Source organism: Acidimicrobiia bacterium, from assembly GCA_036271555.1.
Taxonomy (GTDB): Bacteria; Actinomycetota; Acidimicrobiia; order IMCC26256; family PALSA-610; genus DATBAK01.
Genome location: DATBAK010000075.1, coordinates 1 through 40411 on the forward strand (window position 1 = coordinate 1; position 40411 = coordinate 40411).

35 protein-coding genes and 2 tRNA genes are annotated in these 40411 nt (G+C 70.9%); 23 read left to right on the plus strand and 14 right to left on the minus strand.

Translation table 11 applies throughout. The features are described from left to right. The first annotated feature begins 117 nt into the window (after nucleotides 1-117). The 10 genes from VH914_16995 to VH914_17040 all read left to right on the plus strand — a co-directional run bounded on the left by VH914_16995 (nucleotide 118) and on the right by VH914_17040 (nucleotide 12455). A tRNA-Gln gene (locus VH914_16995) sits at nucleotides 118-188 on the plus strand. A gap of 48 nt (nucleotides 189-236) precedes the next feature. Further along, nucleotides 237-1652: a bifunctional UDP-N-acetylglucosamine diphosphorylase/glucosamine-1-phosphate N-acetyltransferase GlmU gene (gene glmU, locus VH914_17000; protein ID HEX4492906.1), complete on the plus strand. Its 1416-nt coding sequence runs from the start codon at nucleotides 237-239 to the stop codon at nucleotides 1650-1652. An 11-nt stretch (nucleotides 1653-1663) separates the two neighbouring features. Next, entirely contained in the window at nucleotides 1664-2653 is a 990-nt protein-coding gene (locus VH914_17005; GenBank protein HEX4492907.1) for a ribose-phosphate diphosphokinase, read from the plus strand. Between the two features lie 36 nt (nucleotides 2654-2689). After that, a complete protein-coding gene (locus VH914_17010; GenBank protein ID HEX4492908.1) occupies nucleotides 2690-3070 on the plus strand; it encodes a hypothetical protein in 381 nt (126 codons plus the stop codon). Between the two features lie 117 nt (nucleotides 3071-3187). Continuing rightward, nucleotides 3188-4975 (plus strand): hypothetical protein, encoded by a 1788-nt coding sequence (locus VH914_17015; protein HEX4492909.1) that lies wholly within the window; start codon nucleotides 3188-3190, stop codon nucleotides 4973-4975. A gap of 158 nt (nucleotides 4976-5133) precedes the next feature. Beyond that, nucleotides 5134-5790 carry a 50S ribosomal protein L25 gene (locus VH914_17020; protein HEX4492910.1) on the plus strand — a complete coding sequence of 219 codons (657 nt, stop codon included), beginning with the start codon at nucleotides 5134-5136 and terminating at the stop codon, nucleotides 5788-5790. Between the two features lie 21 nt (nucleotides 5791-5811). Then, the gene (gene pth, locus VH914_17025) at nucleotides 5812-6417 is read left to right on the plus strand and encodes an aminoacyl-tRNA hydrolase (protein ID HEX4492911.1); all 606 of its coding nucleotides are present in this window, start codon (nucleotides 5812-5814) and stop codon (nucleotides 6415-6417) included. A gap of 7 nt (nucleotides 6418-6424) precedes the next feature. After that, nucleotides 6425-9904: a transcription-repair coupling factor gene (mfd, locus tag VH914_17030; GenBank protein HEX4492912.1), complete on the plus strand. Its 3480-nt coding sequence runs from the start codon at nucleotides 6425-6427 to the stop codon at nucleotides 9902-9904. Next, nucleotides 9901-11004 carry a peptidylprolyl isomerase gene (locus tag VH914_17035; protein ID HEX4492913.1) on the plus strand — a complete coding sequence of 368 codons (1104 nt, stop codon included), beginning with the start codon at nucleotides 9901-9903 and terminating at the stop codon, nucleotides 11002-11004. Before mfd ends, VH914_17035 begins: the two co-directional genes overlap by 4 nt. Further along, nucleotides 11001-12455 carry a MazG family protein gene (locus tag VH914_17040; GenBank protein ID HEX4492914.1) on the plus strand — a complete coding sequence of 485 codons (1455 nt, stop codon included), beginning with the start codon at nucleotides 11001-11003 and terminating at the stop codon, nucleotides 12453-12455. Before VH914_17035 ends, VH914_17040 begins: the two co-directional genes overlap by 4 nt. A 37-nt stretch (nucleotides 12456-12492) precedes the next feature. Here VH914_17040 and VH914_17045 read toward each other — a convergent pair whose 3' ends face one another. Together VH914_17045 and VH914_17050 are read right to left on the minus strand one after the other, a co-directional pair. Beyond that, complete coding sequence (locus VH914_17045) at nucleotides 12493-12846, minus strand: nitroreductase family protein (GenBank protein ID HEX4492915.1); 354 nt, start codon at nucleotides 12844-12846, stop codon at nucleotides 12493-12495. A 159-nt stretch (nucleotides 12847-13005) separates the two neighbouring features. Beyond that, complete coding sequence (locus VH914_17050) at nucleotides 13006-13677, minus strand: dihydrofolate reductase family protein (GenBank protein HEX4492916.1); 672 nt, start codon at nucleotides 13675-13677, stop codon at nucleotides 13006-13008. A gap of 176 nt (nucleotides 13678-13853) precedes the next feature. On the opposite strand from VH914_17050, the gene VH914_17055 reads away from it, so the two are divergent. The 5 genes from VH914_17055 to VH914_17075 all read left to right on the plus strand — a co-directional run bounded on the left by VH914_17055 (nucleotide 13854) and on the right by VH914_17075 (nucleotide 18673). Further along, nucleotides 13854-15353: an amidohydrolase family protein gene (locus VH914_17055; protein HEX4492917.1), complete on the plus strand. Its 1500-nt coding sequence runs from the start codon at nucleotides 13854-13856 to the stop codon at nucleotides 15351-15353. A 203-nt stretch (nucleotides 15354-15556) separates the two neighbouring features. After that, nucleotides 15557-16840 (plus strand): phosphopyruvate hydratase, encoded by a 1284-nt coding sequence (gene eno, locus VH914_17060; protein ID HEX4492918.1) that lies wholly within the window; start codon nucleotides 15557-15559, stop codon nucleotides 16838-16840. After that, nucleotides 16837-17238: a septum formation initiator family protein gene (locus VH914_17065; GenBank protein HEX4492919.1), complete on the plus strand. Its 402-nt coding sequence runs from the start codon at nucleotides 16837-16839 to the stop codon at nucleotides 17236-17238. Before eno ends, VH914_17065 begins: the two co-directional genes overlap by 4 nt. Before the next feature lie 56 nt (nucleotides 17239-17294). Beyond that, nucleotides 17295-17750 carry a DUF501 domain-containing protein gene (locus VH914_17070; protein HEX4492920.1) on the plus strand — a complete coding sequence of 152 codons (456 nt, stop codon included), beginning with the start codon at nucleotides 17295-17297 and terminating at the stop codon, nucleotides 17748-17750. After that, on the plus strand, nucleotides 17747-18673 hold the full coding sequence (locus VH914_17075; GenBank protein ID HEX4492921.1) for a Ppx/GppA phosphatase family protein: 927 nt from the start codon (nucleotides 17747-17749) through the stop codon (nucleotides 18671-18673). The genes VH914_17070 and VH914_17075 overlap by 4 nt, the downstream gene beginning before the upstream one ends. On the opposite strand, the gene VH914_17080 is transcribed toward VH914_17075, so the two are convergent. Both VH914_17080 and VH914_17085 read right to left on the minus strand, forming a co-directional pair. Next, complete coding sequence (locus VH914_17080) at nucleotides 18674-19735, minus strand: hypothetical protein (GenBank protein HEX4492922.1); 1062 nt, start codon at nucleotides 19733-19735, stop codon at nucleotides 18674-18676. Further along, entirely contained in the window at nucleotides 19728-20240 is a 513-nt protein-coding gene (locus tag VH914_17085) for a sigma-70 family RNA polymerase sigma factor (protein ID HEX4492923.1), read from the minus strand. Before VH914_17085 ends, VH914_17080 begins: the two co-directional genes overlap by 8 nt. Before the next feature lie 116 nt (nucleotides 20241-20356). On the opposite strand from VH914_17085, the gene VH914_17090 reads away from it, so the two are divergent. The 3 genes from VH914_17090 to VH914_17100 are packed head-to-tail and all read left to right on the plus strand — an operon-like array spanning nucleotide 20357 to nucleotide 23071. Continuing rightward, entirely contained in the window at nucleotides 20357-21541 is a 1185-nt protein-coding gene (locus VH914_17090; protein ID HEX4492924.1) for a lipid-transfer protein, read from the plus strand. After that, nucleotides 21538-21963 (plus strand): Zn-ribbon domain-containing OB-fold protein, encoded by a 426-nt coding sequence (locus VH914_17095; protein ID HEX4492925.1) that lies wholly within the window; start codon nucleotides 21538-21540, stop codon nucleotides 21961-21963. The genes VH914_17090 and VH914_17095 overlap by 4 nt, the downstream gene beginning before the upstream one ends. Before the next feature lie 10 nt (nucleotides 21964-21973). Continuing rightward, entirely contained in the window at nucleotides 21974-23071 is a 1098-nt protein-coding gene (locus VH914_17100) for an alanine--glyoxylate aminotransferase family protein (protein ID HEX4492926.1), read from the plus strand. Here VH914_17100 and orn read toward each other — a convergent pair. Next, nucleotides 23031-23612, minus strand: a complete 582-nt coding sequence (gene orn / locus VH914_17105) for an oligoribonuclease (GenBank protein HEX4492927.1) — start codon at nucleotides 23610-23612, stop codon at nucleotides 23031-23033. The two genes, VH914_17100 and orn, sit on opposite strands and share 41 nt — an antisense overlap. Before the next feature lie 74 nt (nucleotides 23613-23686). Between orn and VH914_17110 the strand changes: the two genes are divergently transcribed. Next, nucleotides 23687-25624, plus strand: coding sequence for an AMP-binding protein (locus VH914_17110; protein ID HEX4492928.1), 1938 nt, complete (start codon nucleotides 23687-23689; stop codon nucleotides 25622-25624). After that, nucleotides 25602-26216: a GNAT family protein gene (locus VH914_17115; protein ID HEX4492929.1), complete on the plus strand. Its 615-nt coding sequence runs from the start codon at nucleotides 25602-25604 to the stop codon at nucleotides 26214-26216. Before VH914_17110 ends, VH914_17115 begins: the two co-directional genes overlap by 23 nt. 625 nt (nucleotides 26217-26841) lie before the next feature. On the opposite strand, the gene VH914_17120 is transcribed toward VH914_17115, so the two are convergent. The 4 genes from VH914_17120 to VH914_17135 form a co-directional block, all read right to left on the minus strand. Beyond that, nucleotides 26842-27591: an enoyl-CoA hydratase-related protein gene (locus tag VH914_17120; GenBank protein HEX4492930.1), complete on the minus strand. Its 750-nt coding sequence runs from the start codon at nucleotides 27589-27591 to the stop codon at nucleotides 26842-26844. 88 nt (nucleotides 27592-27679) lie between these two features. Continuing rightward, nucleotides 27680-28723 carry an NAD-dependent epimerase/dehydratase family protein gene (locus tag VH914_17125; GenBank protein HEX4492931.1) on the minus strand — a complete coding sequence of 348 codons (1044 nt, stop codon included), beginning with the start codon at nucleotides 28721-28723 and terminating at the stop codon, nucleotides 27680-27682. Further along, entirely contained in the window at nucleotides 28723-29643 is a 921-nt protein-coding gene (locus tag VH914_17130; GenBank protein ID HEX4492932.1) for a lysophospholipid acyltransferase family protein, read from the minus strand. The genes VH914_17125 and VH914_17130 overlap by 1 nt, the downstream gene beginning before the upstream one ends. A 115-nt stretch (nucleotides 29644-29758) precedes the next feature. Further along, nucleotides 29759-31081 (minus strand): MATE family efflux transporter, encoded by a 1323-nt coding sequence (locus VH914_17135; protein ID HEX4492933.1) that lies wholly within the window; start codon nucleotides 31079-31081, stop codon nucleotides 29759-29761. 180 nt (nucleotides 31082-31261) lie between these two features. On the opposite strand from VH914_17135, the gene VH914_17140 reads away from it, so the two are divergent. Beyond that, nucleotides 31262-31579, plus strand: coding sequence for a hypothetical protein (locus VH914_17140; GenBank protein HEX4492934.1), 318 nt, complete (start codon nucleotides 31262-31264; stop codon nucleotides 31577-31579). Between the two features lie 13 nt (nucleotides 31580-31592). Continuing rightward, a tRNA-Leu gene (locus VH914_17145) sits at nucleotides 31593-31678 on the plus strand. A gap of 76 nt (nucleotides 31679-31754) precedes the next feature. Here the strand turns inward: VH914_17145 and VH914_17150 are convergent. The 3 genes from VH914_17150 to VH914_17160 form a co-directional block, all read right to left on the minus strand. Beyond that, nucleotides 31755-34355, minus strand: a complete 2601-nt coding sequence (locus VH914_17150; GenBank protein ID HEX4492935.1) for a Calx-beta domain-containing protein — start codon at nucleotides 34353-34355, stop codon at nucleotides 31755-31757. Nucleotides 34356-34512: 157 nt separating this feature from the next. Next, nucleotides 34513-35619 carry a BTAD domain-containing putative transcriptional regulator gene (locus VH914_17155; protein HEX4492936.1) on the minus strand — a complete coding sequence of 369 codons (1107 nt, stop codon included), beginning with the start codon at nucleotides 35617-35619 and terminating at the stop codon, nucleotides 34513-34515. A gap of 24 nt (nucleotides 35620-35643) precedes the next feature. Then, nucleotides 35644-35958 carry a hypothetical protein gene (locus VH914_17160; protein HEX4492937.1) on the minus strand — a complete coding sequence of 105 codons (315 nt, stop codon included), beginning with the start codon at nucleotides 35956-35958 and terminating at the stop codon, nucleotides 35644-35646. A 153-nt stretch (nucleotides 35959-36111) separates the two neighbouring features. On the opposite strand from VH914_17160, the gene VH914_17165 reads away from it, so the two are divergent. Continuing rightward, on the plus strand, nucleotides 36112-39150 hold the full coding sequence (locus VH914_17165; GenBank protein HEX4492938.1) for a protein kinase: 3039 nt from the start codon (nucleotides 36112-36114) through the stop codon (nucleotides 39148-39150). Nucleotides 39151-39343: 193 nt separating this feature from the next. On the opposite strand, the gene VH914_17170 is transcribed toward VH914_17165, so the two are convergent. Next, nucleotides 39344-39772, minus strand: coding sequence for a hypothetical protein (locus VH914_17170; GenBank protein HEX4492939.1), 429 nt, complete (start codon nucleotides 39770-39772; stop codon nucleotides 39344-39346). A 31-nt stretch (nucleotides 39773-39803) separates the two neighbouring features. Beyond that, a partial coding sequence (locus VH914_17175; protein ID HEX4492940.1) for a hypothetical protein occupies nucleotides 39804-40411 on the minus strand: 608 nt, incomplete at its 5' end.

Consider the following 40411-nt stretch of genomic DNA (forward strand, 5'->3'; position numbering starts at 1 on the left):
GCGCTTGCGGCGCTTCTTGATCAGGGAGCCCATAGCAAGGGCTGACCGTACTCGGCGCCGGCGGACCCGGCCAAACCGCGCAGGATGGCCCGCGCGCGGCGGTAACGTCACCCGGGGTCGGGGGTGGTGTAACGGCAGCACAGAGTCCTTTGGAGTCTCGAGTCGAGGTTCGAACCCTCGCCCCCGAGCGAGACGCTCCCGACGACCGACCGGCGGCGGAAGGAACGGCACCTGCGATGAGCCCCTACCGACCGATCACCGCCGTCGTGCTCGCGGCCGGCGAGGGAACCCGGATGAAGTCCTCGACGCCGAAGGTGCTGCACCCGCTCTGCGGTCGGCCGATGCTGCTGCACGTCGTCGACGCGCTGTGTGCGCTGCCGCTCGAGCGCATCGTCGTCGTCGTCGGTCACGGTGCCGAGCGCGTCACCAAGACCCTGCAGGAGCAGCTCGCGACCGAGCTGCCGGTCGAGTTCGTCGAGCAACGTTCGCCGCGCGGCACGGGTGAAGCCGTGAACGTCGCGCTGAGCGCGAGCACGTTCGACGACCTCGACGCCGAGGACGACCTCATCGTGGTCCCCGGCGACACGCCGCTGCTCACCCCCGAGACCCTCGCCGCGCTCGCGACCGAGCACCGCGTCTCCGACGCCGCGGCCACCGTGCTCACCACTCGGCCGAGCGACCCGACCGGCTACGGCCGCGTGCTGCGCGACAAGAACGGCGGCGTCGATCGCATCGTCGAGCACAGCGACGCGACCGAGGAGGAGCGCGCGGTCGACGAGATCAACACGTCGATCTACTGCTTCCGCCGCAACCTGCTCGCGCCCGCACTGCGGCGCATCAGCCCCGAGAACGTGCAGGGCGAGTACTACCTCACCGACGCGATCGAGGTGCTGCGCCGCGCCGGCCATCACGTGCACGCCGTCGAGGCCGATCCCGCCGAGGTGGTCGGCGTCAACGACCGCGCGCAGCTCGCCGAGGCCGAGGCCGTGCTCCGAAGCCGCATCAACACGCGCTGGATGCGCGAGGGCGTCACGATGGTCGACCCCGACCGCACCTACGTCGACGCCACGGTCGAGCTCGAGCCCGACGTGCGCCTGCTCCCGGGCACGATCCTCGAGGGCCGTACCGTGATCGGCGGCGGGTCGGTGGTCGGACCCGACGCGCGCGTCGTCGACTCCGTCGTCGGTGCGAACAGCACGATCGCGAGCTCGGTCGTCGCCGAGTCCGAGATCGGCGATTCGTGCACGGTCGGCCCCTTCGCGAACGTCCGCGCGGGCACGCGCCTCGCGACCGGCGCGAAGGTCGGTGCCTTCGTCGAGACGAAGAACGCCGACATCGGTGAAGGCACGAAGCTCCCGCACCTCTCGTACGTCGGTGACGCCGACGTCGGCCCGCACGCCAACATCGGCTGCGGCACGATCACCGCCAACTACGACGGCGTGAACAAGCACCACACCACGATCGGCGCCGACGTGCACACGGGCTCGAACTCCGTGCTCGTCGCGCCGGTGACCGTCGGCGAGGGGGCGACGATCGCCGCGGGCGCGGTCGTCACGCACGACGTGCCGCCCGGCGCGCTCGCGAAGGGCGCGCCCGCGCGGTTCACCGACGGTCATCAGCGCCCCGGCGCCCGCAGCGACGAAGACTCCTAACATTGCCGTCGATGAAGCAGTTCACGCCGGAGAAGACCCTCGTCGTCGTCGCCGGGCGGGGGCATCACGAGCTGGCCGACCAAGTCGTCGAGCACCTGCACACGCCGCTCGGCGAGGTCGTGCTCTCGACGTTCGCGAACGGCGAGATCTACTGCCGGTACGGCGACAGCATCCGCGGCAGCGACGTCTTCGTGTTCCAGAGCCACTGCGATCCGATCAACGACCGGCTCATGGAGCAGCTGATCATGATCGACGCCGCGAAGCGCGCGTCGGCGAAGCGCATCACCGCGGTGTGTCCGTTCTACGGCTACGCGCGCCAGGACCGGAAGGCGGAAGGTCGCGAGCCGATCACCGCGCGTCTCGTCGCCGACATGCTGTCGGCCGCGGGCGCCGACCGCGTCGTGTCGGTCGACCTGCACACCGGGCAGATCCAGGGCTTCTTCGACTTCCCGGTCGACCACCTCACCGCGGTGCCGGTGATCGCGGAGTACCTCGCGTCGGCGCTCGACGGCGACGTCACGGTCGTCTCGCCCGACGCCGGCGGCGGCAAGCTCGCGCACCGGTACGCGACGCAACTCGAGGAACGCACCGGGCTCGACATCGAGCTCGCATTCATCGACAAGCGCCGGCCGAAGGGCGTGCACAACGTCGCCGTCGCGACCGAGGTCGTCGGCGAGATCGAAGGGCGCGTGTGCGTGCTCGTCGACGACATGATCGACACCGCAGGCACAGTCGTGAGCGCCGCGAACCTGCTCGTCGACCGGGGCGCGACCGACGTGCTCATCGCCGCGACGCACGGACTGCTGTCCGGGCCCGCGGTCGACCGCTTGAAGAACGGTCCGATCCGCGAGGTGATCCTGAGCAACACGCTCCCGATCTCCGACGAGAAGCAGTTCGACTCATTGCGCGTGATGTCGATCGCGCCGCTGCTCGCGGGCGCGATCGACGCGATCTTCTGCGACGGCTCGGTCTCCGGCCTCTTCGGCGGCGACAACCTGTAAGCATTTCCGGCGTCTCGTCGGACGGGGGGATTCGGCATGACTGTGAGGCGTGCGCTCGCCGCGGTCGCTTCGGCGGCAATCGTCCTGTCGGCGTTCGCGGCCACACCGGCGAACGCGGAGGGGCCGCCACCGACGGTCGCGCTCGCGCCCAGGTCGGGGCGGGCGGGCCGGCAGGTGACGATCACCGGGAGCGGATTCACGCCCGGCGACCTGCTGCGCGTCCGCTACGTGACCGGTCTCGCCTCACCCGAGCGGGTGACGCTCTGCAAGGTCCTGGCCGGTCCTGGCGGCACCCTCGCGTGCAAGCCGCGGATCCCGATCGACGACGCCGGGCCGATCGGTCGTCATCATGTGACCGTCGTCGACGTCACCCATCCGCTCGCCGCCCACGCCGTCGCGATCTTCCGCCTGCGCTAGCCGGCGCGAACGAGGCCGCTTGCCGAATGCGCCCCACGCCGCGAGGCTTCTCGCGGGTCGGGCGCGTGGCGCGTCGATTCGATCTCCGGAAGGTGGGGCGGCATGCGAGCAGTCCGAGTGGTTCTGGTCCTCCTCGTCGCGGCGATCGCGGGCGCGCCGGCGCTGACCGCGTCGGCCGCGACTGCGAGTCACAACGTGGCCGGCGACATCGGTGACTACGCGGGCAGCGGCGTCAGCGGCCCGACCGACATCGCCGCGGGACCCGACGGCGCGCTCTGGTTCACGAACGCGACGAACGCGTCGATCGGGCGCATCACGACGAGCGGGAAGATCACCCGCTTCCAGTCGAAGAAGATCGTCGATCCCGGCGGCATCACCGCGGGTCCCGACGGTGCGATGTGGTTCACGAACGGCGAGGGATCGATCGGACGCATCACGACCGCGGGCGCGGTCTCCGTGTTCAAGAACCAGCAGATCGCCTCGAACACCGACAGCATCACCGTCGGCAGCGACGGCGCGTTGTGGTTCGCGCCCGCGGGGAGCGGCGCCGGCCGGCTGACGACCGGCGGCCACTTCACGTTCTTCAGCGGGTTCTTCGCCGACCACCTCACCGCCGGACCCGACGGCTCGCTCTGGTACACGAACTCCGGCACCGACAAGATCGGCCGGGTCACGACGAAGGGCAAGGACAAGGAGTTCAACGGCGACGCGCTCCGCCCGCAGGGCATCACCGCCGGTCCCGACGGCGCGCTGTGGTACGTGGGCCAGAACTCGATCGGGCGCATCACGACCGACGGCCACGCGACGTCGGTCTCGGCGAAGAACGTGCATTTTGGTCGCGACATCGTCGCGGGCTCCGACGGCGCGCTCTGGTACACGAACACCAAGCCGAGCTCGATCGGGCGCATCACGACCGCCGGCCACGCGAAGGTGTTCCAGAACCCGTGCATCATCGGCCCGACCGCGATCGCGGCCGGCCCCGACGGCTCATTGTGGTTCGCGAACACGACCGCCGACTCGATCGGCCGCGTCACGACGGCCGGCACGGTGCGCTGCTTCAACCCGAGCGGGATCAGTAATCCCGAGGCGATCGTCTCCGGTCCCGATGGCGCCCTGTGGTTCACCAACTCGGGCGGGAACTCGATCGGGCGCATCACCACCGCCGGGAAGATCACGCATTACGCCGACCCGAGCATCGACGAGCCGATAGGAATCACCGTCGGTCCCGACGGCGCGCTGTGGTTCACGAACATCGGCAACGACTCGATCGGGCGCATCACGACGGCCGGCGCGGTGACGAACTTCTCCGACTCGACGATCGCGCGACCGTTCGACATCGTCACCGGCTCCGACGGCGCGCTGTGGTTCACGAACACCGCCAACAACTCGATCGGGCGCGTCACCACCGCGGGGGTGATCACGAACTTCTCGAACCGGCGGACGCGGGACCCGGAAGGCATCACCGCGGGACCGGACGGGAACCTCTGGATCGCGGACTTCCCGCGCAACACGATCACGCGCCTCACGACCGCGGGACGCGCGACGGCGTTCACCAAGAATGAGGAGATCGACGGGCCGAGCGACATTGCGGTAGGACCCGACGGCGCGCTCTGGTTCGCGGAGCTCGGCGATCAGGTCGGTCGCATCACCACCGACGGCGACGTCACGACGTTCCCGGTCCCCCTGTCGGATGTCCCGGCGCAGCTCGTCGCCGGCCCCGACGGCAACATCTGGTACACGGGCATCTTCGACGTGCTCGGCCGGCTCTCGACGAGTGGCCACCTCACGACCTTCACGGCACCGACCTTGCGCGGCACGAGGGGCATCGCCGTCGGCCCCGACGGCGCGATCTGGTTCACGAACCAGACCGGCGACTCGATCGGGCGCATGCCGATCCCCGAGTGAGTCCAGTGGTACTGCGTTCCCGGCGTATCGCCGAGGAACGCAGTACCACCGAACCACCGAGCCGGGTCGAGGGGCGCCAACGGGGACCGACCTGGCAGAATGGGAGGTTCCCGCGCCCTGACGTCCCGGGCCGCCGCTCTCGATCGAGGTAGCCAGCCATGCCCGATGCCACGCTGATCGCGCAGAAGCGCACCGAGACCGGATCGGCCGTCGCCCGCCGGCTGCGACGCGACGGCCGGGTTCCGGCGGTCGTCTACGGCCTCGGCGGCGACACCGCGTCGGTGACCGTGCCCGCGCACGAGCTCGACCTTCTCCTCCGCAGCGCGAGCGGCGGCAACACGCTGATCACGCTCAAGAGCGACGAGGGCGACCAGCTCGCACTCGCCCGTCAGATCCACCGCCACCCGGTTCGGGGCACCCTGATGCACGTCGACTTCATCCGGGTGCGCGCCGACCAGACGATCGAAGCCGAGGTTTCGATCCAGTTCGTCGGCGAGGCCGAAGGCGTCCGTGAGGGCGGCCTCCTGGAGCAGTCGCTCTTCTCGCTCACGGTCGAGGCGCTGCCCGGCGACATCCCGAACGCGATCGAGCACGACGTCACTGCGCTCGTCATCGGCGACTCGATCCACGTGAGCGACCTCTCGGTCCCGAGCGGCGTCACGGTCGTCACCGATCCCGAGACCACCGTCGGCCACATCTCCCAGCCGCGCGTCGCCGAGGAAGAGACGCCGACCGAGGGCGAGGCCGCCGAGGGCGAAGGCGCCGAGGGCGCGGCCGAGGGCGCGGCGCCCGCCGCCGAAGCGAGCTCGGAGTAACCGGGCGGGCGGCACGACGCGATGCTGCGGCGCGGCGAGCGAACCGGCACGCCGGCCGACCTGCTGGTCGTCGGCCTCGGAAATCCCGGCGCGGAGTTCGTCGGGACGCGTCACAACGTCGGTGCCGAGGTCGTCGAGCTGCTGGCGCGCCGGCACGGCGCGCGGCTCAAGAAGGGCAAGGAGCGCGCGCTCGTCGACGAGGTGCGCGTCGACGGCAAGCGCCTCGCGCTCGCAGTGCCGCTCACGTACATGAACGACTCCGGCCAGGCGGTCGCATTGCTCGCGCGCCGCTACGGCGTCGAGCCCGACCACCTCGTGATCGTGCACGACGAGCTCGACCTGCCGACCGCGGTGCTGAAGGTCAAGGTCGGCGGAGGGCTCGCGGGCCACAACGGGCTCCGCTCGATCAAGTCGCACCTGCACAGCGACGCATTCGTGCGCATCCGCATCGGTGTCGACAAGCCGCGCAGCAAGGAGTTCGGCGCCGACCACGTGCTCGACCGATTCTCCAAGCGCGACCGTTTGGAGATCGACGTCACGATCGAGGACGCGGCCGACGCGACCGAGTTGATCCTCAGCGACGGCGTCGACGCCGCGATGAATCGGTACAACACGCGCGCGGTATGACGCGCTCGTGAGTCCGTCGAACGCCGCGCCCGAACCGACCGCTCCGCTCGCGGGTGTCGCCGCGCTCCTCGCCGAGGAGCCCGCGGTCGTCGCGGCGAGCGGTGGTGGCGGGCAGTCGGTCGCGGTCGGCGACGCGGCGCGCCCGTTGTTCCTCGCCGCGCTCGCGCGCGCGACCGCGCGCACGCCGATCGTCGTCGCCGCGCCCACCGCGGCCGACGCCGAGCGCATCGCGCACGACCTGCGGCAGCTGCTCGGGCCCGACGCGGTCGAGCTGTTCCCCGCGTGGGAGACGCTGCCGTTCGAGCGCGTGTCGCCGAACCTCGAGACGATGGGTCGCCGCATGCGCGTGCTGTGGCGCCTGCGGACGCAGGGCGACGCGAGCGCGGGTCCGTGCGTCGTCGTCGCGCCCGTGCGCGCGCTCGTGCAGCGGCTCGGCCCGAACGTCGCCGAGGTCGAGCCGGTCACGGTCGCCCCCGGCGGGCGGCTCGACCGCGACGAGTTCGTCGCCCGCCTCGTCGAGCTCGGCTACCGGCGCGAGTACCAGGTCGAGGCGCGCGGCGAGGTTGCGGTGCGCGGCTCGATCGTCGACGTGTATCCGGTGACGGCCGATCACCCGGTCCGGATCGATCTCTGGGGCGACGAGGTCGACCGGCTCGGCGAGTTCTCGATCGCGGATCAGCGCACGACGCGCGAGCGCGACGCGGTGACGATCTTCCCCGCGCGCGAGCTGTTGCCGACCGACGACGTGCGCGCCCGTGCGGCCGCCCTCATCACCGAAGAGCCGTGGGGCGCCGCGCAGTGGGAGCGCATCGAGCAGGGCCAGACGTTCGACGGCATGGAGTCGTGGCTGCCGTGGCTCGCACCCGACGAGCGCCTGCTGCCCGACCTCCTCGGTCCGGGCGCGCTGGTCGTGCTCCTCGAGCCGCGCCGGCTGCGCGATCGCGCGCAGGACCTGCTCGACGAAGAGGCCGCGCTCGCCGACGCGCTCTCGACGACGTGGGGCGCGACCACCGGCGACGCGCTGCCGCGCCTGTCGCTGCCCTTCGACCGGCTGCTCGCGTCGACGCGCGCCGGTGTGGTGCCCGTGCTCAACACGCCCGAGGGCCCCGACACGCCGCACCTCGCGGCCGGCGCGTTCGATCCCGTCGTCGGCGACTCGGCCGCGCTGTCGAAGCGGCTGACCGCACTGCGCGCCGAGGGTTACCGCGTGTTGCTCGCGGCGGAGGGCAAGGGCTCCGCGGACCGGCTCGCGCAGGTGCTCGCCGACGAGGGTCTCATGGTCGACGTCGTGGCGTCGGTTCCGCTGCGCTCGCCGTTGTTGCAGCAACCGGGCGCGCACATCGTCATCGCGCCGCTCGATCGCGGCGCGGTCGTGCCCGGAGCGTTGGTCGCGCTCGTCGCGGAAGCCGACCTCACGGGCCGTCGCCGCGTGCATCGCACACCGCGCGGCGCGCGTCGTACGCAGGACTACTACGAAGGGCTCGCGCCGGGCGACTACGTCGTGCACCGCCAGCACGGCATCGGTCGGTTCGGCGGCATGGTGTCGCGCACGATGTTCGAGCTCGAGCGCGACTACCTGCTCGTCGAGTTCCGCGGCGACGAGAAGGTCTACGTCCCGACCGACCAGATCGACATCATCCGCAAGTACACCGGCGGTGACACACCGAAGCTGTCGAAGATGGGCGGCGCCGACTGGCAGAAGACGAAGTCGCGCGTGCGCGATGCCGTGCGCGACGTCGCGGGCGAGCTCGTCGTGCTCTACCGCCGGCGACTCGCGACGCCCGGCCATCAATTCGCGCCGGACACGCCGTGGCAGCACGAGGTCGAGGACGCGTTCCCGTACGAGGAGACACCGGACCAGCTCCAGGCGATCATCGACACCAAGTCCGACATGGAACGGGCCATCCCGATGGACCGGCTCGTGTGCGGCGACGTCGGCTACGGCAAGACCGAGGTCGCGATCCGCGCCGCGTTCAAGGCCGTGCAGGACGGCATGCAGGTCGCGCTGCTCGTGCCGACGACGTTGCTCGCGAGCCAGCACGGGCAGACGTTCCGCGAGCGCTTCGCGAACTATCCCGTGCGCGTCGAAGCGTTGTCGCGTTTCCTCAGCACGAAAGAGCAGAACGCGGTGCTGCGCGGGCTCACCGACGGCAGCGTCGACATCGTGATCGGCACGCACCGGCTGCTGTCGGACGACATCAAGTTCCACAACCTCGGGCTGCTGATCGTCGACGAAGAACAGCGCTTCGGCGTGATGCACAAGGAGAAGATCAAGCAGCTGCGCGCGGGCGTCGACGCGCTCGCGCTCTCGGCGACCCCGATCCCGCGCACGCTCGAGCTGTCGCTCACGGGCATCCGCGACCTATCGCTGGTGAACACGCCGCCCGAGGACCGGCAGCCGATCCTCACGTACGTCGGTCCGTACGACGAGCGCGCGGTCGCGGAGGCGATCCGCCGTGAGCTGCTGCGCGAGGGCCAGGTCCTCTACGTGCACAACCGCGTGCAGGACATCGAGCAGGTCGCGCACGACGTCCGTGAGCTCGTACCCGAAGCGCGCGTCGACGTCGCGCACGGGCAGATGGACGAAGGCCGGCTCGAGCGCGTCGTCACGTCGTTCTGGGAAGGCGAGTTCGACGTGATGGTGTGCACCACGATCGTCGAGAGCGGCCTCGACATGCCGACGGTGAACACGCTCGTCGTCGACCGCGCCGACCTCCTCGGGCTCGCGCAGCTCTACCAGCTACGCGGCCGCGTCGGCCGGCGGGGCCAGCGCGCATACGCGTACCTGTTGCACCCGCCGGACCGCGCGCTGTCGGAAGAGGCGTACGAACGGCTCAAGACGATCGGCGAGTACACCGACCTCGGATCGGGTTTCAAGATCGCGCTGCGCGACCTGGAGATCCGCGGCGCGGGCAACCTGCTCGGCGCGGAGCAGTCGGGTCAGATCGCGGCCGTCGGGTTCGACCTCTACATGGAGATGGTCACCGAGGCCGTCGGCGAGCTGACCGGCGAGACGACACCGGAACCGGCCGAGGTCGCGATCGACCTGCCCGTCGACGCGCACCTGCCGCGCGACTACATCGCCCGCGACGACGTGCGGCTCGAGGCCTACCGCCACCTCGCCGCGGTCACGACCGACGCCGACGTCGACGATGTCGCGAGCGAATGGGCCGACCGCTACGGCCCGCCGCCCGCGCCCGCCGCGGCGCTGCTCGACGTCGCGCGCCTGCGCGTCGCGTGCCTCGTACGCGGGATCCGCGAGGTGTCGCTCCAGCGCGGGCGGGCCCGCTTCACCGGGCTCGAGCTGAGGAAATCCCAAGAGGTTCGGCTGCGCCGGCTCGCGCCCGGCGCGGTTGCGGTCGACGGTGTCGTCACCATCCCGTTCGCCGGGCCCGGCAAGGCCGGATCGATCGCCGAGGCGCTGCGTGCCGTGCTGGCCGAGATCGCTCCCGCCGAAGCGGCGCCGGTAGCATCGACCCCGTCATGAGCCCCCTCTCCGTGCGCCCCGGGCGCGCCCGCGCCGGCGCCGGGGTGCTCGTCGCCGCGACGCTCGCCCTCCTGCTCTCCTCGTGTGGCAGCACGACGGTCGCGTCGGTCGTGCGCGTGAACGCGGTCACCGTCGACGGCACCGCCATCTCGCGCAAGAGCTTCGAGCACGACATCAGCGCGCTCGCGGCGAACACGAAGCTCAAGGCGCTCGACCAGTCGGTCGCATCGCAGGGTTCGAGCAGCACGCGCCTCTTCGACGAGACCGGTCACCCGACGCGCAACCTCACCACCAGCTGGCTCAACCGGCTCGTGAATCAAGTCGTCGTCGACCGCGAGTTCAAGTCGATGCACCTCAAGGTCACGGCGACCGACGTGACCGAGGGCAAGTCGCAGTTCGCGCAGCTGTTCGCGTCGCAGAGCGACGACGGCACCGCGCTCGTGAAGGCGTTCCCTCCGTGGTTCCAGAATCAGGAGGACGCGCGCGAAGCGCGCCTCGTCGCGGTGACGACCGTGCTCGACGCGAAGCACCCGATCACGCAGGCGCAGGAGCACGACTTCTACACCAAGAACGTCGGCAGTCTCTGCCCGTCGGGCTTCAGCGTCGCGCACATCCTCGTGAAGACACAGGCCGAGGCGCAGGCGATCGAGACGCAGCTCTCGCAGGGTGTCGCCTTCGGCACGCTGGCGAAGCAGAAGTCGACCGACACCGGATCCGCGAAGAACGGCGGAGCGCTCGGCTGCCTGTCCGCCAATGAGTTCGTCGCCGAGTTCCAGACCGCGGCCGAGGCCGCAACGGTGAACGTGCCGACGCAACCGGTGCAGAGCCAGTTCGGATGGCACGTCATCCTGAAGACGAAGTACGTGGCGCCGTCGTTCGCGTCGCTCGAGCCGCAGATCCGTCAGCAGATCCTGCAGCAGGAGAACCTCCTGCAGCAGTTCGTGTCGGCGGGGCTGAAGAAGGCGACCGTGCACGTCGATCCGGTCTACGGCACGTGGAACCCGAAGACGTTCCGCGTCGACGCGCCGAAGGTGCCGTCGGTGCGTGACTCGCGCAACGGGTCCAGCACCTCCACCAGTACGCCGACGCCCACGACGTGAGCGCGCGTGTCGTTGTCGTCGGGCTCGGACCCGCCGGCGCCGACCTCGTGCTCCCTGCCGCGCGCACTGCGCTCGAACGCGCCGGTCGCCGGTACGCGCGCACGCTGCGCCACCCCGCCGCGCAGGAGCTGATCGCGGCCGGGATCGCGATGACCGGCTTCGACTCGGAGTACGACGTGGGCCGCGATCTCGACGCGGTGTACGCCGCGATCGTCGACGCGTTGCTCACCGCGGCGCGCGACCACGGTGAGGTGGTCTACGCGGTGCCGGGCAGCGCGACGGTCGCCGAGCACACGGTGGTGCGACTGCACGAGCGTGCGCCGGCCGCAGGCGTCGACGTCGAGATCGTGCCCGGTCTGTCGTTCGCCGACCTCGCGTGGGCGCGGCTCGGCATCGACTCGTTGCGCGGCGGCCACGTCGTCGACGCGCATTCGTTTGCGACCTCGGCGGCCGGCCACTCCGGCCCGCTGGTGATCGCGCAGTGCGACAGCCGGCTCGTGCTGTCCGAGGTCAAGCTCGGGCTGCTCGAGGCGCTTCCGCCGGAGACGCCGGTGACCGTGCTCGCGCGGTTGGGTCTGCCCGACGAGTCGGTGCACACCGTCGCGCTCGAAGACCTCGACCGCGTCGTCGAGCCCGACCACCTCACGTCGGTCTTCGTCGACACCGGCGAGCTGGCGGTCGCCGGGGAGTTCGCCGCGCTCGTCGCCTTGACCGAGCGGTTGCGCGGCCCGGGCGGCTGTCCCTGGGACGCGGAGCAGACCCACCATTCGCTCGAGCGTCATCTCCTCGAAGAGGCCTACGAGGTCGCGGAGGCGATCGACGAGCTGCCGGTCGACGCGCCCGGCGGTGACGAGCCGATTGCCGCGGGTGCGTACGACAACCTCGAGGACGAGCTCGGCGACCTGCTCTTCCAGGTCGTGATCCACTCGGTGCTCGCGCGCGAGGCGGGCGCGTTCACGATCGCCGACGTCGCGCGCGGCATCCACACGAAGCTCGTGCGCCGGCATCCGCACGTGTTCGGTGAGGTCACGGTCGAGGGCAGCGGCGACGTCGTGCGGAACTGGGAGCAGATCAAGCGCGACGAGAAGGGGAGCGACTCGCTCGTCGCGGGCGTGACGATGAGCCTGCCGGCGCTGCTGCTCACACCGAAGCTGTTTCGCAAGGCCACGTCGATCGGACTCGATCCCGCGGCGGATGCCGCGGCGCGCGCGGCGAGCGCGCTGGCCTCGCTCGAGCGCGGCGCCGACGCGCTCGGCGAGCTGCTCGGCGCGGTCGTTGCGTTGGCCTGGGCGCGCGGACTCGACCCCGAGGCCGCGCTGCGCGCCTGGGCGCGCGAGTACCGCGACCGGTTCGCGGCGATGGAACGCCAGGCTGCGGCCGACGGCGTCGAGCTCGTCTCGGCTCCGGCCGACGTGGTCGCCGCCGCGTGGGACCGCGCCGCCGGCGCCTGAGGCGATTTGCGCGGTGGTGCTGGGTTCGCAGCCGCGCTCACGTGCGTCGACGGCGGCGATCGGTGAGCCGGGCCGCCCGGTCAGGACGAAGCTTCGTCACTCCACGGCGGGGTTCGTCCCAGCGGTTGAAGAAGGTCGTCTCGGCGGTCGGCTTGCGGGCGGTCGGTCCGAAGTTGCCCTCGGGGTAGCCGAGTGGGATGCAGAAGTGGAAGCGGGCGTCGCCGGGGATGTCGAACATCTCGCGGAAGCGATCCATGACCGACGGGTGCAGGGTCGTGGGTACCGAGCCGATCCCGATCGCGCGCGCCGCGAGCATCAGGTTCTGTACGGCCGGTATGACCGAGTCGGCCGGTCCGTCACGCAACGCCAACGCGAGCACGATGCAGGGCACGTCGCCCACCGTGTCGGCCAGCGCGGCCGCGGGATGGAAGCGCCTCGGGAGATCGTCGCACTGGTCGAAACCTTCGTCGTGGCGCGTCGCCCACCAGGCTGAGTCTTCCGCAATCCCCGGCCGTCGTCGGTTCCGATTCGAGCGGCGGTCCCGCCGGCGTCACCGCCGCCAGAAGAGCAGGTGCGTCACGCCGCTGGGGCTGGGCACGGACTCGAGGTGGAACCGGTCGAGCAGGTCCTCGTGGGAGGTCCAGAGTCGTTCCCCCCGGCCGATCTCGACCGGCGCGACGGCGACATGCAGGGTGTCGATGAGGTCCGCCTCGAGGAACTGGCGAACCGTCGCGACGCCACCGCCAATCCGGACGTCCTTGCCTTCGGCCGCGTCCTTGGCCTGCCGCGACGCCTCCGCGGGCGTCGCGTCGAGGAAGTGGAACGTGGTGTCGGCCAGCGTGAAGCTGGGTCGGTGATGGTGGGTCAGGACGAACACGGGCGTGTGGAACGGCGGAGCGTCTCCCCACCACCCCTCCCATTCGAGGTTCTCCCACGGGCCCCGCTGCGGCCCGAACTTGTTGCGGCCCATGATCTCGGCACCGATGTTCTCGGCGAAGTCGCGAGTGAAGTAGTCGTCGAGCCCACGGGATCCGCCGGGCTCCGTGCGGCCCGCCCAGCTCGCGGTGGCGGCCGCCCACGAGACCAGGTCGGCCGGGAGGTGGGCGGCGGCGCCACCTCGGCGTTCTGCATGTCCGAAGGGTGCCTCGAGGCTCTGGCCCTCGCCCGCGCCGAATCCGTCGATCGACACGAGGAAGTTCTGCACTCGCAGGAGCTGGGACATTCGTCGATCCTCCTCGGTGTGTGGATGTGGCGGCGAAGCCCGTGCAGGGGTGCGCACGAACGCCGGAGTATTGCTCCGGCCCGCGGCGCACAGATTGCTCGCGCTGCGGCTGCTCTGCACACTGGTTCGCACCGACCCGTTGTGAACGAATCGCGGCGGGAAGCCGTGGATCGGGTGTGAGCCTTCCGTTCGGCGTCGGGCCGGAGACGAATGGCGAGTTCGTGCCCGCGCCCGGGACGCACGCGGATCTCGACGTCGCCGCCGCGACGCTGGCCGAGATCGACGCGGCCGCGCGTCGTCACGCGATCGACCGGCGCGCGTTCCTCCGCGGTGCCGGCGGCGTGGCCGCGTCGTTGACGGTCTTCAACGCGTGCGCGAAGGCGTCGCACCGCGCCGCGTCGACGACGACCCGTCCAACCCACACGTCGCCGCCGACCTCCGCACCGGGCGGAACGTTCTCGGTTCCGAGCACGACCGACGTCGTCGCGTGCGAGCACGCGCTGAGCGGCGACGAGTTCGTCTTCGACGTGCACTCGCACCACCTCATGCCCGACGGTCCGTGGCGGCACACCGCGCCCGACACCGTGCAGCTCGTCGGCGGCATGCTGCCCGACTGCAACGCGGCCGATCCCTTCGACTGCGCCGACCGCGCCAACTACCTGCACGACATGTTCGTGCTGAGCGACACGACCGTCGCCATGCTCACCGACGTGCCGAACAGCGGTCCCGACGACGCGCCGCTCCCGTTCTCCGACGCGCTGGCCACGCAGACGTTCGCCGATCAGCTCACGCGCGACGGTGCGTCGCGCGTGCTCGTGCAGAACGTCATCGCGCCGAACTTCGGCGATCTCCACGCGCGCCTCGACGGCATGACCGCGACCGCGGCGACGCGCAAGGTCGCGGCGTTCAAGGTGTACACGGCGTGGGGACCCGACCGACACGGCTTCGCGCTCGACGATCCCGCGCTCGGCCTCCCCGTCGTGCAGCACGCGCACGATCTCGGCGTGCGCGTGTTCGTCGCGCACAAGGGACTGCCGCTGGTCGACTTCGACACGGCCCACAACGGTCCCGAAGACGTCGTCGCGGTGTCACGCCTCTTCCCCGACATGCAGTTCGTGATCTTCCACGCGAACTGGCAACCCGGTCATCACGAAGGCGTGTACAACCCCACGGATCCGGTCGGCGTCGACCGGCTCCTCGTCGCGCTCGACGCGCACCACGTGCAACCGAACTCGAACGTGTGGGTCGACCTCGCGTCGGTGTGGCGCAGCCTGCTGCGACATCCTGATCAAGCGGCGCACCTGCTCGGCAAGCTGCTCGGTCGTGTCGGGCTGCAGCGCGTGCTGTGGGGTACCGACTCGGTTTGGTACGGGCCGCCGCAGAGCCAGATCATGGCGTTCCGCGCGTTCGAGATCAGCGCGGAGCTGCAGGATCGGTACGACTATCCCGCGCTCACCGACGCGGTGAAGCGCGACGTGCTCGGGCTGAACGCGGCGCGTCTCTTCGACATCGATGCGGATGCGACCCGCTGCGCGCTCGCGGCCGATTCGCTCGCCGCCGCGCCCGCCGCGGCCGCCGCGGTGCAACCCACCCGCTGGAGCCCCCGTGGCCCGACGACCCGCCGGGACATGCTCGCCTGGCTCGCGACCCCCTCGACGCGCTGGACTCCGGGGTAGCACGACACCCGCCGGCCGAACACACGTTCTGCGCTCCTGGTCCCACGGCGCGTGGTGTGCAACCGTCTACATTGACCACACCAACAACACGAGCACCAAGGCGCGCGCCCACCCATGAGCATCATCAGCAAGGCGCCGGGCCGAGGCGGCCGGAGCCTCTCCCGCGGCCTGCGGGTCGTGGACGCGCCGAGGTACGGAGCCGCATGAGCATCATCGAAGACGTCGTCGGGAGGGAGATCCTCGACTCCCGGGGGAACCCGACGGTCGAGGTCGAGGTCGACCTCATCTCCGGCGCGCGGGGCCGCATGGCGGTGCCGAGCGGTGCGAGCACCGGTGCGCACGAGGCCGTCGAGCTGCGCGACGGCGGCGACCGCTACGGCGGCAAGGGCGTGCTGCGCGCGGTCGAGCACGTGAACGGCGAGATCCGCAACGCGCTGTGTGGGCTCGACGCGCTCGACCAGCGCGGTCTCGACGAGGCCCTGCTCGAGCTCGACGGCACTCCGGCGAAGTCGCGGCTCGGTGCCAACGCGGTGCTCGGCGCGTCGCTCGCGGCGGCGAAGGCCGCGGCCGACGAAGTCGACCTGCCGCTGTTCCGGTACCTCGGCGGTGTGAACGCGCACGTGCTGCCGGTACCGATGATGAACGTGTTGAACGGCGGAGCGCACGCCGACAGCAACGTCGACGTCCAGGAGTTCATGATCGTCCCCGTCGGCGCCGCGAGCTTCGCCGAGTGCCTGCGCTGGTGCGCCGAGACGTACCACACGCTCAAATCGATCCTGCACGACCGCGGGCTCGCGACCGCGCTCGGCGACGAAGGCGGCTTCGCGCCCGACCTTCCGAGCAACGAGGAAGCGCTGCGCCTGCTCGTCGAGGCGATCGAGCGCGCGGGCTACAAGCCGGCCGACGAGATCGCGATCGCACTCGACATCGCCGCAACCGAGCTCTTCCACGACGACGTGTACGACCTCGCGGGTGAAGGCAAGCAGTACCCGTCGGCCGATTTCGCCGCCTATCTCGACGGGTTCTGCGATCGCTACCCGATCGTCTCGATCGAGGACGGCATGGCCGAGGACGACTGGGACGGTTGGCAGGCATTGACGCAGCGACTCGGCGGGCGCATCCAGATCGTCGGTGACGACGTGTTCGTCACGAACTCCGAGCGCCTCGCCCACGGCATCGAGCTCGGCGTCGCCAACTCGATCCTCGTGAAGGTGAACCAGATCGGCAGCCTCACCGAGACGCTCGACACGATGGCGCTCGCGGCGCGGCACTCGTACACCGCGGTGATGTCGCACCGCAGCGGAGAGACCGAGGACGCGACGATCGCGGATCTTGCGGTCGCGACGAACTGCGGTCAGATCAAGACCGGCGCGCCGGCGCGCAGCGACCGCGTCGCGAAGTACAACCAGCTGCTGCGCATCGAGGAACAGCTCGGTGAGGCCGCGGCGTATCCGGGCATCGCCGCGTTCGCGGGACGCACGTCGTGAGCCGGCTCAAGAACATCAACGCGCCCTCGCGCATCGCGTTCCTCACCGTGTTCAGCGTTGCGTTCCTGTTCGTGTTCGTGTTCCCGACGCGGTCGTACCTCTCGCAGCGCACGCAGGTGAACCGCGCCCGTCACGACCTCACGATCCTGCGCTCGCAGAACAAGGCGCTCGCGAGCGAAGCCGCGAAGTTGCACACGAAGTCGGAGATCGAACGCATCGCGCGCGAGCGTTACAACATGGCGTCGCCGGGCGAGAAGCTGTTCACGGTCGTGCCCGTCGCACCGACGACGACCCTGCCGCCGACGACCACCACGACGACCACGATTCCCACGACCACCGCGGCGGCACCCACCACGACCGTCGCCGGGCCGACCGTCGCCGCGCAGCCCGGCCAGTAGTCGCTTTCTCGCAACCGGTTTGCCCGCACCGGGCGCTTACCGGTTGCATGGGGCCGATGCCGACGGCCGCTGAGATCGCCCGCCTCTCCGAGCTGCTCGGACGCGCGCCGCAGGCCGACTTCGAGATCGTCGCCACGACCGCCGACGGCGAGCCGGCGGTCATCCGCAACGCACCTCTGCTCGACGACGGCACTCCGATGCCGACCCGGTACTGGCTCGTCGACCGCGATCTCGTGCGCCGCGTGTCGCGCATCGAGGCCGACGGCGGGGTGCGCGCCGCGGAAGCCGAGATCCCGGCCGACGCGATCCGGCGCGCGCACGACGCGTACGCGGCCGAGCGCGACACCGCGCTGCCGGTCGAACACCGCGGGCCGCGTCCGCACGGTGGGGTCGGCGGGACGCGCGTCGGCGTGAAGTGTCTGCACGCGCACTACGCGCACCACCTCGCGGGCGGGGAGGATCCGGTCGGCAGATGGGTCGCGCGGCGGCTCGCATCGGAGGGCTCGTCATGACCCGCGTCGCCGCCGTCGACATCGGAACCAACTCGACGCGTCTGCTCGTCGCCGACGTCGACGGACGCGGCGCCGATGCGACGCTCGAACCGGTGCAGCGCGAGATGCGCATCACGCGACTCGGTCAGGGCGTCGACGCCGATCGCACCTTGCGACCCGACGCGATCGAGCGCACGGTCGCGGTGCTCCGCGAGTACGGCGAGATCATCGAGCGGCTCGGCGCCGAGCGGGTGCGCGCCACGGCCACCAGCGCGTCGCGCGACGCGCGCAACCGCGACGACTTCTTCGACCCCGCGACCGACGCGCTGCGCGGGACGCGTCCGGAGTTGCTGGCGGGTGAGGACGAGGCCGCGCTGTCGTTCCTCGGTGCGACCGCCGGGCTGCAGGAGCCCGCGCCGTTCCTCGTGATCGACGTCGGTGGCGGCTCGACCGAGTTCGTGCTCGGCACCGACAAGCCCGAGGGCCTCATCTCCATCGACATCGGTTGCGTCCGGCTGACCGAGCAGTACCTGCACGGTGATCCGCCGGAGCCGGAGGAGCTGAGCAACGCGGTGTCGGCGGTGCGCGACCACCTCTCCGACGTCGAGCGCGAGATCCCTTCGGTTGCGAGCGCGGCGACGGTCGTCGGCCTTGCGGGCACGGTCACGACGCTCGCCGCGATCGAGCTCGGCCTCACGACGTACGACCCGAAGTTCACGCATCATTTCCGTTTGACGCGCGCCGCGGCCGAGGACGTGTTCCGCACGCTCGCGACCGAGCCGATCGCGCGGCGCCGCCACAATCCCGGGCTCGATCCGGGACGCGTCGACGTCATCGTCGGCGGCGCGATCATCGTCGTGTCGATTCTCCGGCACTTCGAGTTCGCCGAGATGCTCGTGTCGGAGACCGACATCCTCGATGGCCTCGCGCGCAGCCTCGGCTGACTACTTCGCCGATCGAATCGAGCCGGCGATGCCCCGCGCGATCGCGGGGTCGAGCCCGAGGCCGATCCTCACGTCGACCACCTTGCTGCCGCGTGCGATGAGGTAGCTGACCGCCGGAACGAACGGACCCGTCACCGGCGCGCGTTCGAGCGTGAGCCCGTTGTGATGGAGCGCGCTCGCGGCGAGACGCCGGGTGACCTCGAGGTTCTGGTCGAACGTGGTCATCAACAACGATGCAACCGGCGGAGCCGTCGGCTTTCGAACCAGACATGCGCCTTCACCGATGCTGACGTCGGCTGTGCCCAGCGCGACCGTGTTCGGGAGCGGACCGCAGGCATCGGGTGTGACCGTCTTCCACGACTTCGGCACGCGCACCGAGATCCCGGCGTACGTGATCGTCCGCCACGATCGCGGCGCCGGGCCGAATGGCTGCTGCAGGACGCGCGCGTCGGTCGAGTACGTGAGCGTCTGCAGGATCGGCGGCGTGGCGACGTTGCCCAGATCGATGCGCACCTTCAACCTGGGCACGTCGACGATCGCGCCGCAATGCGCCTGCGGCGGGCAATTGGGCGACCACTCCGCGTACCGAATGCCGTTGACCGTCCCGTTGAGTTGCGCGTGCGCGTTGCTCGGCAACGGAAGGATGGTCACGCTCGGCCCGCGGGCACCGGCGCCGCAGCCGAGTCCGTTCGTCTCCGGGTCGATCATGACGAGGGTCTTGGCTTGCGGGCATCCCTCGGTGACGGACCAACTCGGTGGGATCGAGATGCGAGCGAGGCCGTAGTCGTAGGTCTGCCAGCCCGCGGGGATGTGTACGCCCGTCGTCGTGGTCGGCGACGACTGCGCGGGCGGCACCGACGAATCGTCGCCGCCGCGCACGAACGCGACCGCGCCGGCGACCAGCGCGACGACGACCGCGCCCGCGAGGAAGCCCTGCACCCGGTGACGGCGACGGTCGCGCTTCCGATACTCACGCGCGCGCCCCTCGATCTGCTCGACCGGCTCGCGCCGTCGCGCGCTCTCGTCGATCAGCGGACCGAAGAGCTCCTCGAGATCAGTCATGCGCGGCCTCCTCGCTGACGCCGAGCTTCTCTGCGAGCGCGTGCCGCGCCTTGGCGAGCGTCGACGCGGCAGTGCCGTCGGACGTGCCCATCGCCCGCGCGACCTCGTGCTGGCTGAACCCCAGCACGTACCGCAGCGCGACCGCCTCGCGCTGGCGCGGCGGCAGTGCGTCGACCGCGGCCCAGAGCTCGGGCTCGGACTCGTGGGGCGCCGGCGCGTCGACCTCGTGCGCGCTGAGCCGTCGCAATAAGCGACGTTCGGTGCCCGCGCGTCGGCCGCCCCGTCGCGCGACGTTCATCGCGACCGTGTACACCCACGCCTCCGGTCGTTCCATCACCGCGACCCGTTCCCACCGCGCGAACGCGCGCGTGAACGCTTCCGACACCGCGTCGCCCGCGAGCTGCGAATCGCGCGTCGCGACGCGCACCCCGGCGAGGATGCGACCGTGGCACGCCGCGTACCACGACGCGAAGTCCCTCGGGACGAGATCGCCGGGTTCTCCCACGTCACCAGTAAGTCACACCGCGGCCCGGTTGTTGCCCGTGGTACTGCGTTGCCGGCGTATGCCGCGATTTCGCAGTACCACGGAGCGGGGGGAAGCGCCGCTGTAGCGTCCGGCACATGGGGCGCGCGGCGGTCGCGGGGATCGGCCAGACCCGGTACGCGAAGGACATGGGCCGCAGCGAGCTCGACCTCGCGACCGAGGCGATCGCGAGCGCGTGCGCCGACGCGGGCCTGCCCACGAGCGCGATCGACGGCTTCGTGAGCTACCACGTCGAGCAGGTCGCCGAGGTCGATCTCGTCACGACGCTCGGGATCCCCGAGCTGCGGTTCATGGCCCGCACGCCGTCGGGTGGCGGCGGCGCGGCGTCGATCCTCGGACTCGCCGCGCTCGCGGTCGAGCACGGCACCGCCGAGTGCGTCGTCGTGTTCCGCGCCCGCAACCGCTCGAAGGCCGCGTCGTACGGCAGTGATCCGAACCAGGGCGGTCGACCGTGGGCGAAGGCCGGCACTCGCCTGCGCGACTTCCGCCAGTGGCAGCACCCGTTCGGTGTCGCCGCGCCGGCGCACGAGTTCGCGTTGATCGCGCAGCGGCACATGCACGTGTACGGCACACGTGCCGAGCACTTCGGCATGCAGGCGATCGCGCAGCGGTTCCACGCGAGCCGCAATCCCGACGCGATCATGCGCAAGGAAGTGACGCTCGACGACTGGGCCGCGTCGCGACCGATCGCCGAACCGATCCGGCTCTTCGACTGCTCGCTCGAGAACGACGGCGCGACCGCGGTGCTCGTGACGAAGCTCGACCACGCTCGCGATCTCCGACAAGCGCCGGTGCGGGTGCTCGCGCAGGTGCAGTACGGCGCGCCGATCCACACCGAGCTCGCCGACTTCTTCGCGACGACGGCCGCGTTCGGCGAACGCGATTCGGGCGCGGTCGCGGCGTCGAAGCGGCTGTTCGATCGGGCCGGGATCACGCCCGAAGACGTCGACGTCGCGATGATCGTCGAGCCGTTCACGCCCGCGGTGTTGCTCGCGCTCGAGCAGTACGGATTCTGCGCGCGTGGCGAGAGCGGTCCGTTCGTCGAGCGCGGCGCGACGCGCTGGCCCGGCGGCGCGCTGCCGGTGAACACGCACGGCGGCTCGAACGGCGAGGCGTTCATCCACGGCGTGAACCACCTGCCCGAAGCGGTGCGCCAGCTGCGCGGCACCGCGTGCAATCAGGTCGACGGCGCGGAGATCGCGTTCGTGTGCGGCGCGATCAGCGACCCGTCGGGCGCGGTGCTGCTCGGAGCCGATCGGTGAGCGATTCGGCGTCGGCGCCGCCGGCGTACCCGCGGCCCGACCCGCAGACCGAGCGCGACGCGGCGTTCTGGGAGGGCGTCGAACACGGCGAGCTCCGTATCCAGCGCTGCACCGCGTGCGGCACGTTCCGCCATCCGCCGCGTCCGGTGTGCGCGGCCTGCGGCTCGCGCGACGCGGAGCCGGCAAAGGTCGCGGGTACGGGCGAGGTGTGGTCGTTCACCGTCGTGCATCCGCCGACGCTGCCCGCGTTCGCGGAGCGCACGCCCTACGCGGCCGTCGTCGTGCGCCTCGACGAAGGCGCGTTCCTCGTGAGCAATCTCGTCGACTGCGCCAACGACGAGGTCGCGGTCGGGATGCGCGTCGAGCTCGCGATCACCGAGGTCGAGCCGGGCTTGAAGCTGCCGTTGTTCCGCCCCGCGTAGTCTCCGATCCATGGCGCACTCCGAACGGTTGCTGCTCGGCCCCGGCCCGTCGAACCCGTTTCCCGAGGTGATCGAGGCGCTCACCCGGCCCGTGCTCGGCCACCTCGATCCCGAGTTCCTCGCGCTGCTCGACGAGACGTGCCAACTCCTCCGCGACGCGTTCAAGACGACGAACGCGCTCACGCTCCCGATCAGCGGGACCGGATCCGCAGGCATGGAGGCGTGCTTCGTCAACCTCGTCGAGCCCGGCGACACCGTGATCATCGGCGTGAACGGTGTGTTCGGCGAGCGCATGTGCGAGGTCGCCCGCCGGGCCGGCGCCGACGTGATCCGCGTCGACGAGCCGTGGGGGCGCACGATCGATCCGCAACGCCTGCTCGACGCGCAGCGCGAGCACCCGCACGCGCGACTCGTCGCGGTCGTGCACGCGGAGACGTCGACCGGCGTGGTCAACGACGTCGAACCCCTGCGCGCGCTGCAGGACACCGACACGTTGTTGCTGCTCGACACGGTCACGTCGCTCGGCGGCATCCCGGTCGAGATCGACGCGTGGGGCGTCGACGCGGTCTACTCGGGCACGCAGAAGTGTCTCGGCGTACCGCCCGGGCTCGCGCCCCTGTCGTTCTCGACGCGCGCCGTGGAGCGCGTCCGCAATCGCAAGCAACCCGCGCAGTCGTGGTACCTCGATCTCGGCCTCATCGGCGAGTACGTCGGCAGCGAACGCCGCTATCACCACACCGCGCCGATCTCGATGATCTACGCGCTCCACGCGGGGCTGCGCGTGCTGTTCGACGAAGGGCTCGAAGCGTCGTGGGCGCGCCACGCTCGCGTCGGCGTGCAGTTGCAGGAGCGGCTGCCCGAGCTCGGGTTCCGTCTGTTCGCACCGGAAGGCCACCGCCTGCCCGAGCTCACGACCGCGTGGCTCCCCGACGGCGCCGACGACGGCAAGCTCCGCGCGCAACTGCGCGACGTCTACGACATCGAGGTCGGCGGCGGACTCGGCGAGCTCGCGGGGAAGGGCTGGCGCATCGGCCTCATGGGCCACAACGCACGCGACCGCAGTGTCGTCAGCCTGGTGGGGGCGTTGCGGGAGCTACTGCCGGCTTGAGCATCGTCTCGCGGTAGTACTGCAGCTCCGCGACCGACTCGCGAATGTCGTCGAGCGCGCGGTGTGACTCTTTCTTCGACGGTCGTCCGCGGTACACGTCGGGGTACCAGCGCCGGCACAGCTCCTTCAGCGACGACACGTCGATGCTGCGGTAGTGCAGGTACTGGTCGAGCTCGGGGAGCGCGCGGTCGAGGAAACGACGGTCGACGCCGATGCTGTTGCCGCAGAGCGGCGCGACGCCCGCCTTCGGTACGTGCGTCTTCACGTACTCGAGCACGCGCGCGCCCGCGGTCGCGAGGTCGACGGTCGACGCCTCGATCTCGGGCAGCAGGCCCGACTTCGTGTGCATGCGCCGGACGAAGTCGTCCATCGCCGCGAGCGCGGTCTCGTCCTGGTGCACGACGATGTCGATGCCGTCGTCGACGATCGCGAGCTGCGGATCGGTCACGAGGCACGCGATCTCGACGATGACGTGCCGCTCGGTGTCGAGACCGGTCATCTCGAGGTCGATCCAGACCAGGCGGTCGTCGGCGTTCGTCATCGGGCGCCACGCTATCGCCACACCGCTTCGGAGCCCCGGAAGCCGGCGGCCGCGGTGTCGCTAGATTGCCGGACGTGCCCGAGATCGTCTGGCGCCCGAGTGCCGCGCTCCTCGAGGAGAGCAACATCGCCCGCTTCGCCGCGGCCGAGGGCATCGCCGACGTCGCGACGCTGCGCGCCCGTTCCATCGAGGATCCCGAGTGGTTCTGGGACGCGGTCGTGCGCTTCCTCGGCCTGCGGTTCGATGTGCCCTACGAGCGCGTCCTCGACGGCTCCGACGGCGCGCCCTGGGCGCGCTGGTTCACCGGCGGCCGGCTGAACCTCGCGACCTCGTGCCTCGACCGCTGGGCCGACGATCCCGCGACCGCATCCGAGGTCGCGGTCGTGTGGGAAGGCGAGGAAGGCACGACGCGCACGCTGAGCTGGACCGAGCTGCGCGTCCTCACCGACGGCATCGCCTCCGGTCTCGCGGCGCGCGGCGTGGGTGAGGGTGACGCAGTCGGTCTCTTCCTGCCGATGCTGCCCGAGACGGTCGCCGCGTTGTTCGCCGTCGCGAAGCTCGGCGCGATTTTCCTGCCGATCTTCTCCGGCTACGCGGCCGACGCGGTCGCGATGCGACTCGCCGACGCGGAGGCGGTCGCGCTCGTCACCGCCGACGGTTTCACGCGGCGCGGCAAGGTCGTCGCGATGAAGGAGACGGCCGACGCCGCGGTCGAGTCGGTGCCTTCGATCCACACCGTCGTCGTCGTTCCGCGACTCGGTCGGGACGTACCGATGCGCGCGGGTCGCGATCTCACGGTCGACGAGCTCGCCGCTGCGGGCGACGGGCACTTCGACGCGCGCGCCGTCGACAGCGAGCAACCGCTGCTCGTCGCCTACACGAGCGGCACGACGGGCCGGCCGAAGGGATCCGTGCTCGTGCAGGCGGGTTTTCTCGTGAAAATTGCGGAGGAAGCCGCGTTCCAGACCGACATCCGGCGCGGCGAGCGGTTGTTCTGGCTCTCCGACATCGGCTGGATCATGGGTCCGTGGGAGATCGTCGGCACGCTCGCGAACGGCGGCACGATCGTGCTCTACGACGGCGCGCCCGACTTCCCGCAAGCCGATCGTCTCTGGGACCTCGTCGAACGTCATCGCATCGGAGTGCTCGGCGTGTCGCCGACGCTCATCCGCGCGCTCATGGCGCACGGCGACGCGCCCGTGCTCGCGCACGACCGCTCGTCGTTACGCGTGCTCGCGTCGACGGGCGAGCCGTGGAACGAGGCGCCGTGGCGCTGGTATTTCGACGTCGTCGGCGAGGGTCGCTGCCCGGTGATCAACATCTCGGGCGGCACCGAGGTCGCCGCCTGCTTCCTGTCGCCGACCGTCGCGGAGCCGCTGTCGCCGTGCTCGCTCGGCGGTCCGTCGCTCGGCATGGCCATCGACGTGTTCGACGACGCGGGGCGACCGGTGCGCGGCGAAGTCGGCGAGCTCGTGTGCACGAAGCCGTGGCCGAGCATGACCCGCGGCTTGTGGCGCGATCCCGAGCGCTATCTCGACACGTACTGGTCGCGCTATCCGGGCGTCTGGTGGCACGGCGACTTCGCGTCGATCGCGTCCGACGGCCAGTGGTTCCTGCACGGTCGCTCCGACGACACGATCAAGCTCGCGGGCAAGCGGCTCGGACCCGCCGAGGTCGAGACGGTCGTCGTCGGCCATCCCGCGGTCGTCGAAGCCGCCGCGGTCGGCGTGCCCGACGCCGTGAAGGGCGAGGCGCTCTGGGTCTTCGTCGTCCCCGCGGCCGGCGTCGACGCCGACGACGCGTTGCGCGCCGAGCTCACGGGCCTCGTGACCCAGCACCTCGGCCCGTCGTTCCGACCCTCGGCCGTGCGGTTCACGACCGCGCTGCCGAAGACGCGCAGCGCCAAGGTGCTCCGGCGCGCCATCCGCTCCGTTGTCACCGGGTCTGCACCCGGTGACCTGTCCGGTCTCGAAGACCCCGGAAGTCTCGATGCGGTCGCGCACGCCACCTGACCTCGAGCTCGTCGGCGGGCGCGTCCTCTTGCGACCGCTGCGCCCCGACGACTGGGAAGGCTGGCGCGACGTGCGCCGTCGCAGCCGCGACTGGCTCGAGGTGTGGGAGCCGCGGCCCGAGCCCGGCGCGAGCGACCCGGTGTCGGATCGCGAAGCCTTCCGCGCGCGCTGCGGCGCGTGGGACCGCCAGCGCCACTTCGACTCCGCGTACGGCTTCGGCCTGTTCCTGCGCGACGGCCGCTTCGCAGGCGAGGTGAGCCTCGGGAGCGTGGCACGCGGCCCGTTCCAGAGCGCGTACGTCGGCTACTGGATCGACGAGGAGCTCGCCGGGCACGGCTACGTGCCGGAGGGCGTCGTGCTGATCCTGCGGTACGCGTTCGACACGCTCCAACTCCACCGGCTCGAGGCCGCGATCGTGCCGCGCAACCACCCGAGCCGGCGCGTGGTCGAGAAGCTCGGGCTGCGCGAAGAAGGCACCGCGCGCGAGTTCCTGCAGATCCAGGGCCAGTACGAGGACCACGTGCGCTACGCGATCACCGCCGACGAGTGGCAGGCGCGTCGCACCGAGCTCACCGCGACATTTCTGACCTAGACGTCGTTCCCACGGGGCTGAGGCGTCAGGAGCGGCGAGCGTCGCGAGCGCGACCAGAGAGCACAGATTGTCGTTCCCTCGGGAACGGCCGGTGCGCGGTGCGCGCCGCGCCGACTTGGCGGCTGAGGCGTCAGGAGCGGCGAGCGCCGCGAGCGCGACCAGAGAGCACGGAAACCTTCACCAGGGCGGTTGCGTGATCGCAACCGCCCCGGTGCCCCCCAGCGACAGCGGTCGGAGCCGAAGCCAGGCGCAGGCGCCGGCGCGCCCGCGCTCAGCCGAGGTCGGCTGCGACCGGTCCGCCCGGAGTCCTTAGTCGTATTCGAGGCGCCCGGCCTCGATGTGCGCGCGCCGGTCCCAGGAGGGAGTGTCCGCCCCGACCCGATGGTCGGCGCCGATGATCCTCGGGGGATGGCGCTTGAAGCTCTCGTTGCACACAGGGCAACGACGGACCGTGAGATCGCTCACGATGCTGACACAACTCGGACAGCGATACATGCCCGAATACCTCCCATTCGCCCGCCTCAGCGACGCCCAGTCGTGGCGCTGAGGGAGCATTAGCCCACGCAGAGTGTAGGCCTCTCGACCCAGGTTGTCACCACTCTCCGTGGGAATTCTTGGCGAGGGTTCAGCCTCGACGCTGGAAGAAACCCTGGCCGAACGACCAGGTCTGGGCGTCGAGCTCGGTCGCGACCGCGGCGTCGAAGTCGGGCTGCCAGGGCGCGGCCCGCAGGCTTGCCTTCGTGCGCGCGACGAGCGGCTCGGGTGCCGACGCGGCGCGGGTGCCGAGCGCCACGGCGGCGTCGAGCAACTCCTCGGCGGGATGCGCCGACCATGCGAGGCCGAGCTCGACGGCCCGGGCCGATTCGATCGCGGCGCCGAAGAGCACGCATGCGGCCGCGGCCTGCGGGCCGACTGCGCGCTCGAGCATCCAGAGGTGTCCGCCGCCGGGATGCAGGCCGATGCGCAGGAAGCGGCTGTCGAAGCGCGCGGTCGGGCCGACGACTCGTAGGTCGCACGCGAGCGCGAGGTTGAAGCCCGCGCCGACCGCCGGCCCGTCGACCGCGGCGATCGTCGGCAGCGACGATCCCAGCACGCGGAGGAACGCGTCGTAGACGGTGACGATCGTCCCGTGCTCCGCGGCGTCGTTCGTCGACGCGAGCCGGCCGAGGCTCGACGTGTCGGCGCCCGAGCAGAACGCGGGCGGCGCGCCGGTGACGACCGCGGCGCCGATGTCGTCGTCGGCTTCGAGCGCGTCGAACGCGGCGACGAGCTGCGCCACCATCGGGAGCGACAGCGCGTTGCGGCGCGGCTCGTCGACGAGCCGCACGATCGCGACCCGCTCGCGCCGCTCGATCTCTACCCGCGCTTCGCTCACGCTTCCCGCTCCTGGCGCCGGGCCGCGTGGGCCCCGCTCGCGCGCAGCGAGATTCTCAGCCGCCGCCGTGTTCCTCGTGCGCGCGCGGTCACGGTTGCTCGCGCACGACCGCGGGGGAGTGGCGGAAGAAGCTCTCGACCTCGCGCTCCCACCGGTAGCCGGGATGCTTGTTGCCGATCGTGCCCGCGAGGCGGAGCCCGCGCGCGAACGCGTCGACGGTGCCCGCGGTCGTGTAGCGGTAGTGGAAACCCGCGCGCTTGTAGCGGTCGTTGTCCATGTGCCGCCCGTAGCGCAGGAGCATGAGGCTCTCGGGCGGCATGTCGACGATGCGCAGCATCTTCAGTGGCTCGACGGCCCAGTTCGTGAGGATCGGCGGGAACGGGATGCGGCGCTTGCCGACGATCGCGCAGACTTCGCTCCACGGGATCGAGCCGTCACCGCCGACGTTGAACACGCCCGGCACCGAGTGCGTCGTCGCGTACATGAGGCCGCCGACGACGTCGTCCTCGTGCACGAACTGGATGCGCGGGTCGAAGCCGAGGATCTCGGGAACGAGCGGGAGCTTGAGTGCGGTGGTGTAGGGCGTCTCGATGTCGTCGCCGAGCACGTTCGCGAACCGAAGGAGCGTGACGTCGACGTGCGGGCTGTCGTCCGCGAAGTCGCGCAGGATCCCTTCGACCTCGACGAGCGAGCGCTCGACGTTCGTGCGCGGCGCGCGCGTCCGCTTGTCGTCCTCGCGGAACTGGTACGGATCCTGGAAGTTCGATCCGTACACGAGCCCGCTGCTCTTCAGCACGACCTTGCGCACCGGGCTCCCCGCGGCGCCGGCGGCGGCGAGCAGGCTCATCGTGCCGATGACGTTCACCTCGTGCACCGTGCGGCTGCTCGCGAGCGTCGAGTCGACGATGAGGTGCGTGTGGAGGACGGTGTCGATCTGTGTCGCCTTCACGATGCGGGCGAGGATCGAGTACGACGAGTCGGAGCGCACGAACTCGGTGCGCTCGAGCGGCACGCGTGGGTCGTTCGTGTCGAGGCCGACGACGACGTCGACGTCGGGCCGCGCCTCGAGGATCTGCGCGAGCTTGCCGCCCCAATAGGTCGACAGCCCGGTGACGAGCACGCGCATGCCCATCAGCCGAACCAGACACTGCGGCGCGCGCGCAACATGTCGTAGAGCGCGTTCTGGATGAGCATGCGGACGCGCTCCGACTCCTCCATCACGCGGCTGCGCGAGTAGCGCTCCTGATCGGTCGGGACGTCGAAGTGCACCGGCGGGAGCACGCGCAGCTTGAACTTCGCGGGGAGGTACGTGACGATCCCGAGCGGTCCGAGCAGCAACTGGTTCGCGGTGACGGGGAAGTACGGGAGGCCGACGAGCTTGGCCATGCGGTTGCTCTTCCAGAGGATCGGCATCGACTCCTCGTTGCCGACGACCGCGATCGGCACGATCGGCACGCCCGCGCGCATCGCGATCTCGATGAAGCCGCCGCGCCCGAAGCGCCGGAGCTGGTAGCGGTCGCGGTAGTGCTTGCCGGTTCCCTTGGTGCCCTCGGGGAAGACGAGCACGAGCTGCCCCTCGTCGTGCAGCAGCCGATACGCGTTGTCGGGGTTCGCGGTCACACCGCCACCGCGCGACCACAGCGTGCCGACGACCGGCAGCGCGCGGAACAGGTACTCCGCGAGCCCGTACACGGGCCGGCCGAGATCGGTCTCGATGCCGTGCATGATCACGGGCGCGTCGGCCGGGATCGCGCCGGCGTGATTCGCGACGATCAGCGCACCGCCCTCCCGCGGGAGATGCTCGAAGCCCTCCCACTCGGCGCGGAACCAGTAGCGGTAGATCGGGTCGTACGCGGCGCGCGTCAGCGAACGGAGACGCTCGCTACGACCCCACGAGTCGACGTCGGAACGCCGCGTGCCGTCGATCGGACGTTCGCCCGGTTCGGTCGCGCGGCGCGGCAACGGCACGAGCTCGCCGCCGCGGCGCAGCGAGATGCGCGGCGCGCTCGGCGCCTCGGTGAGATCGATCTCACGATCGCCGGCGTCGGTCACTCGTGAACCTCACCACCTATTGGTCGGGCTCGCAAGCTCGCCCGACGGGACGCAAGACGGGAGTGCTCGAGGTCGCTTGCTCGCTGCGTTCGCCGCTCGCCGCGGGCACCCGTACTCATGAGCGGGCGGCTCCGATCACGAGCCAATGATCACCGAGATAACGCGCGCCCATGCCGACGAGCCGGGCGACCATGAACAACGTGAGCGCGCCCCACAGTGCGACGAGCCCACCGCCGAGTGTGTGCACGAGGATCGCCGCGGGAACGAACACGAACGTCGCGGCGAGCATCGCGAGCGCGAGGTATGCGGTCTCGCCCGCGCCGATGAGAACGCCGTCGAGCACGAAGACGACGCCGTTCATCGGCTGCATGATCGCGACGACGAGCAGGATCGGCAGCGTGGCGTTGCGCACGCTGTGGTCGTGCGTGAACGCGGCGGCAAGCAGCGGGCTCGTGAGCGCGACCAGCGCGCCGAGCACGATGCCTGCAAGCACACCCCACTCGATCATGCGCCGCGCCGATGCGCGCGCGCCGACGGTGTCGCCCGCGCCGAGCGACTGCCCGACGATCGCCTGTCCCGCGATCGCAATGGCGTCGAGCGACAGCGCGAGGAAGTTCCAGATCTCGAATGCGACCTCGTGCGCGGCGACCGGAGCGTCGCCGATGCGTGTCGCGACCGCGGTCGAGACCGTGAACGCGACCAGCAGCGAGCCCGTCCGCACGACGAGGTGACTGCCGACGACGGCCGCGGCGCGGATGCCGACGCGGTCGGGTCGGAGCGACGCGTGCTCGGCGTGCGCCGCGCGCTTCACGATCGCGAGGTACGCGAGCGCGGCGCCGACCTGTGCGATGACCGTGCCCCACGCCGATCCCGCGATGCCGAGATGGAGGCCGAAGACGAGCAGCAGCTCGAGTCCGAGGTTGCCGACGTTCGCGGCGACCTCGATCGCGAGCGGCGTGCGCGTGTCCTGACAGCCGCGCAGGTAGCCGGTGCCCGCGAGTGCGATCAGCACCGCGGGTGAGCCGAGGAGGCTGATGCGGAGGTAGGTGAGCGCGTCGGGCCGGATGCGATGGGATGCGCCCATCGCTGACACGACCGCCGGCGCGACCGCGAGACCGAGCGCGGTCATCGCGATGCCGAGCCCGAGCGCGAGCCAGAGGCCGTCGATCCCTTGTTCCGCGGCCTTCTTGCGATCGCCCGCACCGATGCGGCGTGCGACCGCGGCGGTGGTCGCGTAGGCGAGGAAGTTGAAGATGCCGAAAACGACGCTGAGCAGCGCGCCGGCGACCGCAAGGCCCGCGAGCGGATCGCGACCGAGGTGGCCGACGATCGCGGTGTCGGCCAGGACGTACAGCGGCTCGGCGGCGAGGGCACCGAACGCCGGGAGCGCGAGCCGCAGGATCTCGCGGTCGTGCGCGTCCCGGCGCCACAAGGCCATCGGACGACCCTATTGGCGCGCGGCTCGCCCGGCTCGCGTGATCGGCCGATGCCCCGAGCTCGCGACTCTTGGTCCCGTCAGTTCCCCCGAGGGGAACTCAAGGGATCTGAGAGCGCGACGCGCCGGCCGTGAATGCCGTCCCGGGCTCTGAGTGTCGTAGGGCGGGTGCATGCTGGCCGGGTGGAGTCGCAGAACCTCGTCGGGTTTGCCCAGACCGCTCGTGCGCTCGCGGCCGCGGCGCGGGCGGCCGGGCTCGCCGTGCCCGCGTTCCGCACTCCGCCGAAGCGGCCGGACGCGATGCGCACGATGCGGCGGTTGCCGGGCGGCGCGGTCGTCGCGGTGCGCGTGCGGGGGCGGGCGTGCCCGGAGGTCGTCGCCGACATGGTCGAGGGGGTGATCGCGATCAACCAGCTGCAGGGCGAGGCCGCCACCCGAATTCGCACCGCGTTGCTCGCCGCGGTGACCGAGCCGGCGACCCGCTCACCGGCCGCGGCGTAGCCTCACCGGCGTAGCCCGGGTGGCGGAATGGCAGACGCAGGCGGCTTAAACCCGCTGGCCGTCCAGTACGGCGTGGGGGTTCGAGTCCCTCTCCGGGCACGCCCACCGAAGCGCACGCGCGATCGAGGCCCGCGCACCGGGCGCGGGCCTCGACGATCGCGTGACTTGCTGCTCGTTAGTCGTTGTCTCGGATCGCGACCTTCTCGGAGACCGTGCCGAACGTCGCGTTGACCGGACGGCTCAGGCGGAAGTGGAAGGACTCGCGTGCCTCGACCGTCGTGTTGTCGGTGATCTCGATGCGGACGGCCTTGGTCGTCTCGCCGGGGGCGAAGTTCAGGATCCCGGCAACGCCGACGAAGTCGGCGTACTGGAAGGAGCTCGCGGTGCCGTCGACGGTGGTGAAGTGGACGGACACCGGGTTGGTGGACGGATGGTTGAGTGAGACGGTGAGGTCGACGTAACCGTCGTTCTCACCGACGACGAGAGCGGCTCCGGTCGACACGGTGGGAGTCGCGACCGGGGTGCTGTCGTTGGCGGCGATGGTGACGACGCCCGTGCCGTTCGCGATGGTCGAGTTCGCGGGGTTGGAGAGCGTGATGTCGAACCGCTCGGCGCCTTCGGCGGTGGTGTCGTTGGTGATCGGCACGACGATGTTCTGGACGCTCTGGCCGGGCGCGAACGTGAGCTGGCCGGACTCGGCGGTGTAGTCGCTGCCCGCGGTGGCGTTGTCGTTGCTCGTCGCGTAGCTCACGGTCACGGTGCTGTTGGAGCGGGTGCCGTGGGTGCCGCCGAGGAGCACGGGCACGCTCACCGTGCCGGCCGTCTCGTCGACGATCGCGTTCCGGACCGAGAGCGCGGGCGTCGCGAGCGTCGTGTCGTTGTCGAGGATGCTCACGCGGTTGAACGCGCGGGAGATCGTCGCGTTGACCGGCTTCGTGAGGTCGAGGGTGAACGACTGCATGAGCTCGACGTCGTTCACGCCGTCGGTGATGTCGACGCGGACGGTCTTGGTCGTCTCGCCGGGCGCGTAGTTCAAGATCCCGGCAACACCGACGAAGTCGGCGTTCTGGAACGAGCTCGCCGTGCCGGCCACCGTCGAATAGTGCACGGACACCGGGTTCGTCGACGGCGCGTTGAGCGCGACGGTGAGGTCGATGTAGCCGTCGGTCTCGCCGACCACTGCATCCGGCCCGACCGAGATGGTGGGAGTCGCGACCGGGGTGCTGTCGTTGGCGGCGATGGTGACGACGCCCGTGCCGTTCGCGATGGTCGAGTTCGCGGGGTTGGAGAGCGTGATGTCGAACCGCTCGGCGCCTTCGGCCGCGTTGTCGTTCGTGATCGGCACGACGATGTTCTGCACGCTCTGGCCGGGCGCGAACGTGAGCTGGCCGGACTGCGCGTTGTAGTCGCTGCCCGCGGTGGCGTTGTCGTTGCTCGTCGCGTAGTTCACGGTCACGGTGCTGTTGGAGTGGGCGCCGTGGGTGCCGCCGAGCAGCACGGGCACGTTCACCGCGCCCGCGGTCTCGTCGACGATCGCGTTCCGCGCGTAGAGCCCGGGAGTCGTGGCCGTGGTGTCGTTGTCGACGATGTCGACGCGGTTGAACGCGCGGGCGATCGTCGCGTTCACGGGCCTGGAGAGGTCCAGGGTGAACGACTCCATGAGCTCGACGTCGTTCACGCCGTCGGTGATGTCGACGCGGATGGTCTTGGTCGTCTCACCGGGCGCGAAGTTCAAGACGCCGGAGACACCGACGAAGTCGGCGTTCTGGAACGAGCTCGCCGTGCCGGCCACCGTCGAATAGTGCACGGACACCGGGTTGGTCGACGGCGCGTCGAGGGCGACGGTGAGGTCGATGTAGCCATCGGTCTCGCCGACGACGAGATCAGGGCCCGCGGAGATGGTGGATGACGCGACCGGGGTGGCGTCGTTCGCGGCGATGGTGACGACGCCCGTGCTGTTCGCGATGGTCGAGTTCGCGGGGTTGGAGAGCGTGACGGTGAACCGCTCGGCGCCTTCGGCCGCGTTGTCGTTCGTGATCGGCACGGTGATGTTCTGCACGGTCTGGCCGGGTGTGAACGTGAGGGTGCCGGACTCCGTGGTGTAGTCGCTGCCCGCAAGTGCGGTGCCGTTGTTGGTGGTGTAGTCCACGGTCACGGTGCTGTTGGAGCGGGTGCCGTGCGTGCCGCCGAGGAGCACGGGCACACTCACCGCGCCGGCGGTCTCGTCGACGACCGCGTTGCGGGCGTAGAGCGCCGGAGTCGCCGAGGTCGTGTCGTTGTCGACGATCTCGACGCGGTTGAACGCGCGGGAGATCGTCGCGTCGACCGGCTTCGTGAGGTCCAGGGTGAACGACTGCATCAGCTCGACGTCGTTCACGCCGTCGGTGATGTCGACGCGAACGGTCTTGGTCGTCTCACCGGGCGCGAAGTTCAAGACACCCGACGTGGCGACGAAGTCTGCGTTCTGGAACGAGCTCGCCGTCCCGTCCATGGTCGTGTAGTGAACCTTGACCGTCTGCGTGCTCGAGTTGCTCAGGGTCACCGGGATGTCGACATGACCGTCGGCCTCACCGACGACCACGTCGGGCCCGACCGAGATCGACGGTGCCGCCGGAGCGGCGACTGCGGCCGCGGCGCCCACCCGCAGCAGGAATCCGACCGCCAGCAGGAGCGCGGTCGAGACCGCGAGCGCGTGACGAGTGAAGCGAAGTGTCGAGCGGCCGAACCGGCCGAATCCAATACGGGCGCGCGCGCCCAGAACCTGTCGTGCTTCCATGACCCCATCCTCCTGAGGAGAAACGCCCTGCGGCGGAACGTATCGGCTGTGAGTGGCGGCGACAATCCGCCGCCGATCAACACGATGCGCGTCCGCGCTCAGCGCCCGCTCACGCGCCGCTCAGGCCTCAACCGCAACGGTCGAGACGCCCCCGGCGTCAGGCCGTCGGGTCGAAGAAGCGGAGCTCGACGCCGGCGATGCTGATGACGTCGCCGTGCGCGAGCGGTCTCTCGTCGACGCGCTCGCCGTTCACCGCGGTGCCGTTCGTCGAACCGAGGTCGCGCACGACGTAGTGCGCGTCGCGTCGTACGACCTCGGCGTGGCGGCGACTCACGCGACCGTCGACCAATCGGATCCGCGCGTCCGTGTCCCGTCCGATCACCACCGCGTCGCCGTCGAGGAACACGACCTGACCGTCACCGCATTCGATCCGCGCCGGTCGGTGCGCGTCGCCTTCCTTGACCGTCGCGTACACCGCGGGCTCCACGCCGTCGCTCACGAGGTCGAGCTCCGGGCGGTGCTCGAGGATCGCCTGCTCCAGCGCGCGCAACTCCGGTCCGGGCTCGATGCCCAACCGGTCGACGAGCGCGTGCCGCGCCGACTGGAAGGCATCGAGCGCGTCGGCCTGCCGTCCGTTGCGGTACAGCGCGAGCATCAGCTGGTACTGGAACTGCTCGTGCAGCGCGTCGTGCGCGACCGCCTCGCGGATCTCGGGCAGGATCTCGGCGGCGCGTCCGAGCGCGAGCATCGCTTCGAAGCGGGTCTCCAACACCGCGACGCGCATTGCGTCGAGCCGGGTCGCGGTGGCCTGCACGAGCAGTGAGTCGCGCGCGTCGGCGAAGGCCGCGCCCCGCCAGGGCGACAACGCGTTCGCGGTCGCGGTCGACGCCTCGAGCCAATCGTGTTGACGGCCCGCGGCGATTGCGGTGGACGCGTCGCGTTCGAAGCCGTCGGTGTCGACACTGTCGGCCATCAGCGCGTACGCGGGACCCTTGCGCGCGATCGCCACCGTGGGGTCCGGATGACCCGCGGCGGCGACGGCCTTGCGCAACGAGGACACGTGTTGCTGCAACGAATGCTGGACGCCGTCGGGGAGATCCTCGCCCCAGACGGCGTCCAGCAGTGCGTCGATCGACACGGGTCGGCACGGTGTGGTCGCGAGCGCCGCGAGTACCGCGCGCTGCTTCGCTCCCGGAACGACGACGACGTTGTCGTCGTACGTCAGCTCGACCGGCCCGAGGACTTCGATGCGCAGGCCCGGCACTCGAGCATCGTGGCATCGCGTCGATCAGCTCGCCAACCCGCGCTCGTGACGCTGCGTGCGCCAGATCCACAGCGAGCCGATTCCCATCGCCACCGTGCCGGCCGTCGTGCGCGGGGTCGCGGCGACCGCGCCGTCCGAGTGGAGGTAGCCCCACGGCATCAGCGCGCCGAAGGCGCAGAGCCCGGCACCGGTGGAGACGAGGCGCAGCGGACGAGGCATCGTGCGCACCGTCTCGACGCACCGCTGTCCGATCGCGGGCAGCGGGTTCGCGGCGGCGCGCGTCGGGAGCTCGGAAGGCACGGTGGTCGGCGATTCGATGGTCGCGTGGTCGGTGTTCATGGCGCATCCCTTCGGGACGGGGTGCTGCCCGGTGCGCACCCGTTGCGGGCATCCTGCGACCGACCGCTCCGGCGCGACTCCGGTCGTGCTCAGCTGCCGCTGATTACCGTGGGCCGGGCGGGGTCGGGGATCGGAAGGCGGCGGGGCACGGGGATGAGCGACGATCGTCGTCAGCTCGAGCGGTTGCTACCCGACTACGAGGTTCGCGACCGCATCGGTCAGGGCGAGTTCGGCGCGGTGTGGGAGGGTCGCCACCGGCACCTCGATCGCCGGGTCGCGATCAAGCAGCTGCTGCGTGCGGCGGACGGTACCGACGGCGCGCGCTTCAACCGTGAGGCCCGCATCCTCGCCGCGCTCGACCACGGCAACGTCGTCGCCGTCTACGACTACCGCGAGCGCGAAGACGAGGGTGTACGCGCGCTGGTGATGGAGCACCTCGACGGCGGCACGTTCGCGCAGCGACGCGGTGGGTGCGCGCTCGACGATGTGCTCGCCGCGATCCGCGCCGCCGCGACCGGGATCGGTCACGCGCATCGCCGCGGGGTGCTGCACCGCGACGTCAAACCGTCGAACCTGATGTTCGACGCGCGCGGGAGAGTGAAGGTCACCGACTTCGGGCTCGCGTCGCGATCCGGTGCCACACCGCTCGACGCGACGATCGCCGGCTCGTTCATCGGTACGCCCGCGTACATCTCACCCGAGCAGGCGCGACGCTCGCTCGGCGACGATCGCGTGAGCCTCACCGCCGCGTCGGACCAGTACTCCTTGGCGGCGGTCTTGTACGAGACGCTCACGGGCGCGCTCACTCACGACGCGGCGCACGGCGTGCTCGCGTTGTGCGAGCACCGAATCAACGCGCCCGCACGCGACATCGCGCAGCGCCGTGGTGATCTGCCCGGACCACTCCGCGACGCGATCATGCGCGCGCTGGAGCGCGAGCCGGGCGCGCGTCACGAATCGATCGAGGCGTTCGGGCTCGCGCTGGCCGCGACCGGCGACGGCCCGACGCTTCGATCTCGCGTCGGTCGCGGCGACGTTGTCGAGCTCATCGGTCGCGACGCGGAGCTCGACGAGCTTCGGCGTCTCGTACGCGAGTGCGGGCTCGTCACGATCACCGCGATGGGCGGCGTCGGCAAGACCGCGCTCGCGCGCGCGCTCCAAGGGGCGCCGCCGGACGGTTTCGTCGACGGCGCGCACTTCGTCGACTTGAACGGGGTGACCGACGAACAGCAGGTACGGCACGAGGTCCGGCAGGCATTGGGGCTCCGAGACCTCGCGTCCGCCGACGCCACGGACGAGCTCGCGGAGCTCCTCGGCGATCGTGCGCTGTTGCTCGTGCTCGACAACTGTGAGCAGGTACGGGAGCCGGTGGCCGAGTTGGCGGCGGCCGTCCTCCGGCGGTCGACGACGGTCGCGATCGTCGCGACGTCTCGCGTCCCGCTCGCGATCGCCGGCGAGCAGGTCATTCGGCTCGCCCCGCTCGCGGCGCCGCCCGCGTCCGGCGGACTCGACGATCTCGCGGCGTCGCCCGCGGCGCGCCTGTTCGTGGAGCGGGCCCGGCGTCAACGACCCGACTTCACGATCGACGCGGCGAACGCGCCCGCGGTCCGCGAGATCGCCCGCCGCCTCGACGGCATCCCCCTCGCCCTCGAGCTCGCCGCCGCGCGCGTGCGCGCGATGTCGGCGGCCGAGATCGCCGCGCATCTCGACTCGCGCTTCCGCCTGCTGACCGCGCGCACCGACGACCCGCGTCGCCGCACCTTGCTCGACACGATCGGGTGGTCGTACGCGCAACTCGGCGACGCCGAGCGTCGCGCGCTCGAAGTCTGCGGCGTGTTCGTCGGGGGATTCGACCTGGAAGCCGCGCAGGCGGTGCTCGGCGCGACGATCGGTGCCGATGCGTTCGAGGTGATCGACGTGATCGATCAGCTCGTGGATCGGTCGCTCCTGCAGCGCAACGAGGAAGCGTCCGGCCAGAGTCGCTACGTCGTCCTCGAATCGGTCAAGGAGTTCACGCGCGATCACGCCGAGGGTGGAGAGACGGCGCTCGACGGCGCTCGGGTCGCGCACCTGGAGCACTTCGGGCGCGTCGCCGAGCGTGACGGGCCGGCGCTGTGCGGCCCCGCGCAGGTGGCGATCAACCACCGGTTGCGGCTCGATCAGGAGAACTTCCTGCTCGCGCTCGACACCGCGGCCGAACGTGCCGGCCGCGCCGACGACGGTCTGCGCGGCGCGTTCGCGCTGCGTTACTTCCTGGTCCGCAACAGCATCGCCCCCCTCGTGCGCGAGCGGGTCGAACGGCTCTGCGAGAAGACCGACGACCACGAGCTCGAAGCGCTCGGGCTCACGTTGCTCGTGACCGCGTACTGCGCGCACGGGCGCGTGGAGGACGCGATGGACGCGGCGGCGCGCGCGATGCGGCTCGTCGACGGATCCGTCGACACCTCGCGGGTCGCCGGCCGGGTGCTGCAGAGCCGCGCGCTGGCGCGGCTCTACGCGGGTGACAACGACGGCGGCCTCGACGACGCGCGCCGCTTGCTGTCGTCGCCGGCGATCTCGCACGATCGCCTCGCGCTCGCGGAGGCGCGGAACCTCGTCGCGATCGCGCGGCGGATGATGGACGATGTCGAGGATGCCCGTGTCGAGTACGCGGTGGTCGCCGCCATCTACCGAGACGTCGGCGACGTCTTCGGAGCCGCGATCGGGCTCGTCAACCTCGCGGACTGTGCCATCGCCCTCGACGATCTCGACAGTGCGGAACGCGATCTCGAAGCCGCGCGCCCGCTCGTCGACGAGTGCGACTCGCCGCAGCTCATCGCGTACTTCCACGGGAACCTCGGGCTGGTCGCGCAGCGACGCAACGACCTCGAGCAGGCTCGGCGCGAGTTCGCGTCGGCGATCGCGACGAGCGAGCAGATCGGCGACCGTCAGACCGTGTTGAACAATCTCATCTCGTTCGCCGCGGTCCTCGTCGACTCCGACGAGCCACGCGCCGCGTATCTCGCGGCGGCGGCCGACGCGCTCGCGACCCGCTCCGCGCTCACCCCCGATCCGAACGAGCAGAAGCTGTGGGAGTCGACGAGGGATCGTCTCGCCGATCGCGTCGACGCGGATCTCGAACGCGCCCGAGCGGAGGGCCGCGACGCGAGCCTGCGCGCGGTCGTCGACCTCGTGCAGTCGCTCGTCTCCTGACCCTTCCGCGGGCGGGAGCCGGTGCTGGGTGGCCCGTGAGCGGCGCTCCGTACGGTCGCTCCACTACATCGGAACGCCGTACCGGCACCGGGGGAACAGGGAGCCTTCCCATGCGTCTGCACCGGTCTCCAGCGCTTCGTCGATGCGGCGGACGACGTCGCCATCGGCGGGAGTGGCCGGCAGCACCGCCTGGTCATGGTCGGCGGACGACCTCGGCCCAGAGATCCACGTCGCCGTCGTCGCGCGTGCGCCGGCCGGTCTCGAGCGTGAGCCGGCGCAGCATGCGCTGACGGATCTGGAACGGCCGGTCGCGCAGCTCGACCGAGCGCTCGCAGCGGAGGCGGACGGTCGTCATGCGCGGGTAGGGGAGCACGGTCAGCTGCAGCGGCCGGGTCACGTCGCACTCGATCGCCGCGGTCGCGAGCTCGTTCACGACCGAGACGACGTCCTGCGCGTGCCCGTCCTCGAAGCCCCGCGCCGCGAGCTCCGTGGCGAGCTGCCGGCGCGCCCGCCGCAACCCCGACAGCGCGTTCGGGATCGTGACGCTGAAGTGCGCAGGCTCGCCGGAGGCGGTGCCGCGGCTGGACGGGCGCGCCGGCCGGTGATCACGCGTGGTCGGCACGATCGCGGATCATTGCCGACGGTTGCTCCCCTCAAACCCCCGCGGGTCCGAGGCGCAGCATGACGTAGCCCGTCGCGACGCCGGGCCGCGCCGCGATCGCGACGATCTCGCGACCCGTCCACACCGCGGCCATCACTCGATCGGGCGCCTGCGGGAGCGCGACGCGATGGCCGCTCGCGACGTCCCAGGCGTAGCCGCGACCCGTCGTGCCGTCGTCGATCCACGCGGCGAGTGCGGCGCCCGTGAACGCGCTCGCGTCGGCCGACGCGCTCGGAACCGCGGGGGTCGGGAGCGTTCGACGTATGCGGGTCGTCATGTCGTACACCGATCCGTCGCGCGCGCCCTGGATCGAGCATGTGATGACCGTCCCCTCGCCGCAGAAGAGTGTCGACGGCGGGAACACGAGCTGCGTGCCGGTCGAATACGCGAACCAGTCTCCCTGCGTCGTCAGGCTGAGCGTTCCGCCGGTGATCGGACCCAGCGGCTCCCAGTCGCGCGAGCCGACCCGCCAGCTGTACGCGTCGACCGTCGTGCCGTTGTTCGGCCCGCTCGGCGGCGTTCGCTGCGTCCCGACGATCGCGACGACGCGACCCGCGGCGAACGCGAGGTGTGTCGCCTCGAGGCGGGTTCCCCCGTGCG

What these genes read in the sequence shown, in the direction of transcription:
- pth (HEX4492911.1), top strand. Translation starts at nt 5,812, where the DNA reads ATGCTGCGGCGCGGCGAGCGAACCGGCACGCCGGCCGACCTGCTGGTC.
- VH914_17005 (HEX4492907.1), top strand. Translation starts at nt 1,664, where the DNA reads ATGAAGCAGTTCACGCCGGAGAAGACCCTCGTCGTCGTCGCCGGGCGG.
- VH914_17115 (HEX4492929.1), top strand. Translation starts at nt 25,602, where the DNA reads ATGCGGTCGCGCACGCCACCTGACCTCGAGCTCGTCGGCGGGCGCGTC.
- VH914_17020 (HEX4492910.1), top strand. Translation starts at nt 5,134, where the DNA reads ATGCCCGATGCCACGCTGATCGCGCAGAAGCGCACCGAGACCGGATCG.
- VH914_17075 (HEX4492921.1), top strand. Translation starts at nt 17,747, where the DNA reads ATGACCCGCGTCGCCGCCGTCGACATCGGAACCAACTCGACGCGTCTG.
- VH914_17010 (HEX4492908.1), top strand. Translation starts at nt 2,690, where the DNA reads ATGACTGTGAGGCGTGCGCTCGCCGCGGTCGCTTCGGCGGCAATCGTC.
- VH914_17035 (HEX4492913.1), top strand. Translation starts at nt 9,901, where the DNA reads ATGAGCCCCCTCTCCGTGCGCCCCGGGCGCGCCCGCGCCGGCGCCGGG.
- orn (HEX4492927.1), bottom strand. Translation starts at nt 23,612, where the DNA reads ATGACGAACGCCGACGACCGCCTGGTCTGGATCGACCTCGAGATGACC.
- VH914_17125 (HEX4492931.1), bottom strand. Translation starts at nt 28,723, where the DNA reads ATGGGCATGCGCGTGCTCGTCACCGGGCTGTCGACCTATTGGGGCGGC.
- VH914_17050 (HEX4492916.1), bottom strand. Translation starts at nt 13,677, where the DNA reads ATGTCCCAGCTCCTGCGAGTGCAGAACTTCCTCGTGTCGATCGACGGA.
- eno (HEX4492918.1), top strand. Translation starts at nt 15,557, where the DNA reads ATGAGCATCATCGAAGACGTCGTCGGGAGGGAGATCCTCGACTCCCGG.
- VH914_17165 (HEX4492938.1), top strand. Translation starts at nt 36,112, where the DNA reads ATGAGCGACGATCGTCGTCAGCTCGAGCGGTTGCTACCCGACTACGAG.
- glmU (HEX4492906.1), top strand. Translation starts at nt 237, where the DNA reads ATGAGCCCCTACCGACCGATCACCGCCGTCGTGCTCGCGGCCGGCGAG.
- VH914_17160 (HEX4492937.1), bottom strand. Translation starts at nt 35,958, where the DNA reads ATGAACACCGACCACGCGACCATCGAATCGCCGACCACCGTGCCTTCC.
- VH914_17070 (HEX4492920.1), top strand. Translation starts at nt 17,295, where the DNA reads ATGCCGACGGCCGCTGAGATCGCCCGCCTCTCCGAGCTGCTCGGACGC.
- VH914_17150 (HEX4492935.1), bottom strand. Translation starts at nt 34,355, where the DNA reads ATGGAAGCACGACAGGTTCTGGGCGCGCGCGCCCGTATTGGATTCGGC.
- VH914_17100 (HEX4492926.1), top strand. Translation starts at nt 21,974, where the DNA reads ATGGCGCACTCCGAACGGTTGCTGCTCGGCCCCGGCCCGTCGAACCCG.
- VH914_17135 (HEX4492933.1), bottom strand. Translation starts at nt 31,081, where the DNA reads ATGGCCTTGTGGCGCCGGGACGCGCACGACCGCGAGATCCTGCGGCTC.
- VH914_17080 (HEX4492922.1), bottom strand. Translation starts at nt 19,735, where the DNA reads ATGACTGATCTCGAGGAGCTCTTCGGTCCGCTGATCGACGAGAGCGCG.
- VH914_17090 (HEX4492924.1), top strand. Translation starts at nt 20,357, where the DNA reads ATGGGGCGCGCGGCGGTCGCGGGGATCGGCCAGACCCGGTACGCGAAG.